40 protein-coding genes and 1 riboswitch (1 of these 41 running past the window's edge) are annotated in these 45,136 nt (G+C 71.4%); of the genes, 16 read left to right on the top strand and 24 right to left on the bottom strand.

The annotated features are described in order from the left end of the window. On the bottom strand, positions 1-814 hold the 5' portion of the coding sequence (mnmA, locus tag ALMP_RS41615) for a tRNA 2-thiouridine(34) synthase MnmA (protein ID WP_264937231.1). It extends 317 nt beyond the left edge of the window; 814 of the gene's 1,131 nt are visible here — the first part of the coding sequence; the start codon lies at positions 812-814; the stop codon falls past the left edge of the window. Positions 815-896: 82 nt separating this feature from the next. Between mnmA and ALMP_RS41620 the strand changes: the two genes are divergently transcribed. Then, the gene (locus ALMP_RS41620) at positions 897-1,556 is read left to right on the top strand and encodes an N-acetylmuramoyl-L-alanine amidase (protein WP_264937232.1); all 660 of its coding nucleotides are present in this window, start codon (positions 897-899) and stop codon (positions 1,554-1,556) included. Between the two features lie 104 nt (positions 1,557-1,660). On the opposite strand, the gene ALMP_RS41625 is transcribed toward ALMP_RS41620, so the two are convergent. The 3 genes from ALMP_RS41625 to ALMP_RS41635 all read right to left on the bottom strand — a co-directional run bounded on the left by ALMP_RS41625 (position 1,661) and on the right by ALMP_RS41635 (position 3,477). Continuing rightward, entirely contained in the window at positions 1,661-2,830 is a 1,170-nt protein-coding gene (locus ALMP_RS41625) for a cysteine desulfurase family protein (RefSeq protein ID WP_264937233.1), read from the bottom strand. Positions 2,831-3,022: 192 nt separating this feature from the next. After that, entirely contained in the window at positions 3,023-3,289 is a 267-nt protein-coding gene (locus ALMP_RS41630; RefSeq protein WP_264937234.1) for a DUF4190 domain-containing protein, read from the bottom strand. A 20-nt stretch (positions 3,290-3,309) separates the two neighbouring features. Then, positions 3,310-3,477 (bottom strand): hypothetical protein, encoded by a 168-nt coding sequence (locus tag ALMP_RS41635; protein WP_264937235.1) that lies wholly within the window; start codon positions 3,475-3,477, stop codon positions 3,310-3,312. Positions 3,478-3,599: 122 nt separating this feature from the next. Here ALMP_RS41635 and ALMP_RS41640 point away from each other — a divergent pair, with 122 nt between their 5' ends. Beyond that, on the top strand, positions 3,600-4,244 hold the full coding sequence (locus tag ALMP_RS41640; RefSeq protein WP_264937236.1) for a TetR family transcriptional regulator: 645 nt from the start codon (positions 3,600-3,602) through the stop codon (positions 4,242-4,244). Positions 4,245-4,321: 77 nt separating this feature from the next. Here the strand turns inward: ALMP_RS41640 and ALMP_RS41645 are convergent, their stop codons facing one another. Both ALMP_RS41645 and ALMP_RS41650 read right to left on the bottom strand, forming a co-directional pair. Beyond that, entirely contained in the window at positions 4,322-5,296 is a 975-nt protein-coding gene (locus ALMP_RS41645; protein ID WP_264937237.1) for a YafY family protein, read from the bottom strand. Positions 5,297-5,338: 42 nt separating this feature from the next. Next, entirely contained in the window at positions 5,339-6,193 is an 855-nt protein-coding gene (locus ALMP_RS41650) for a thioesterase family protein (protein ID WP_264937238.1), read from the bottom strand. 167 nt (positions 6,194-6,360) lie between these two features. Here ALMP_RS41650 and ALMP_RS41655 point away from each other — a divergent pair, with 167 nt between their 5' ends. After that, positions 6,361-7,587, top strand: coding sequence for an esterase family protein (locus ALMP_RS41655; protein WP_264937239.1), 1,227 nt, complete (start codon positions 6,361-6,363; stop codon positions 7,585-7,587). Here the strand turns inward: ALMP_RS41655 and ALMP_RS41660 are convergent. From ALMP_RS41660 to ALMP_RS41700, 9 genes are all read right to left on the bottom strand, one after another. After that, a complete protein-coding gene (locus ALMP_RS41660) occupies positions 7,496-8,152 on the bottom strand; it encodes a trimeric intracellular cation channel family protein (RefSeq protein WP_264937240.1) in 657 nt (218 codons plus the stop codon). The genes ALMP_RS41655 and ALMP_RS41660 overlap by 92 nt on opposite strands. 64 nt (positions 8,153-8,216) lie before the next feature. Further along, entirely contained in the window at positions 8,217-9,470 is a 1,254-nt protein-coding gene (locus ALMP_RS41665) for an ABC transporter ATP-binding protein (RefSeq protein ID WP_264937241.1), read from the bottom strand. Next, positions 9,467-10,564, bottom strand: coding sequence for an ABC transporter ATP-binding protein (locus ALMP_RS41670; protein ID WP_264937242.1), 1,098 nt, complete (start codon positions 10,562-10,564; stop codon positions 9,467-9,469). The genes ALMP_RS41665 and ALMP_RS41670 overlap by 4 nt, the downstream gene beginning before the upstream one ends. Further along, a complete protein-coding gene (locus ALMP_RS41675) occupies positions 10,561-11,559 on the bottom strand; it encodes an ABC transporter permease (RefSeq protein ID WP_264937243.1) in 999 nt (332 codons plus the stop codon). The genes ALMP_RS41670 and ALMP_RS41675 overlap by 4 nt, the downstream gene beginning before the upstream one ends. A 143-nt stretch (positions 11,560-11,702) precedes the next feature. Next, a complete protein-coding gene (locus ALMP_RS41680; protein ID WP_264937244.1) occupies positions 11,703-13,499 on the bottom strand; it encodes an ABC transporter substrate-binding protein in 1,797 nt (598 codons plus the stop codon). A gap of 69 nt (positions 13,500-13,568) precedes the next feature. Further along, positions 13,569-14,576, bottom strand: coding sequence for an ABC transporter permease (locus tag ALMP_RS41685; protein ID WP_264937245.1), 1,008 nt, complete (start codon positions 14,574-14,576; stop codon positions 13,569-13,571). Between the two features lie 324 nt (positions 14,577-14,900). After that, complete coding sequence (locus ALMP_RS41690; protein ID WP_264937246.1) at positions 14,901-15,698, bottom strand: enhanced serine sensitivity protein SseB C-terminal domain-containing protein; 798 nt, start codon at positions 15,696-15,698, stop codon at positions 14,901-14,903. Positions 15,699-15,836: 138 nt separating this feature from the next. Further along, positions 15,837-16,643 carry an enhanced serine sensitivity protein SseB gene (locus ALMP_RS41695; protein ID WP_264937247.1) on the bottom strand — a complete coding sequence of 269 codons (807 nt, stop codon included), beginning with the start codon at positions 16,641-16,643 and terminating at the stop codon, positions 15,837-15,839. 339 nt (positions 16,644-16,982) lie between these two features. Further along, positions 16,983-17,663 carry an ATP-binding protein gene (locus ALMP_RS41700; protein ID WP_264937248.1) on the bottom strand — a complete coding sequence of 227 codons (681 nt, stop codon included), beginning with the start codon at positions 17,661-17,663 and terminating at the stop codon, positions 16,983-16,985. Between the two features lie 176 nt (positions 17,664-17,839). After that, positions 17,840-17,939: riboswitch (glycine riboswitch) on the top strand. Between the two features lie 179 nt (positions 17,940-18,118). Between ALMP_RS41700 and gcvT the strand changes: the two genes are divergently transcribed. The 6 genes from gcvT to ALMP_RS41730 all read left to right on the top strand — a co-directional run bounded on the left by gcvT (position 18,119) and on the right by ALMP_RS41730 (position 23,692). After that, positions 18,119-19,246 (top strand): glycine cleavage system aminomethyltransferase GcvT, encoded by a 1,128-nt coding sequence (gcvT, locus tag ALMP_RS41705; RefSeq protein ID WP_264937249.1) that lies wholly within the window; start codon positions 18,119-18,121, stop codon positions 19,244-19,246. A 122-nt stretch (positions 19,247-19,368) separates the two neighbouring features. Further along, entirely contained in the window at positions 19,369-19,746 is a 378-nt protein-coding gene (gene gcvH, locus ALMP_RS41710; protein WP_264937250.1) for a glycine cleavage system protein GcvH, read from the top strand. A 9-nt stretch (positions 19,747-19,755) separates the two neighbouring features. Beyond that, entirely contained in the window at positions 19,756-21,018 is a 1,263-nt protein-coding gene (gene glyA / locus ALMP_RS41715; protein ID WP_264937251.1) for a serine hydroxymethyltransferase, read from the top strand. A gap of 69 nt (positions 21,019-21,087) precedes the next feature. After that, positions 21,088-22,455: an L-serine ammonia-lyase gene (locus ALMP_RS41720; protein ID WP_264937252.1), complete on the top strand. Its 1,368-nt coding sequence runs from the start codon at positions 21,088-21,090 to the stop codon at positions 22,453-22,455. A 105-nt stretch (positions 22,456-22,560) separates the two neighbouring features. After that, a complete protein-coding gene (locus ALMP_RS41725; RefSeq protein WP_264937253.1) occupies positions 22,561-23,118 on the top strand; it encodes a glycoside hydrolase family 25 protein in 558 nt (185 codons plus the stop codon). Between the two features lie 31 nt (positions 23,119-23,149). Further along, on the top strand, positions 23,150-23,692 hold the full coding sequence (locus tag ALMP_RS41730; RefSeq protein WP_264937254.1) for an MOSC domain-containing protein: 543 nt from the start codon (positions 23,150-23,152) through the stop codon (positions 23,690-23,692). 22 nt (positions 23,693-23,714) lie between these two features. On the opposite strand, the gene ALMP_RS41735 is transcribed toward ALMP_RS41730, so the two are convergent. The 3 genes from ALMP_RS41735 to ALMP_RS41745 form a co-directional block, all read right to left on the bottom strand. Then, positions 23,715-24,377: an NADPH-dependent F420 reductase gene (locus ALMP_RS41735; protein ID WP_264937271.1), complete on the bottom strand. Its 663-nt coding sequence runs from the start codon at positions 24,375-24,377 to the stop codon at positions 23,715-23,717. Positions 24,378-24,683: 306 nt separating this feature from the next. After that, the gene (locus tag ALMP_RS41740) at positions 24,684-24,896 is read right to left on the bottom strand and encodes an EF-hand domain-containing protein (protein WP_264937255.1); all 213 of its coding nucleotides are present in this window, start codon (positions 24,894-24,896) and stop codon (positions 24,684-24,686) included. Positions 24,897-24,938: 42 nt separating this feature from the next. Beyond that, complete coding sequence (locus ALMP_RS41745) at positions 24,939-25,853, bottom strand: MerR family transcriptional regulator (RefSeq protein ID WP_264937256.1); 915 nt, start codon at positions 25,851-25,853, stop codon at positions 24,939-24,941. Positions 25,854-25,909: 56 nt separating this feature from the next. On the opposite strand from ALMP_RS41745, the gene ALMP_RS41750 reads away from it, so the two are divergent. Further along, complete coding sequence (locus ALMP_RS41750) at positions 25,910-26,542, top strand: GNAT family N-acetyltransferase (protein ID WP_264937272.1); 633 nt, start codon at positions 25,910-25,912, stop codon at positions 26,540-26,542. 12 nt (positions 26,543-26,554) lie between these two features. Here ALMP_RS41750 and ALMP_RS41755 read toward each other — a convergent pair whose 3' ends face one another. The 5 genes from ALMP_RS41755 to ALMP_RS41775 all read right to left on the bottom strand — a co-directional run bounded on the left by ALMP_RS41755 (position 26,555) and on the right by ALMP_RS41775 (position 32,297). Continuing rightward, the gene (locus tag ALMP_RS41755; RefSeq protein ID WP_264937257.1) at positions 26,555-27,730 is read right to left on the bottom strand and encodes a YncE family protein; all 1,176 of its coding nucleotides are present in this window, start codon (positions 27,728-27,730) and stop codon (positions 26,555-26,557) included. Between the two features lie 143 nt (positions 27,731-27,873). After that, positions 27,874-28,377, bottom strand: coding sequence for an ATP-binding protein (locus ALMP_RS41760; protein ID WP_264937258.1), 504 nt, complete (start codon positions 28,375-28,377; stop codon positions 27,874-27,876). Between the two features lie 414 nt (positions 28,378-28,791). Beyond that, a complete protein-coding gene (locus tag ALMP_RS41765) occupies positions 28,792-29,559 on the bottom strand; it encodes an enoyl-CoA hydratase/isomerase family protein (protein ID WP_264937259.1) in 768 nt (255 codons plus the stop codon). A gap of 80 nt (positions 29,560-29,639) precedes the next feature. Beyond that, entirely contained in the window at positions 29,640-30,893 is a 1,254-nt protein-coding gene (locus ALMP_RS41770) for an Ig-like domain-containing protein (RefSeq protein WP_375803619.1), read from the bottom strand. Positions 30,894-31,049: 156 nt separating this feature from the next. Then, on the bottom strand, positions 31,050-32,297 hold the full coding sequence (locus ALMP_RS41775) for an Ig-like domain-containing protein (protein WP_264937261.1): 1,248 nt from the start codon (positions 32,295-32,297) through the stop codon (positions 31,050-31,052). A gap of 153 nt (positions 32,298-32,450) precedes the next feature. Here ALMP_RS41775 and glgX point away from each other — a divergent pair, with 153 nt between their 5' ends. The 4 genes from glgX to ALMP_RS41795 all read left to right on the top strand — a co-directional run bounded on the left by glgX (position 32,451) and on the right by ALMP_RS41795 (position 39,477). Then, positions 32,451-34,688 (top strand): glycogen debranching protein GlgX, encoded by a 2,238-nt coding sequence (gene glgX / locus ALMP_RS41780; RefSeq protein WP_264937262.1) that lies wholly within the window; start codon positions 32,451-32,453, stop codon positions 34,686-34,688. A gap of 279 nt (positions 34,689-34,967) precedes the next feature. Then, positions 34,968-37,016 carry a M4 family metallopeptidase gene (locus ALMP_RS41785; protein WP_264937263.1) on the top strand — a complete coding sequence of 683 codons (2,049 nt, stop codon included), beginning with the start codon at positions 34,968-34,970 and terminating at the stop codon, positions 37,014-37,016. 213 nt (positions 37,017-37,229) lie between these two features. After that, positions 37,230-38,888: a M4 family metallopeptidase gene (locus ALMP_RS41790; RefSeq protein WP_264937264.1), complete on the top strand. Its 1,659-nt coding sequence runs from the start codon at positions 37,230-37,232 to the stop codon at positions 38,886-38,888. A 70-nt stretch (positions 38,889-38,958) separates the two neighbouring features. Further along, the gene (locus tag ALMP_RS41795) at positions 38,959-39,477 is read left to right on the top strand and encodes a DUF1990 domain-containing protein (RefSeq protein WP_264937265.1); all 519 of its coding nucleotides are present in this window, start codon (positions 38,959-38,961) and stop codon (positions 39,475-39,477) included. Positions 39,478-39,565: 88 nt separating this feature from the next. Here ALMP_RS41795 and ALMP_RS41800 read toward each other — a convergent pair whose 3' ends face one another. Then, a complete protein-coding gene (locus tag ALMP_RS41800; RefSeq protein WP_264937266.1) occupies positions 39,566-42,184 on the bottom strand; it encodes a glycosyltransferase family 1 protein in 2,619 nt (872 codons plus the stop codon). Between the two features lie 287 nt (positions 42,185-42,471). Here ALMP_RS41800 and ALMP_RS41805 point away from each other — a divergent pair, with 287 nt between their 5' ends. Both ALMP_RS41805 and ALMP_RS41810 read left to right on the top strand, forming a co-directional pair. Further along, entirely contained in the window at positions 42,472-43,689 is a 1,218-nt protein-coding gene (locus tag ALMP_RS41805) for a S8 family peptidase (protein WP_264937267.1), read from the top strand. Positions 43,690-43,983: 294 nt separating this feature from the next. After that, the coding region (locus ALMP_RS41810; RefSeq protein WP_264937268.1) for a maltotransferase domain-containing protein at positions 43,984-45,136 on the top strand (1,153 nt) is incomplete at its 3' end.

Below are 45,136 nucleotides of genomic sequence, written 5' to 3' on the forward strand. Positions count from 1 at the left end.
GGACGTAGCGCGGCTTGCCGTCGGCGGCGGGGGTGCCGATGCGCAGGCCCTTGCGCTGGCCGATGGTGAAGCCGTACGCGCCCTCGTGCGTGCCGAGCTTGTTGCCGGCCTCGTCGACGATGTCGCCCTCCGCCTTGCCCAGCCGCTGCGCCAGGAAGCCCTGGGTGTCGCCGTCGGCGATGAAGCAGATGTCGTGGGAGTCGGGCTTCTTGGCCACCGCCAGGCCCCTGCGCTCGGCCTCGGCGCGGATCTCGTCCTTCGTGGTGACCGTGTCGCCGAGCGGGAAGAGGGCGTGGGCGAGCTGCCGGTCGTCCAGGACGCCCAGGACGTACGACTGGTCCTTGGCCATGTCGGAGGCGCGGTGCAGCTCACGGGAGCCGTCGGGGAGCGTCACGATCTTCGCGTAGTGGCCGGTGCAGACCGCGTCGAAGCCCAGTGCGAGCGCCTTGTCGAGGAGGGCGGCGAACTTGATCTTCTCGTTGCAGCGCAGGCACGGGTTGGGGGTGCGGCCGGCCTCGTACTCGGCGACGAAGTCCTCGACGACGTCCTCGCGGAAGCGGTCGGCGAGGTCCCAGACGTAGAAGGGGATGCCGATGACGTCGGCGGCGCGGCGGGCGTCGCGGGAGTCCTCGATGGTGCAACAGCCCCGCGCGCCCGTGCGGAACGACTGCGGGTTGGCGGAGAGCGCGAGGTGGACGCCGGTGACGTCATGGCCGGCTTCCGCGGCACGGGCCGCGGCGACGGCGGAGTCGACCCCGCCGGACATGGCGGCGAGTACGCGGAGGGGGCGGGGGCGCTGCGAGGTCTCAGTCATAACCCTTCCAGGGTACGGGGCGCGGGGAACCGGGGCCCGCGCGTATCCGTTGTGGATCTCGAGGGGCGAGGAAGGACGGGCCATGGGGGTCAGGAAGAAGGACGCGGACCGGCGGATCGGGCGGCGTGCGCTGCTGATCGGCGGCGCGGCGGCGGCCGTGGGTTCACTGGCGCTGGCGCGCGATGAGCTGGCGCGGCTGTGGTGGCGGCTGCCGGGCATGGAGCGGCCTCGGGTGGAGGGGGCGGTCGACTTCCGGGGCGCGCAGTGGGTGGCGGCGTCGGACGGGAACTTCCGGTGGGCGGACCGGCCGGACGACTACGGGATCGACATGATCGTCGTCCATGTCACCCAGGGCGACTTCGCGAGCGCGGTGAAGGTCTTCCAGGACCCGAAGCACCGAGCGGCGGCCCACTACATCGTCGGGAAGAACGGGCGGATCGCGCAGATGATCCGCGAGCTGGACGTGGCGTACCACGCAGGCAACCGCTCGTACAACGAGCGGAGCGTCGGTATCGAGCACGAGGGCTTCGTGGACCGGCCCGAGGACTTCACGGACGCGATGTACACGGCCTCCGCCCGGCTGGCCGCCGGGATATGCCGGCGGTACGGCATACCCGTCGACCGCGAGCACATCATCGGGCATGTGGAGGTGCCGGGGACGGACCACACCGACCCCGGGGAGCACTGGGACTGGGACCGGTACATGCGGCTGGTGCGGGAGGCCCTCACCACGGCGGCGTAAAGGCCCCTTTCCCGACGCCCTCCGACGCCGCCCCTTTTGTGACGCCCGCAGACGCCCTTCCGACGCCCTTCCGACGCCCTTCCGACGCCCTTACGGCCGTCCCGTCAGGTCAGTCCCGCCGCGCGGGCGCGTTCCACCACCGGGCCGATGGCCTTGGCGACCGCCTCGACGTCGGCCTCGGTGGAGGTGTGGCCCAGGGAGAAGCGGAGCGTGCCGCGGGCCAGGTCGGGGTCGGTGCCGGTGGCGAGCAGGACATGGCTGGGCTGGGCGACTCCGGCGGTGCAGGCGGAGCCGGTGGAGCACTCGATGCCCTGGGCGTCCAGGAGGAGGAGCAGGGAGTCGCCCTCGCAGCCGGGGAAGGTGAAGTGGGCGTTGGCGGGGAGACGGCCCCCGGGTGCCGGGTCGCCGCCGAGGATCGCGTCCGGGACCGCCGTGCGGACCGCGGCGACGAGCGCGTCGCGCAGGGCCCCGATCTCGCGGGCGAACCACTCGCGCTGTTCGGCGGCGAGGCGTCCGGCGACGGCGAAGGAGGCGATCGCGGGGACGTCGAGGGTGCCGGAGCGGACGTGCCGCTCCTGGCCGCCGCCGTGCAGGACGGGTACGGGCGTGTACTCGCGGCCCAGGAGGAGGGCGCCGATGCCGTAGGGGCCGCCGATCTTGTGGCCGGAGACGGTCATCGCGGCGAGGCCGGAGGCGGCGAAGTCGACCGGGACCTGACCGAAGGCCTGGACCGCGTCGGCGTGCAGCGGGACACCGAACTCGGCGGCGGCGTCGGCCAGTTCACGGACCGGCATGAGCGTGCCGATCTCGTTGTTCGCCCACATCACGGTGGCGAGGGCGACGTCGTCGGGGTCGCGGGCGATGGCCTCGCGCAGGGCGTCGGGGTGGACGCGGCCGTGGGAGTCGACCGGGAGGTACTCGACGGTCGCGCCCTCGTGCTCGCCCAGCCAGTGCACGGCGTCGAGGACCGCGTGGTGCTCGACGGGGCTGGCGAGGACCCGGGTGCGGGCCGGGTCGGCGTCGCGACGGGACCAGTACAGGCCCTTGACGGCGAGGTTGTCGGCCTCGGTGCCGCCGGAGGTGAAGACGACCTCGCTGGGGCGGGCGCCGAGCGCTTCCGCGAGGGTCTCGCGTGCTTCCTCGACCGTGCGACGGGCCTGGCGGCCGGATGCGTGGAGGGAGGAGGCATTGCCGGTGATGCTCAGGTGGGCGGTCAGTGCCTCTGCCGCCTCCGGGAGCATCGGGGTGGTCGCGGCGTGGTCGAGGTAAGCCATGGTGAGGCGATTCTACGGGGCCCAGATGACGGGCCCGGTGTGCAGGTCGCCCGGGGGGGTGCCGTCAGACCCGGGGCCGCACCCGAGGCCGGCGGCGGCGCGCCCGGCGCTGTCGGCTGCGCCCACCCGTTCCGCCCCGGCGGAACGACTGCTCACGGCGGGAGGGGCAGACGGCCGTCCTCGCCTCCGCCCTCAGAAACTCCACGAGATCGTCGAGTCCGCCTGCATGAAGGCGATCAGGACGACCAGGTCGGCGATGCCGAGGGTGAGGCCGAGCCAGGCCCGGCCTCGGCGGGCGGTGCCGCGCCAGAGGGCCAGGGAGGCCAGCACGATGGCGATCGGGCCGAGGAAGACGTTGAGGACGAGGAGGCCGACGAGGCCGAGGACGAAGGACGCGACGGCCATGCCGTCGGTGTCGCGGATACCGGTGCGCTGTGAGGCCGGTGCGGTGAGGTGCATGGTCGGTCAGCTCCTGACGGTCAGTGGGTCGAGGTGTGCCGACGGCGGGCGTGACGCTCACGCAGGGCGAAGACGCCCAGCCAGGTGGCGATCACGAGCGCGGCGACGAGGCTGAAGCTGAAGGGCGCGTGGGCCACGGTGCCCAGGACGACGCCGAGCAGCAGGAGTGCGGCGACGAGGAACAGCATGGGATGGAATCCCCCTCCGTAAAATTTCGGTGAACAGTTGTGGTTACAGTTGTTCACTGACTCACGAGTCTAGCGCGTCCCACGGGTTTGCATTTACGGAGAACAGTTGTTAACTGGATGACATGAGTCACACTCTCGGCATCCGGCAGGCCCAGAAGCAGAAGACCCGGCAGGCGCTCCTGGACGCGGCCTTGGGACTGTTGGAGGAGCAGAGCCTGAGCAGCCTGGGGCTGCGCGAGGTCACCCGCGCCGTCGGGGTCGCCCCGACCGCCTTCTACCGGCACTTCCGCTCCACCGCGGACCTCGGCGTCGCCCTGGTCGAGGAGGCGCTGGGCAGCCTGCACTCGATGATCGGCAACACCGTGACGGACGCCGAGTCGAGCGAGGAGCGCATCACGCGCGCCGTCGAACTGATCGCCCGTCATGTGGACGCGTACCCCGCACATGTCCGTTTTATCGCCCGGGAGCGACATGGCGGGGTCCAGCCGGTCCGGGAGGCGATACGGCAGCAACTGGTCCGGTTCGCCGAGGAGGTGAGGGCCGAGCTGGCCAAGGACCCCGAGTCGGAGGGCTGGAGCGACGACGACCTCATGATGCTGTCGCATCTCTTCGTCGACCAGATGCTCATCACGGCCTCGCTGTTCCTGGAGGCACAGGAGGCCGCGGAGGGCGACGGGATCTCCGCCGAGGACCGTGAGCGGGTCACCCGTCTCGCGACCCGGCAACTGCGCCTCATCAGCATCGGCCGCCACCACTGGCTGGACTGAGCCCGCCCGGCGGCCCTGCGTAGGGGCCCCGGACGGCACCCTTGTCGGACCCCAAGAGACCGCTCCGACCTGCGAGTTCATTCGGAGGGCGGGGCGGGGCGCTGGTACAGCTCCGTGACAGAGGCGGCCGCCGCGCGCAGTTCCTCGCGCACCTCCGGCGGCGAGAGGACCTCCACCCGGTCGGAGAACGCGAGGAGTTGACGGGCCTCGCCGACGACGCCGTACGACAGCCGGGCGGTCACCCACTCGCCGTCGGGGGTGTCGGGGACCTCGACCAGATGGGCGGCGTTGAGGCGCAGGAACAGGTCGAGGCGGTCGCGGCGGACGCGGACGGTGACGTCGATGCCGCCGCGGCGTTCCTCGACGCGGCGGCGCAACTCCTCCCAGACCGTGGTGAGTTCCACGCCGGGGCGGCGGCGTACGGGGTCGTCGAGGACCTTCGCCGAGCGCACCCGGTCGGCGCGGAAGAGCCGCGGTGCCGCCTCGCGGTCGGCGACCAGGTACCAGACACCGGCCTTGGCGACGAGACCGTACGGGTCGACGGTGTACGTCCGTGGCTCCCGCTCGCCGCTGTGCCGGTAGCGCAGCCGCAGCCGGCGGTCGGCGAAGACGGCGTTCTGCAGCACGTCCAGGTCCACGGCGGTGCGCGGCCCGCCCTTCCAGCGGGTGGCGTCGACCAGGACGCGGCGGCTGACGACCTCGGCGGCCGGGCGGTGCGGGGCGGGCAGCGCGGCCATGACCTTGCGCAGCGCGGAGCCGAGGGCCGAGTCCAGGCCGAGGGCGGTGTGGGCGCCGTCGGCGGCCAGTACGAACAGGGCGCGCGACTCGTCGGCGGTCAGGCCGGTGACGTCCGTGCGGAAGCCGGGCAGCAGGGCGATGCCGCCGTGCCGGCCGCGTTCGGCGTAGACCGGGACGCCGGCGGCGGAGAGTGCCTCCACGTCCCGGTAGATCGTGCGTACGGACACTTCGAGGCGTTGGGCGAGTTCGGGCGCGGTGACGCGGCCGTGGGTCTGCAGGAGCAGCAGGATCGACAGCAGACGGTCGGACTTCACGTCACCAGCGTCCCACCCGCCCCGGTGAACGCCTCGGGGGCGTCAGGCCAGCCGGACCCGCGCCAACTGCCGCGACTGGGCCACCAGCCGGTCCTCGCTGTCCCACACCTCGGCGTCCTCCTCCAGGAAGCCGCCCGCGAGGTTGCGGGTGGTGAGGGCGACCCGCACGGGGCCCGGGGCCGGCCGGGAGCGGACGTGGACGGTCAGTTCGACGGTGGGGACCCAGCCGGCGATGCCGAGGTCGAAGGCGGTGGGCGGCAGGGCGTCCACGGCGAGGAGCAGCGACAGCGGGTCGGCGGGCCGGCCGTCGGCCAGGCCGAACCAGGCCCGCATCTCACCCTTGCCGGAGGGCTGTCCGAGCGCCCAGCCGATGGTCGACGGGTCGAGCTTGAGCATCAGCCGCTCGGCGATGGGCTGCTGGTCGGCGTCGGGGGCGGGGCCGTCGTCGGGGCCGAGGCAGTGGCTGATCGGCGGGAGGGCCGGCGGCTTCGCCGAGGTGCGGACGTCGTCGGGGAGGGCGTCGAGGTCGCCGTAGGAGGCGAGGACACGGATCCGTTCGACCTCCTGGCCCTGCTCGTCGTACTGGAGGAGGGAGGCCTGGCCGGTGGAGAGGGTGCGGCCGGTGCGGACCGTCTCGGTGCGGATCACCGCCGGGCCGGGGCGGGAGGCGCTGAGGTAGTGCGCGGAGACGGTGAACGGGTCGGGGTGCGGCAGGGTGTCCGCCAGCGCGCGGCCCAGGACGGCCAGGAGGTAACCGCCGTTGACGGCTCCGAAGATCGTCCAGCCGGCCGAGAGGTCGGTGTCGTAGACGCCGGGCTCGCGCGGGGTGACCGCGGTGTCGCGGTCGAACTCGCTGTCGCCGACGGCGGCGGGGGCGATGGCTGCTGCATCTGACATGGCTGAACCGTACAACAGCCAATTACTAAGCGGTAGCTTTGCCCACGGTCCATCTGTAGGCTCCTCAGGGCGTCCTCAGGAATGCCCGGGTGAAGGGCGGGCAATTTCCCGGTAAGTGTCCGTACTCGTCCGTAAACCCCGCGGGCCGTTTTCCCCTCTCCAGGGACATGAGCCTCACCGGGACTCCGTTCCTCTCCACCTTGATCGCGCTGTCCGTCGTCGCCCTCGCCCTGCCGCTGCTGCTGTGGTCGCGGCTGCGGGGACCCCGGATCGCGCGGGCCGTGGCCCGGGTGCTGATGCTGCTGTTCGCCCAGGGCACCGCCGTCGCCCTGGTGTTCGTGCTGGTCAACAACTCCAACAACCTGTACGACACCTGGGACGACCTCCTCGGTACCGGCAACCATGTGCAGCAGGCCGCCGACCTGGGCGCCGACGGCACCGGCGGGATAGCCCTGGAGCGGCTGCCCAAGGTCCGGCAGACGTTCAGCCAGGCCGAGGGGCCGGGCATGCACGCGGCCGGCGGGGTGCGCGTCACCCAGGTCAAGGGCCGTGTCTCCGGTGTGAACGCCGAGGTCTACGTCTGGCTGCCGCCGCAGTACGACGAACCGGCCTACCGCAAACACGCCTTCCCCGTGGTGGAGCTGCTGCCGGGCTACCCGGGCTCGGCCAAGTCGTGGTTCGGGACGCTGCGGGTGCACGAGCAGCTGCTGCCGCTGATGCGGGAGGGCAAGGTCGCGCCGTTCATCCTGGTCGCGCCGCGCACCACGCTGCTGCCCGGGGTGGACACCGGCTGCGCCAACGTCCCGGGCGCCGTCAACGCCGACTCCTGGCTGAGCCTGGACGTGCCGAAGATGGTCACGGACAACTTCCGGGCCCAGCCCGCGCCCAAGGGCTGGGCGGTCGCCGGGTACTCGGCCGGGGCGCACTGCGCGGCCAAGCTGGCCGTCGCCCACCCCGACCGCTACCGGGCCGCGGTGAGCCTGTCCGGCTACAACGACCCGATCATCGAGCGCAACTCGCTGGCCGCCCAGGACCCCGCCCTGCGCCGCGCCAACAACCCCTACCTGCTGCTGCGCCGCGCGGCCACCCCGCCGCCCGTGGCCCTCTACCTCTCCGGCCAGCCCGGCGACGGCTACGAGGCCGGGCTCGCCCTCCAGCGGGAGGCGAAGGCGCCGACCACCGTGCACGTCGTCTACATCCCGAAGGGCGCGGGCGGCCACACCATGGCCCTGTGGAAACCCCAGGTGGTGCCCGTCTTCCGCTGGCTGACCACCCAGCTCGGCCAGCGGCCGCTCGCGGGCGCTACTCCTCCCGCACCGTCGAGCGACGGTTCCACGCGCGCGGCGCTCGCCAGTGAAACCGCATCGCGAGGAGACGCAGCGCGAAGGCGGTGACCGCGGCCGCCCCGCTGGCCAGCGGGGTCAGGGCGTCGAAGCGGATGCACAGCGCCACCAGCGTGGCGCCGACGATCGCCGGGACCGCGTACAGGTCGCGGTCCCAGCGCAGCAGTGAGGGCACCTCGTTGGCGAGGACGTCCCGCAGCACACCGCCGCCGACGGCGGTGGCCAGGCCCAGGGCGGCCGAGGCGGTGAGGCCCAGGCCGTGGTCGTAGGCCTTGGTCGTGCCCGTGACGCAGAACAGGCCGAGGCCGGCCGCGTCGAAGACGTTCACCCCCGTCTGGATCCGCTCCACCTGCGGGTGGAGGAAGACGACGAGCAGGGCGGCCAGCAGCGGGGTGAGGAAGTACCCCAGATCCGTGAAGGCCGCGGGCGGCACCGCCCCGATGATCACATCACGGAAGATGCCCCCGCCCAGTGCGGTGACCTCGGCGAGCACGGCGATGCCGAAGACGTCGAAGTTCTTGCGGACGGCCAGCAGCGCGCCGGAGATGGCGAACACGAAGATGCCGATCAGGTCGAGCGTGTGCTGGACGGAAGGGCTGAAGATTTGCTGGAGCACCCTCTTATTCTCACCCAGCACGAAGCCCCCGCCTTACATTGCAAGGCGGGGGCCTGGGATCTGCTTACTTCTCCTTGGAGGGCGTCTCCTCGGAGGGCGTCTCCTCGGAGGGCATCTCCTCGGAGGGCATCTCCTCGGAGGCACCGGTCTGGCCGGTCTCCTCCGTCAGGGACGCCACCGCCGCCGACGTCTCCGCCGACTCCGCGAGCACCTCGTCGGCCACCAGCTCCGCCGCCTCCTTCGCGGCGGTCAGCAGGACGGTGTCCTGCGGGGCCTGGTCCTCGAAGTTCTCCGGGTGGTGGCAGGCGACCTGCTGACCCGGCTTCAGCTCGACCAGCTTCGGCTCGGTGGTCTTGCAGATCTCCGTCGCCTTCCAGCACCTGGTGTGGAAGCGGCAGCCGCTCGGCGGGGAGATCGGCGAGGGCACGTCGCCCTTGAGCAGGATCCGCTCGCTCTTGGCGTTCCTGCGCTTCGGGTCCGGGATCGGCACCGCCGACATCAGCGCCTTGGTGTACGGGTGCATCGGCGTCTTGTAGAGCAGGTCACGGTCGGCCAGCTCGACGATCTTGCCGAGGTACATCACCGCGATCCGGTCCGACACGTGCCGGACGACCGAGAGGTCGTGCGCGATGATCACATAGGTCAGGCCGAGCTCCTCCTGGAGGTCGTCCAGCAGGTTCACCACCTGCGCCTGGATCGACACGTCCAGCGCGGACACCGGCTCGTCCGCCACGACCAGCTTCGGGTTGAGCGCGAGCGCGCGGGCGATGCCGATGCGCTGGCGCTGACCGCCGGAGAACTCGTGCGGATAGCGGTTGTAGTGCTCGGGGTTGAGACCCACGACCGACAGCAGCCGCTGCACTTCCTTCTTGATGCCGCCCTCGGGCGTGACGCCCTGGAGCTTGAAGGGGGCGCCGATGATCGTGCCGATGGTGTGACGCGGGTTCAGCGAGGAGTAAGGGTCCTGGAAGATCATCTGCACATCGCGGCGGAGCGGACGCATCCCGCCCACGCCGAGGTGCGTGATGTCCTTGCCCTCGAACTCGATCTTGCCGCCGGTCGGTTCCAGCAGCCGGGTGATCAGCCGGCCCATCGTGGACTTGCCGCAGCCGGACTCCCCCACCACGCCGAGCGTCTCACCGGCGCGGACCTCGAAGTCCAGGCCGTCGACCGCGTGCACCGCGCCGACCTGCCGCTGGAGCAGGCCCTTCTTGATCGGGAAGTGCTTCTGCAGGCCGCTGACCTTCAGCAGCACCTCGCCGTCGGCACGGCCGCCCTTGCCCTGCGCGGGAATCGTCACCGCTTTCTCGTCACTCACAGCTTCGGCGCAATCTCTTCGGTCCAGATACGCTCCCGCTGCTCCGTGCTCAGGTGGCAGGCGGCCCAGTGCCGGCTGCCGACCTCGGCCAGCTCGGGGCGGACCGTGCGGGTGACGTCGTCCTTGGGGAGGTCCGCGTACGGGCAGCGCGGGTTGAAGGCGCAGCCGGACGGGAGGTTGATCAGCGAGGGCGGGGAGCCCTTCACCGGGATCAGGCGCTCCTGCTGCTCGCGGTCCAGGCGCGGCATCGAGCCGAGCAGGCCCCAGGTGTAGGGGTGGCGGGGCTCGTAGAACACCTTCTCCGCCGGACCGCGCTCCACGCAGCGGCCGCCGTACATCACCAGGATGTCGTCGGCGAGTTCGGCGACGACACCCAGGTCGTGGGTGATGACGATGACCGCGGAGCCGAACTCCTTCTGCAGGTCGCGGATCAGGTCGAGGATCTGCGCCTGGACCGTCACGTCGAGGGCGGTCGTCGGCTCGTCCGCGATCAGCAGCTCGGGGTTGTTGACCAGCGACATCGCGATCATCGCGCGCTGGCGCATACCGCCGGAGAACTCGTGCGGGTAGTTGTCGACGCGCTTGTCCGGCTGCGGGATGCCGACCCGGTCGAGCATCTCGACCGCGCGCCGCTTGGCGGTCTTCTTGTCGACGTCGTGGTGGATCCGGTACGCCTCCACGATCTGCTGGCCGATCGTGTAGTACGGGTGCAGCGCCGACAGCGGGTCCTGGAAGATCATCGCCATCTGACGGCCGCGCAGCTTGCGCACATGGTCCGGGTCGGCGGACAGCAGCTCGGTGCCGTCCAGCCAGATCTCGCCGGAGATCTGGGCCTTGCGCTTGCCGTACTGGCCGGCGGTGTGCAGGCCCATGATGCCGAGCGAGGTCACCGACTTGCCGGAGCCGGACTCGCCCACGATGCCGAGGGTCTTGCCCTTCTCCAGCTGGAAGCTGAGCCCGTCGACGGACTTGACCAGGCCGTCGTCGGTCGGGAAGTGCACCTTCAGGTCGCGCACTTCCAGGAAGGCGGTCGGCGCGGGCGAGGTGCCCGTGGGCTCACCCACGGCGGCTCCCGTCTTGCTGAGTTCGGTCATGAGAGCCTCACTCGGGGGTCGATCACGGCGTACAGGACGTCCACCACGAGGTTGGCGACGAGGACCGCGACGGAGGTGATCAGAGTGACGCCCAGAATGATCGGCAGGTCCTGGTTCTTGATGGCGTTGAGCACGGCCTGGCCGAGACCGGGCAGGCTGAACGTCGTCTCCGTCAGGATCGCGCCGCCGATGAGGGCGCCGAGGTCCATGCCCAGCATGGTCAGGACGGGCGTCATCGAGGAGCGCATGGCGTGCTTGCCGATGACCGTCTGCTCACGCAGGCCCTTGGCGCGGGCGGTGCGGATGTAGTCCTCGCCGAGGATCTCCAGCATGGTGGCGCGGGTGATCCGGGCGTACATCGCGGCGTACAGGAACGCCAGCGTGATCCACGGGAGGATCATGCCGCCGAACCAGCCGCCGAAGCTGTCCTCCAGCGGCACGTACTGGCCGTCGAACCACTTCAGTCCGAAGACGAAGATCGCCAGGCTCAGCATGCCGGTGAAGTAGATGGGGAGGGAGACACCCGCCAGGGCGACGACCATCGCACCGCGGTCCCAGATGGTGCCCCGCTTGAGCGCGGAGAGCACACCCGCCGCGACACCGAAGATCAGCCAGAGCACGGCGGCACCGAGCGCCAGACCCAGGGTCACCGGGAAGCGGTCGGTGAGCACCGGCCAGACGGCCTGCTCGCTGCGGAAGGAGTAGCCGAAGCACGGCGCGGCGCAGTGCACGGAATCACCGCCACCCACATAGGTGCGGCCCGCGAAGATGCCCTTGAAGAACTCCCAGACCTGAGCGTAGATCGGGTCGTCCAGTCCCAGCTTCTGCCGCACGCCCTCGACGGCGGCGGGGTCGGCCTGCTTGCCCACGAAGCTCAGGGCAACGTCGACGCCGGCCCACTTGGGGACGAGGAAGAAGATGCCGAAGACCACCATGATGATGATCACGAGCATCACTGCGGCGGCGAACAGCCGCCTGATGAGGTAAGCGAGCACAGCTCTCGGCCCGCTGCGGACCACGGGCCACCTACGGTCTCCCCCACTGTCTTATGGACGTGGGAGGTACCCCCAGGTGGCCCGCGGTCACGCCGCGCCGGCCTTCACCTGCCTTTCGTGCCGTACGGCGGGTGTACCGGTTGTCAGCTGGTGGACTTCAGACCGAGGTTGACGAAGTCGTACATGCCGCTGTAGCCGTCGGACGTGTAGACGTTCGCCAGGCGGCTGGAGCGCCAGTTGAGGAACCGCTCGAAGACGAAGGGCAGGTAGTACGCGCCCTCCATCACCTTGTGGTTGATCTCCGTGGCGATCTTCGCCTTGCCCGCGTCGTCCAGCGTGTTGACGTAGTTGTCGAACAGACCGTCGATCGTCTTGTCGTTGATCAGGGCGTAGTTGTTGTTGCCGCTCTCGAGGATGTACTTGCTGTTCCACAGCGGCAGGCCGTAGCCCTGGACGGACGGGAAGTCCGCGCCCCAGCCCATGATGATGATGCCGTAGCCCTTCTTCTTCACGTTGGAGGGGCTACCGATGATGCTGGAGGTCTGCGAGCCGTCGTACTGGTCGATCTCGGCGGTGATGCCGATCTTCTTCAGCGACGCCTGCAGGGACTGGGCCGTGGCCACCTCGGCGGGCTTGTTGTTGCGGACCGCGATGGTGGTCTTGAAGCCGTTCGGCTGACCGCAGGCCTTCAGCGCTTCCTTGGCCTTGGCCGCGTTGCCGCTCTTGTTGGCGCCGGCGAGCTCGTACGGGTCGTACTTCTGGCCCTCGGAGCCCGGAACCTGCGGCGGGAGCATGTTGGTGCCGATGTCACCACCGGCGACGGGGCCGCCGCGCGCGGTCTGGAGCGAGACGTGGTCGGCGCCGAGGATGACGGCCTTGCGGCACTCGATGTTGTTGAACGGCGCGACGCTCTGCGGGAAGACCGCGTACCGGATGTAGCCGGAGACCGGGTTGTCCAGGTTGCCCTTGTGCTTCTTCAGGGCGGTGGTGCGGCCCTGCGGCGACATACCGGTCTGGTTGATGTCCATGTCCAGGTCGCCGTTGATCAGACGCTGGTCCAGCTCGTTGGCGTTGGAGAAGAACTTGACCGTGATCTTGTCCGGGTAGGCCTTGCGGATCGGGTCCGAGGCCTGGCTCCACTTGTCGTTGCGGACAAGGGTGAGGTCCTTGCCCGGGTTGTACGACTCGAACTTGTACGGGCCGGAGGAGAACGGCTTCAGGCCGTACTTGGACTTGGTGTCCTTGTCCTGGCGGACCGGCGAGGCCGAGATCAGGCCCAGCATCTCCTCGAAGTCCGAGTTGGCCTTCGGGAGCTTGAAGACGATGGTCTTGTCGTCCGGGGTCTCGATGGCCTTCAGACCGAGCTTGTCCGCGGAGGTGTCCTTGTACGGGCCCTTGTAGGCGCCGGTCGGGTCCAGCACCTCCTTGAGGTACGTGGGACCACCGGACAGCACGTCCTGCGCCCACACGCGCTCGATGCCGTACTTGATGTCCTTGGAGGTGATCGGCTTGCCGTCCTCCCAGGTGATGCCGTCACGCAGCGTGTACGTGTAGGTCTTGCCGTCGTCGGTGATCTTGGCGAGACCGGTGGCGAGGTCGGGGGTCAGCTCGGCGCCGGCCTTGCCGGGCTCCGGCTTGTTCGTGACGAGCTGACGGCTGTAGTAGCGGGCGAAGTCCCACATGAAGCCGTAGTAGCCGCGCGTGGTGTCCCACGAGTCGGCGTCCTGGGCGCCACCGAACTTCAGCTCGCCGCCCTTCTTGACCTGGTCGGCCTGGGCGATCTTCTGGTTCGCGGCGTCGAACCCGGCGGCGCCGTTCTTCGAACCGCCGTCGCCGTCATCTCCACCGCCGCCGCACGCCGCCGTGGTCAGCAGCGCCGCGACCACGGCGGCAGCGGCCATGGCCTGCTTGCGCCGCCCTGAGGTGCGTTGGGTAGTCACGATCTCGGATCCTCCGGATTTGATGAGAGACCCCGTGTGAGAGCCACGGGAGGCTTGGGGTACGGCAGTTCAGCGGGAGCCCTTCGGGTCCAGCGCGTCACGCACGCCGTCGCCGAAGAGGTTGAAGGCAAGAACGGTGATGAAGATCGCCACGCCCGGGACCACCATGTACATGGGGTCCGAGTCGTAGTAATCGAGCGCGCTCGAAAGCATCTGCCCCCAGGAGGCCGTGGGCGGCTTGACGCCCACGCCCAGGAAGCTGAGTGCCGCCTCGGTGAGGATGTTGGTGGGGATCATCATCGTCGTGTACACGATGATCGGGGCGACGAGGTTGGGCAGCAGCTCCTTGAACAGGATGTACAGCCGTCCCGCGCCCAGCGACCGCGCGGCTTCGACGTACTCGCGCTCACGCAGCGAGAGCGTCTGGCCGCGCACCACGCGTCCGATGTAGGGCCAGCCGAAGAAGCCGATGACCAGGATCATCACGAAGACGCGCACACCCGTGCCGGTCAGTCCCAGCATCTCGTTCGGCATGACGGAGACCAGCGCGATGATGAACAGCAGCTGCGGGAAGGCCAGCAGACCGTCCATCACCCGGCTGATGAGGGAGTCGACCCAGCCGCCGAAGAAGCCGGCGAGGATGCCCAGGATGGTGCCGAGCACCACCGCGACCACGGCCGACAGGAAGCCGACCAGCAGCGAGATCCGGGCACCGTAGAGGATGCGGGCGAAGATGTCGCGGCCGTTGACCGGCTCGACACCCAGCAGGTGCTCGCCGCTGATGCCGCCCAAGGAGCCCGTGGGCGTGCCGAAGAGCGGGTCGATCAGGTCCTCGTGGTACTCGTTCGGGTCCTGCCCGACCAGGCCGGTGATCACCGGCGCGAACAGGGCGATCAGGATGAGGACGAGCACCACGACGCCGCCCGTCAGGGCGAGCTTGTCCCGCTTGAGGCGCTCCCAGGCGATCCGGCCGAGGGAACGACCCTGTACGGCCTTGGCGCCGCTGGTCGCGACCGCCGCTTCCTCGGCCGCGCCCGGGGCCGCTTCCGCGGTCGGCTCGTGCAATGGTGCCGTCATCTGGCAGGGACCCCTCTCAACCGGCGGTAGCCGGCCCGCGCTTGCCGCTGTAGCGGCGTGGTCAGTCCGTCGTACACAGGGGCGAAGCACCCCTGGTGCGGGAGTCTTCAACGCTTTGGCGATCTGTAGCCAGACTTGGCAGTGAAAGGATGCGTAAACGTGATGAGGTCAGTGGGGTTCCGTTATCCGGACGGCGGGTAACGGCCGCCGGACGGCGACTTATTCGGGCATTTCGCCAGATAACCTGACCAACTACTGCTCTCTACGCGCGGAGAACCCCACTGCCGTCGGGAGGTGTTGAGGGGCACGCCGGGGCGGCGGTGGTCAGTAGCGGCCGGCGGGCGGGTAGCCGTAGCCCGCGGCGGGTGCCTGGGCGGGGGCGGCGGGGGCGTGCGCCTCGCGGTCGTAGAAGGGGCGGGCGTGGGCGCGCATCCACATCACGACCGGGTCGTAGTCGTCGGTCATGGCGACCGTCGACACCGGCAGGCCGTCCGGTACCGCGCCGATCGACTGCTGCATCATCGCCCGTACGGCGTCCACGGCCGGCGGGGAGGTGTCGTACACGTCGAGCCCGATGGCGAGGTAGGGCGCGCCGAGTGCGGGCTGCACCCAGGCGCGGCGCAGGGAGCGCAGGGCGGGGGTGCGGTGGGCGTTCTGCGCGAGGAGGGCGTAGAACTGCGGGATCTCGATGGCCGGTTCGGACAGCCGCAGCGGGCCGGCCGGCTGCCGCTCCAGACCGGTGGCGATCCGGCGCAGGTCCAGCCAGGGGATGCCGACGCCGCCGCCCGGGGCGTGCGGGTTCAGCCAGAGGCCGTAGCGGCCCGGGTACAGCGTGCGCGCCGCGTCCAGGCCGTCGACCACCTCGTACGAGCGGTTCCAGCCGCTGGCCGAGAGCTCCTGGGCGGAGGTGACGCAGGGGGCGTAGCCGTGGCCCTCGACCTCCATGGCGCCGTACTGGGCGTCGGGGGAGCCGGCCTGGCCCTGCCACAGCAGCATCCACACCTGGCCGCCGGAGGGGGTGGCGAGCGCGCGCAGCAGCGCCTCGTAGGCGTCGTAACGCCCGGGCGTGACCTGGCGCAGCATGTGCTCGACCTGCCCGGCCGCGATGCCGCTGGCGCTCACCTGTACCGCCCCTTCGATTCGTTTGCCCCGCGTGTGCACACCAGCTTAGGTGGCTCCGCCGACAACGGGCGCCCACCGAGGGGTGGCTTGTTCGTTGTCGGCGGGGGTTGGCGGCGGTTGGCCGCTCACTGGGAGTTTCTAGGCCGCCCTGGTGTAGAAGGGGCGCACCCGCTCCTTCAGCCAGCGGGCGACCGGGTCCTGCGTGACGTCGAGCAGGACCAGGTTGACCGGCCAGGGCGCCGCGGTCCTGCCGAGGGCCCGGCCCAGGGCCTCCAGGGGCAGCGCGCGCAGGTCGCCCTCCCACTGGGAGAGTTCCACGCCGACGAACATGACCGGCTCGGCCGTCTCGACGGCGGCGAGGCAGCGGCGGGCGGTGAGGACGACGCCTATCGCCTCGAACTCAGCCGAGGCCGCGGACAGGAAGTCCACCGGGTCGTCCTGCCAGTCGGGCTCGAAGAGCCGGACCCGGCCGCCGCTCGCGGGGCCGTCCAGCGGGGTACGGCCCTGGCGGCACAGCTCGGCCACGGCCACCGGCGGCAGCGGTACGCCGACCACGCCCTCGGGGTTCACGGCCATGCCCACCTGCGGCGGCAGGCCCCGGGCGAACTCCACGGCCGGCGCGACCGTGTACGACATGTGCGCGCCGGCGACCTGGCGGAGCTGCTCCTCGGAGCTGAAGACGGGCACGTAGGCCTGGCCGTCGATCTCCAGCGAGGGCAGGTCGAGGGGACCGCTGTGCGGTCCGCCGCCGTTGGGCAGCGGCACCCATACGAAGCTGCGCCCCAGTACCTCCACGATCCTCGCGCCGGCCCCCGGCACGCCGAGGGACGCGGAGAGCACCTCCTCCAGCTCGTTGCCGGGCCATCCGCCGTGCGAACGGGGGTGCGCCTGACCGGAGAAGTCCGCGGAGAAGTCCGCCGGGAGGTCCGCCGGGGGAAAGTCCATCTGCCTACCGCCTGCTGGTATCCACTGCTGTGGCTGAAAGGCTAGCGGGTGGCCGGCCCTTCGGGCCGAACTCTGCCGGGGCTGCCGGGCGCGGGGCGGCCGGGACCGGTCGCGCAGTTCCCCGCGCCCCTGAAGGCGGGGGCGCAGCGCCGTCGTCGGGTGCGGGCCGGCCGGGGCCGGTCGCGCAGTTCCCCGCGCCCCTGAAAGCGGAGGCGCAGCGCCGTCGTCAGGTGCGGGCCCGCCGGGACCGGTCGCGCAGTTCCCCGCGCCCCTGAGGGTGGGGGCACAGCGCCGTCGTCGGGTGCGGGGCGCGCAGTTCGCCACGTCTTTTTGGGCGGTCTACGGGGTGCCGGTGAAGGCGATGCGGCGGAGGGTGTTGGCCGCGGCGCGGTCCAGGAGGATCGCTGAGGCGCAGCCGTGGGGGAGGCGGCCCTTTTCCACGGAGTGCAGGAGGCGGGCGGCGGCGCGGCGGTGACGGCGGAAGGCGTAGCGGGAGACGCCTCGGCCGCGCTCGCGCTGGCCTTCCAGCGCGGTGTCCGGGGTGACGTCGAGCAGGACCAGGTGGAGGGCGCCGCCGCGGCGGCGGGCCTCGCGGGCCAGCCAGTCGCGGACCCAGGCCTGCGTACCGCAGTCGTGCACGACCACGCCCGCCCCGCCGCGCAGGGCCCGGCGCAGCCCGGTGTAGTGGGCGAGCCGGACGAGCGGGCGGTAGACGGCGTACGGCAGGAAGCGGGGCATGCGGGCGTCCCAGCGGTCGCGGGTGTCCTGGGAGTCGATGCCGACGCCCTTCACCGCGCGCCGCATCAGGGTGGACTTGCCGCTGCCGGGCAGGCCCGTGACCACGACCAGGTCACGCGGGCCGAAGAGGAGGCCGTGCGGGCTGTGTCCGGCGCGGTCGCGCAGGTCGCGGACGACGGGGGCGGGTGCGGGCCGCGCACCGCACGCCCCTCCGGCCGTGGCCTGCGGCTGCCCGGGCAGGGCGACCGCCGAGGTCGTCGCGTATGCCGAGGTCCTGTTCACCGTGATCGTCCTCCCCTGGGGTCAGACAAGTCTTCTCCCCATCGAACGTAAAGAGAAGGTAATGCGCGGTGTTGCGCGTTTTCGTGCGCGTTCGGCCACAACCCGGTCACAGATGCGGCCTGCCGTGATCGGGTACGGCATGCGATGATGGCCGCGCCAACTGCATACCGGCCGTTTGAACCCGCGCGGGAGAGTCCCGGACACGTACCAGGTCCGGGCGCCGAAGGAGCAAGTCCCTCCCTTGAATCTCTCAGGCCCCGTTACCGCGCGGGCGAGGCACATCTGAAAAGCGAGTCACCCGCCGGTGGCTCCACCCAAGGTGCAAGCCGTGATCCGAGTGGTCATGGCGAACCTCTCAGGTTCCGATGACAGATGGGGAGGAACGACCTCGCCTTCCCCACGCTCGCCTGAGCCCGCGCGGGAGGTGTCGCCATCGCCTTGGGAGAAGAACGCCGATGAGCAGTACCGAACCCTCCGAGAAGCGCCGCACCGCGCTCGACGCCGTGCACCGCTCGCTCGGCGCGACCATGACCGACTTCGCCGGCTGGGACATGCCCCTGCGCTACGGCTCCGAGCGCGACGAGCACCAGGCCGTCCGCACGAGGGCCGGGCTCTTCGATCTCTCCCACATGGGCGAGATCACCGTCACCGGCCCGGAGGCGGCCGCCCTGCTGAACTTCGCCCTGGTCGGCGACATCGCCTCCGTCGGCGTCGGCCGGGCCCGCTACACCATGATCTGCCAGGCCGACGGCGGCATCCTGGACGACCTGATCGTCTACCGGCTCGCCGAGACGGAGTACATGGTCGTCGCCAACGCCTCCAACGCCCTGACGGTCCTGGAGGCGCTGCGCGCCCGTGCCGAGCGGTTCGACGCCGAGGTCCGCGACGACCGGGACGCCTACGCCCTGATCGCCGTCCAGGGCCCCGAGTCCCCCGGCGTCCTCGCCTCCCTCACCGACGCCGACCTGGACGGCCTGAAGTACTACGCGGGCCTGCCCGGCACCGTCGCCGGTGTCCCCGCGCTGATCGCCCGCACCGGCTACACCGGCGAGGACGGTTTCGAGCTGTTCGTGCGGCCCGAGCACGCCGTCGAGCTGTGGCAGGCGCTGACCAAGGCCGGCGAGGGCGTCGGGCTGGTCCCCTGCGGCCTGTCCTGCCGGGACACCCTGCGCCTGGAGGCGGGCATGCCGCTGTACGGGCACGAGCTGACCGCGGGGCTGACGCCCTTCGACGCCGGGCTCGGCCGGGTGGTGAAGTTCGGCAAGGAGGGCGACTTCGTCGGGCGTGAGGCGCTCGCCGCGGCCGCCGCCCGCGCCGAGACCGACCCGCCGCGCGTCCTGGTCGGCCTGGTCGCCGAGGGCCGTCGTGTCCCGCGCGCGGGGTACTCCGTCGTCGCCGGCGGCGAGGTGATCGGCGAGGTCACCTCCGGCGCCCCCTCCCCCACGCTGGGCAAGCCGATCGCCATGGCGTACGTCGACGCCGCCCACGCGGCCCCGGGCACCCCGGGTGTCGGCGTGGACATCCGGGGCAGTCACGAGCCGTACGAGGTCGTGGCGCTGCCGTTCTACAAGCGGCGCAAGTGACACCGTCGTAGCCCCCGCAGCACTGAAGCGGTAGTGATGTCGGGCACATCACCGCTGCTCACGCATGCCTTCCGCAGTCCCCCATTCATCAGCACTCCCCCGCGTACAGGAGAATTCAGGCCATGAGCAACCCCCAGCAGCTGCGCTACAGCAAGGAGCACGAGTGGCTGTCGGCCGCCGAGGACGGCGTCGCGACGGTCGGCATCACGGAGCACGCGGCCAACGCGCTCGGTGATGTCGTCTTCGTGCAGCTCCCGGAGGTCGGCGCCTCGGTGACCGCGGGCGAGACCTGCGGCGAGCTGGAGTCGACCAAGTCGGTCAGCGACCTGTACTCCCCGGTGACCGGCGAGGTCACCGAGGTCAACGAGGACGTCGTGAACGACCCGTCGCTGGTGAACTCCGCCCCCTTCGAGGGCGGCTGGCTGTTCAAGGTACGCGTCGCGGAGGAGCCGGCCGACCTGCTCTCCGCCGACGAGTACACCGACTTCTCCGCCGGCTGAGGACCGTAGATGACTCTTCTGAACACGCCCCTGCACGAGCTCGACCCGGAGATCGCCGCCGCGGTCGACGCCGAGCTGCGCCGCCAGCAGTCCACGCTGGAGATGATCGCCTCGGAGAACTTCGCTCCGCTCGCGGTCATGGAGGCGCAGGGCTCGGTCCTGACCAACAAGTACGCCGAGGGCTACCCGGGCCGCCGCTACTACGGCGGCTGCGAGCACGTCGACGTGGCCGAGCAGATCGCGATCGACCGGATCAAGGAGCTGTTCGGCGCCGAATACGCCAACGTCCAGCCGCACTCGGGCGCCTCCGCCAACCAGGCCGCCCTGTTCGCGCTGGCCCAGCCCGGCGACACGATCCTCGGCCTGGACCTGGCGCACGGCGGTCACCTGACCCACGGCATGCGGCTGAACTTCTCCGGCAAGCAGTTCGACGTGGTCGCCTACCACGTGGACGACGCCGGCCTGGTCGACATGGCCGAGGTCGAGCGGCTCGCCAAGGAGCACCGCCCGAAGGTGATCATCGCGGGCTGGTCGGCGTACCCGCGGCAGCTGGACTTCGCCGAGTTCCGCCGGATCGCCGACGAGGTCGAGGCGTACCTGTGGGTGGACATGGCGCACTTCGCCGGTCTGGTCGCGGCGGGCCTGCACCCGAACCCCGTGGAGTACGCCGACGTCGTCACCTCCACCACCCACAAGACGCTGGGCGGTCCCCGCGGCGGCATCATCCTCGCGCGGAAGGAGTTCGCGAAGAAGCTGAACTCGTCCGTCTTCCCGGGCTTCCAGGGCGGGCCGCTGGAGCATGTGATCGCGGCGAAGGCGGTCTCCTTCAAGGTCGCGGCCTCGGAGGAGTTCAAGGAGCGCCAGCGGCGCACGGTCGAGGGCGCGCGGATCCTCGCCGAGCGGCTGACCGCGCCCGACGCCCGCGAGGCCGGTGTCAACGTGCTGTCCGGCGGCACCGACGTGCACCTGATCCTGGTCGACCTGCGCGCGTCCGAGCTGGACGGGCAGCAGGCCGAGGACCGGCTCCACGAGGTCGGCATCACGGTCAACCGCAACGCCGTCCCGAACGACCCGCGCCCGCCGATGGTCACCTCCGGTCTGCGGATCGGCACCCCGGCCCTGGCCACCCGCGGCTTCACGGCCGAGGACTTCGCCGAGGTCGCGGACGTGATCGCCGAGACGCTGAAGCCGTCGTACGACGCGAAGGCGCTGAAGGCCCGGGTGACCGCCCTGGCGGACAAGCACCCGCTGTACCCCGGCCTGAACAAGTAAGTCCCCCGGCGGGGCACCCGGGCCGGTACCGGCCGGGGTGCCCCGCCCCCCGCATGGAGGAGTACGACCGTGGCCATCTCGGTCTTCGACCTGTTCTCGATCGGCATCGGCCCGTCCAGCTCCCACACGGTCGGCCCGATGCGCGCGGCGCGGATGTTCGCGCGGCGGCTGCGCAACGAGGGCCTGCTGGGCTCCGTGGCCCAGGTGCGGTCCGAGCTGTACGGCTCGCTCGGCGCCACCGGCCACGGCCACGGCACCCCCAAGGCGGTCCTGCTGGGCCTGGAGGGCGACTCACCGCGCACGGTGGACGTCGAGAGCGCCGACGAGCGGGTGGAGGCGATCAAGGCCGCGGGCCGCATCCGCCTCCTCGGCGAGCGGGAGATCCCGTTCGACTTCGACGCGGACCTGGTCCTGCACCGCCGTAAGGCCCTGCCGTACCACGCGAACGGCATGACGCTGTGGGCGTACGACGCCGCCGGGGCGGAGCTGCTGTCGAAGACGTACTACTCGGTGGGCGGCGGCTTCGTCGTCGACGAGGACGCGGTCGGCGCGGACCGCATCAAGCTGGACGACACCGTCCTGAAGTACCCCTTCCGCACCGGCGACGAGCTGCTGCGCCTGACGAAGGAGACCGGCCTGTCGATCTCCTCGCTGATGCTGGAGAACGAGCGCTCCTGGCGCACCGAGGAGGAGATCCGCGCCGGCCTGCTGGAGATCTGGCAGGTGATGCGGGCGTGCGTGGCGCGCGGCATGTCCCGTGAGGGCATCCTGCCGGGCGGGCTGCGGGTACGCCGCCGCGCCGCCATGACGGCCCGGCAGCTGCGGGCGGAGGGCGACCCGCTGGCCCACTCCATGGAGTGGATCACCCTGTACGCGATGGCGGTGAACGAGGAGAACGCGGCCGGCGGCCGGGTCGTCACGGCCCCCACCAACGGCGCGGCGGGCATCATCCCCGCGGTCCTGCACTACTACGTGAACTTCGTCCCCGGCGCCGACGAGGACGGCGTGGTCCGCTTCCTGCTGGCCGCCGGCGCGATCGGCATGCTCTTCAAGGAGAACGCCTCCATCTCCGGCGCCGAGGTCGGCTGCCAGGGCGAGGTCGGCTCGGCCTGCTCGATGGCGGCGGGCGCGCTCGCGGAGGTCCTCGGCGGATCCCCCGAGCAGGTGGAGAACGCGGCCGAGATCGGCATGGAGCACAACCTCGGCCTCACCTGCGACCCCGTCGGCGGACTCGTCCAGATCCCCTGCATCGAACGCAACGGCATGGCCGCGGTCAAGGCGGTCACCGCCGCCCGGATGGCGATGCGCGGCGACGGCTCCCACAAGGTGTCCCTGGACAAGGTCATCAAGACGATGAAGGACACCGGCGCGGACATGTCCGTCAAGTACAAGGAGACGGCGCGTGGAGGCTTGGCGGTGAACATCATCGAGTGCTGAGCTTCCCATGACCGGGGCGGAACAGGAAGATGACGTTCCGCCCGGGTCGGGGCGGGGCATATCACCATCCCCTTCCCTGCACCGGCACTTCCGGGGGTCGTCTCCATGCTCCACGGCATCGACGTCAGCGCCCACCAGTCCGCCACCTACGACACCGACGGCCTCGCCTTCGTCTTCATCAAGGCGACGGAGGGCCGTACGTACGTGAATCCGAAGCTCGCGGCCCAGACGAAACACGCCCGTGAGGCCGGTCTGACCGTCGGTTTCTACCACTTCCTGTGGCCGGGGAACCTCACCGCCCAGGCGGAGTACTTCGTCGGCAAGGCCCCGGAGCGGGCGGGCGACATCCTCGCCGTCGACTGGGAGACCACGGGCGCGGGGACGCACGCGAGCAACGCGGAGAAGGACCGCTTCCTGCGGGAGGTGAAGGCGCTGCGGCCGCGCCACCGGGTCGTCCTCTACTGCAACCGGCACTTCTGGCTGAACGTCGACACCACCTCCTACGCCGGTGACGGCCTGTGGATCGCCGACTACGTCACCGCGGGGCGGCCCCGGATCCAGGCGAGATGGCGCTTCCACCAGTACACCGACGACCCGCTCGACCGGAACGTGGCGGACTTCCCGAGCAGGGCGGCGCTGCTGGAGTGGGCGACAATGGAGTGAATATCCGCAGGAGGAGAGGGGAGCTTCTCGAATGGGTGGGACCATCGCCGCCGTGAGCAGCAACGGCACGTACTCGTTCACCAAGCCCACCCGCGACAGCGTCACGCTGATCAAGGGGCTCGGGGTGGAGGGCGACGTGCACGCCGGGACGACCGTGAAGCACCGGTCCCGGGTGAAGCGGGATCCCTCGCAGCCGAACCTGCGTCAGGTGCACCTCATCCACGAGGAGTTGTTCGCCGAGGTGCGCGAGGCCGGCTTCGAGGTGGCGGCCGGGCAGCTCGGGGAGAACGTGACGACCCGGGGGGTCGACCTGCTGGGGCTGCCGGCCGGGACGCGGCTGCTGCTGGGGGACGAGGCCGTCGTCGAGGTGACCGGGCTGCGGAACCCGTGCGCGCAGATCGACGGGTTCCGCAAGGGGTTGCTGAAGGAGGTCGTCGGACGGGACGCCAACGGCAGCCCGGTCTTCCGGGCCGGGATCATGGGCGTCGTCGTCCAGGGGGGTGTCGTGCGGCCCGGGGACCCGGTCGAGGTCGAACTGCCGGACGGACCGCACGTCCCCCTGGAGATCGTCTGATCCGGACGCCCTCCCGGGCCCCTCAGCCGCGGAAGTCGGGCGTGCGCTCCCGGCTCGCCTTGGCCAGTGCCTCGGTCACCTCGGCGGCGCCGGCGCGCAGGCCGTACACGGGGGTGTCGGGCTGCTGGCGCCATGAGTCGTCGATGCCGCCGGCGTCGACCGTGTCGAAGCCCAGTTCGTCGATGAGGGCCCGCACCTTCGCCTTGGCCGCCTCGTCGTCCCCGGCGACCGGCAGGGCCATGCGGTCGGGGGCGCCGGCCGGGCGGGGGCGGTCGAGTATGTCCTCGGCGTAGGTGCCGTTGAAGGCCTTGATCACGGGGTGGCCGAGGTGGCGTTCCGTCCAGCGGCTCTCGGTGAGGCCGTCGTCCTCGATCTCCGCGATCCGGCCGTCGCGCTGGCGGGGGTAGTAGTTGTTGGTGTCGATGACCGCCACGCCCTCGGCCGCCCCCTCCAGCAGGTTGGGGGGCAGGTCCGGGACCGCCTTGAGCGGGACCGTCACGACCACGACCTCCGCGCCGCGCGCCGCCTGTGTGGCCTCGACCGGCGTGGCGCCCGTCTCCGCGGCCAGCTCCGTGAGGGTGTGCGGGCCGCGGGAGTTGGCGACGGCGACCTCGTGACCGAGGGCGGTGAGCCGCCGGGTGAGGTTGCCGCCGATGTTGCCCGCGCCGATGATGCCGATCTTCATGACTGGCCTTTCCGCGATCGCCTGGGGCACGCACACATTCCATGCATGTGCATGCTTCTTGGTGGGCTCAACCCCGGGCGCCGGCGCGCTATTCCGCAGCGCCTCGTGCGTCGCGTCGGCGGTGTTCGGGTCGTCCTCGCGCAGCGAGGTGAGCGCGAGGAGGTCGACCAGGCCCTGCCGCAGAACCGGCACGAACTCCGCGAAGAGATCGGCGAGCACGGGTTCTGGGCGGCGGCGACCACGGCCGCGTGGAAGAAGGGGGGCGCCCGGTTCGGGCGCCCCCCTTCTACCGCGTCGCGCACCGCGTCACTTGTTCAGGTGCGACCAGAACTCGTCGAACGACAGCAGCTTGTCGCCGTTCAGGTCACGGCTGCTGATGATGGCCTCGGCGACCGACTCGGTGACGTTCCAGTCGCCCGCCTGGGCGAGCGCGGTCTTGAACTCGGCCGCGGTGATGAAGCCGTCACCGTCCGAGTCGATCCGCTGGAACTCCTTGCGCGCTTCTTCGATGTCCGCCACCGATCCGCCCCTTTTCGTCGTGCCTTGCTGTCGCAGGTCAGATTAACGGTCCGGGTGAGCGCGCAGTGCGGCGACCACCCATGCGAACTCCTCCTCGTACGACGGCTGGCGGTCGAGACCGTTCACGACGGCCGACAGCTCGCGGTAGCGGGCGACCCGCGCGGTCGAGGCCGCCGTCAGCCGCAGGAGGACGGCGGCGCGGTCGGCCTCGCCGAGCAGGCCGCGCAGCACGGTGTCCGCCTCGGGGGCGTCGGGGGCGACGTCCGCGGCGAGCGCCTCCCCGGCGAGCCGGACCAGGCGGCTCATGAACCACAGGGAGGTGCCGGGCGGGTCGTCCGGTCCGCGGTCGGCGGTGTTGAACTCGACCATCTGGCGCATCAGCGCCCGGAACTCCGGGTCCTGGATCAGCTCGGCCAGCTCCACCCAGGCGTCGACCTGTTCGGGGGTGGGGTCGTCGGGCAGCCGCGCCGTCATGAAGCGCAGCCGGGTGCGGACGTCGGGGTCGGCCGTGTCCAGGCCGTCGAAGATCTCGGTCATGAAGTCCTCGACGATGCGCCGGCGCTCGGCCGCCGACAGTCGGGCCAGTCTGTTCATCAGGGTCATCTCCTCGGTGGTGGAGCCGCGTCGCGCCACGGTCGACAGCACCGCACGGGTCACTTTCAGGGAGCGGATCTGCGCGTCCAGCGCCGCCACGTGCGCGGCGGCGACCTCCGCGACGGTCGTCTCCCCCGCGAGCACCCGGCGCACGTCGCCCAGGCCGAGGCCCAGTTCGCGCAGGGTGCGGATCAGTTCCAGGCGGGCGGCGGACTCGGCGTCGTACAGGCGGTAGCCGCCCGCCGAGCGGGCCACGGGGGTAAGGACGCCTTCGTCGGACCAGTAGCGGATGGTGCGCACGGTGAGGCCGGTGGCCCGTGCCAGCTCGCCGATGGTGCGGAGCCCGGTGCCGTCGTCGATCATGTGTGTGAGTCTGGACCCTCCAGTGGGTGGAGACTCAAGGAGCGGGGGCGAGCGCGGTGGAGACCTTGCGGGACGTTCTGGACGCGGCGGCGCGGGGCGTGTTCCCGCCGGCGGACGGCCGTACGACCGTCGTCCCGCAGGCCGGTCCGCGCGACGCCGGCGTCCTGTCCTTCACGGCGCACTCGGTGGTCTTCACGGACGAGGACCCCGAGTGGGTGCACGAGACACTGCGCGCCGTGGACTGCGACGCGCTGGCGGCCACCCTGAACGCCCGGTTCCTGACCGCCTTCATGGACCGCACCGGCCGTCGGACGGACACGGTCGACGCCCTCGTGGTCGGCTCCCCGCTGCCGGGCGGGCCGCCCCTGTCCCTGACGGAGATCGAGGACCCGGACCATCCGAGGGTGGCCGGTTCGCGTAGACGGCGCGACGACGTGCGGGTCTGGGCCGTGGACGGCGGTGTGCTGGTCCTGGGGCGCGGGGTGGCGGGCCGGCTGGAGGTCGCGGTGGAGGTCGACGACGCCGTACGGCACCGGGGGCTGGGGCGGGCCCTGGTCACGGCGGCCCGGCACCTCGCCGGGGAACCGGTGTGGGCCCAGATCTCGCCGGGGAACGCCCGCAGCGTACGGGCGTTCCAGGCGGCGGGGTACCGGCCGGTGGGGGCGGAGGCACTGCTCACGCGCCGCTAGCGGGGTCCGGCGTCAGCGGAAGACGCCGGTGTGGCCGAGCGAGTAGCGGCCCGGCTGCGGGTAGACGGCGAGGCCGTGCGGGCCGCTGCCGACGGGGATGCGGGCGAGCTGTGCGCCGGTGCGGGTGTCGATGGCGTACACCTCGGAGTCGTACCGTCCGGACAGCCACAGGACCTTGCCGTCGGCGGAGACGCCGCCCATGTCGGGGCTGCCGCCGTCGGGCAGGTGCCATTTCTTGGTCAGCTTGTTCTTGGCGAAGTCGAACACGGAGACCGAGCCCTCGCCCCGGTTGGAGACGTACATCTCGCGGGAGTCGCGGCTGACGTAGAGGCCGTGGCAGCCCTTGCCGGTGGGCAGGAGGGTGGGCTCGGCGAAGGTGTCGCCGTCCAGGACCCACATGCCGTGGGCCATCATGTCCGCGATGTAGAACCGCTTGCCGTCGGGGGAGAGCTTGACGTCCTGCGGCATGGCGCCGTCGAGCGGCAGTTTCCGCTGGCCCACGACCTCCATCTTCTCCGTGTCGACCTTGAGCAGTTCACCGCTGAACTCGCAGGAGACGATGAAGTACCGGCCGTCCATGGAGAAGTCGGCGTGGTTGACGCCGTAGCAGGTGACCGGTTCGGTCTTGATCCTCTTCAGGGTGTGCGGGTCGCGGAAGACCAGCTCGCGATCGAGCGAGGCCATCACGACGGCGTACTTGCCGTGGGGCGTGAAGTAGAGGTTGTACGGGTCGTGCACCTCCACCTCCTTGCCCGCCTTGCCGGTCCTCGGGTCGATGGGGGTGAGGGTGTGGCCGCGGTTGTTGTTGACCCAGAGGGTCTTCAGGTCCCAGGAGGGAACGACGTGCTGGGGCTGGCGGCCGACGGGGATGGTCTCGATGACCCGGTACGTCTTCGGGTCGATGACGGAGACGGTGTCGGACTCGGTGTTGGGGACGTAGACCCGGGACGGGAAGCCCTTGACGACCGGGGAGAGACGGCCCGGCCGGTCGGCGGCGTAGACGTCCTCGGGGTCGAGGACGGGCGGCATGCCGGGCAGGCCCGGGGGCGTCTGCCTCTTCTTCACCGGGGTGGGGGCGGGGGCCTTGGTGGGCCGGCCCGTGCCGCTCCCGGGGTCGGTGCCGCAGGCGGCGAGGACGGCGAGGGCGGCGCCGGCGAGCAGGGCGCATTTCACAAGGGTGCGGTGCATCGGCTGAGCAGCTCCGTGGCGGTGACCGCGCGCGGTCGGCGGCGGTGGAACAGGGGCGTGAGCGGACCGCACCATTTAAGAGCCCAGCAGCGACAAAACGGGCTATTCACCCGTTGGCATCGAGGAAGGCGTCGAGGGCGGACTCAGCGGTCCGCCACCCGCATCTCGAACCAGGTCGTCTTGCCGCGGGGCAGGAGGTCGACCCCCCAGCGGTCGGCCAGTTTGTCGACGAGGAACAGGCCGCGGCCGCTGGTGTCCAGTTCCTGGACCGGCATCAGACAGGGCAGGCCGCGGGAGGGGTCGCGGACCTCGACACGGATCCAGCCGCGGCGGCGGCGCAGGCGGAGGCCGAAGGCGCGGGCTCCGGTGTGGCGGACGGCGTTGCCGACGAGTTCCGAGACGAGCAGGACGGCGTCCTCGGTCATCTTGGGGGTGAGTTGCCAGTGGCGCAGGACGACGACCTGGGTGAGTCGACGGGCGACGGCCGCGGACTCGGGGCGGGACGGAAGCCGGACCTCCTTCTCCGCCGGGTTGCCGAACAACTCCACTGCCTTGAGCGCTTGTTCGTCCTCGACCGCGGGCGACCAGCGTGCCGCGGCCGCACGCCCGTGCCCTCGCGGCTGTTCGATACCCTCCAGCCCCGCCATGCCCCCCATCATGGCCGCCCGGGACCGCCCCTGTGGCCGTTCCGGGGGAATACGCCCCCCGTATGCCACCGTCCCGCCGGTTGCGAAAAGCATATGCCCCGGGCAGTTCGGAGCCCGGCGGAACCCCGCCGACCTGGTACGACGACACGCCCGGAGGCGGTCGGCGGGCTCCCTCGGCGAGGCGGTCCAGGTCGCCTCGGGGTCCCGGTGAACCGCCCCATCGAGCGAACCGAAATCAGACAACCTGTCAATTGCAAGTGGATCCGCAGAATTCGCCGGAACCGGGGAAGGCACTGACCCTGCGGGGCGCGCCGGCTTCGCGAGGCACGCCGCATCCGCGAGACGCGTGGGGTCCGCGAGACGCGTGGGATCCGCCGGATCCCCGGCGGGCGTGGAGTTCGGGAGGCAGAGGACTCAGAGGAACTTCGCCTTGCCCGGCCCCTCCTCGACGAAGCTGCGCATGCCGATCTCGCGGTCGGCGGTCGCGAACAGACCCGCGAACCAGTTGCGTTCGACGGCCAGCCCGGTGTCGATGTCCGTCTCCAGACCGGTGTCGATGGCCTCCTTCGCCGCGCGCAGCGCGATCGCCGGCCCCTGCGCCAGCTTCGCCGCCCACGCGTGCGCCTCGGCGTACACGTCGGCGGCCGGCACGACCCGGTCCACCAGGCCCATGGTCAGCGCCTCGTCCGCCTTCACCATCCGGCCGGTGAAGATGAGGTCCTTGGCCTTGGACGGCCCGACCAGGCGGGACAGACGCTGGGTGCCGCCCGCGCCCGGGATCAGGCCGAGCAGGATCTCCGGCTGGCCCAGCTTCGCGTTCTCGGCCGCGATCCGGAAGTCGGCGCACAGCGCCAACTCGCAGCCGCCGCCCAGCGCGTAGCCGGTCACGGCCGCCACCACCGGCTTGGGGATGCGGGCCACCGCGGTGAAGGAGTCCTGAAGGGCGCGGGCGCGCAGGATCATCGCCGTGTGGTCCATGGCCTGCATCTCCTTGATGTCCGCGCCCGCCGCGAACACCTTCTCGCCGCCGTAGACCACCACGGCCCGGACGTCGTCGCGGCGTCCGGCCTCCTCGGCCAGCTCCTTGAGCCGGTCCTGGGTGGCGACGTCCAGCGCGTTCATGGGCGGGCGGTCCAGGCGCAGGGTGCCGACGCCCTCGGAGACTTCGAGATTCACGGTCATGCCAGCAGGTTAACGGGCACTAACGACATCGGGCCCGGTGCCGTCCGTCACAGACAGCACCGGGCCCGCCGCCGGAGGTGTTACTTCGTCCACTCCGCCCACGGCATGTTCCAGCCGTTGTAGCCGTTGTCCGGGTCGACGATCCGGTCGTTGGAGTTCTTCACGACGACCACGTCGCCGACCATCGAGTTGTTGAAGAACCACGCGGCCGGCACACCGCTGTCGTAGCCGCCGCGCACATCGCGCAGGCCGATGCAGCCGTGGCTGGCGTTGTAGTTGCCGAAGGCGTCACCGCCCCAGTAGTTGCCGTGCAGGAAGGTGCCGGAGGTGGTCAGGCGCATGGCGTGCGGCACGTCCTTGATGTCGTACTCGCCGCCGTAGCCGACCGTCTCGCCGTTCATCCGGGTCACGGTCAGCTTCTCGCTGATGACCATCTGGCCGTTCCAGGTCTCCATGCCGGGCTTGCCGGTGGTGACCGGAATGGTCTTGACGACCTTGCCGTCCCGCGTGACCTGCATCTTGAGCTTCTTGACGTCCACGACGGAGACCTGGTTGCGGCCGATGGTGAAGGACACGGTCTTCGACTGCTCGCCGTAGACGCCCTCGCGGCCCTCGACGCCGTCGAGGTTCAGCTTGACGGTGACCTTGGTGCCGGACTTCCAGTACTTCTCCGGGCGGAAGTCGAGGCGGTCGTTGCCGAACCAGTGGCCCTGGACGTCGACGGCCGGCTCGGTCTTGATGCTGATGGCCTTCTCGACCGCGTCCGGGTTGGTGATGCCCCGGGTGAAGCGGACGGAGAACGGCATGCCGACGCCGACCGTGGTGCCGTCCTCCGGCGTGAACTCGCCGATGAAGGTGTTCTCCGGCGTCAGCGTGGTGAAGCTCGAGTCCTCGGCGGCCGTACGGCCCTCGGAGTCCTTGGCGACCGCGTGCACCTGGTAGGTGGTGGCTGCGGCCAGATGGGTGGCCGGCGTCCAGCCGGCGCCGTCCGCGGAGATCGCGCCCGGGACCGCCGTGCCCTTGGAGTCCTTGACCACGACCTCGGTCAGCTTGCCCTTGGCGGCGGTGACCTTGAGGACGCCGCTGGTCTCGACGGACTTCGCGCCGTCCTTCGGGGCGATGCTGACGACCGCCTCCGACTGCCCGCTCGCGGCGGTGGTGGAGGCCCCCTTGTCCTTGCCCTTGCCCTCGGATCCGGTGCCCGCGCCCTTGTCGCCGCCCCCGGCGCAGGCCGTGACGGCCAGCAGCAGCCCTCCGGTTATCAGTGCCAACCGCTTGCTGCGGCCGCGTGAGCGCCCCCCAACCGACGCCCCCGGTATCGGTCGCATGTTCACTTTTCCTTCTCCCCTCCCCCGGACCTTCCGGCCCGCGCGCAGGCGCGTCTCCGCTGCGCTGCGCGCATATTAACCACAAGGTCAACAGCGTCGGGGACCCCGGAATGTCACTGTTCAGTCCCAACTTCGACCTTGGGAGGAAAGGGTCGCTTCACGTCACTCCAGCGCGCTGCCCGCCGTCCACTCCCGCCAGCTCATGTTCCAGCCGCCGAGGCCGTTGTCGTAGGCGACCTGCTTGTCGTTGCTGTTGACGACCTCGATGACGTCCCCGATCAGGCTGCGGTCGAAGAACCAGCCCGCGGGCGTGTCCGCGCCGCCGCCCTTGATGTCGCGCAGGCCCACACAGCCGTGGCTGACGTTGGTCCGGCCGAACACGGACGCGGGCGCCCAGTAGTTGCCGTGCAGGAAGGTGCCGGAGGCGGTCAGGCGCATGGCGTGCGGCACGTCGGGGATGTCGTACTCGCCCTTGCCGTCCGCCTTCTTGAAGCCGACCGTGGCGCCGTTCATGCGGGTGAGCTCCAGCATCTCGGTCACCACCATCTTCCCGTTGTAGGTGGTGGTCCCGGGCGCCCCCGCCGTGATGGGCACGGTGGTGAGCAGCTCGCCGTCGCGCCGCACCTCCATGGTGTGCCGGGCGGCGTCGACGAGGGAGACCTGGTGGCGGCCGACGGTGAAGGAGAACGTCTTGTGCTGGATGCCGTAGACACCGGGCGCGCCCTCGACGTCGCGCAGGCGCAGGGCGACGGTGACCCGGGTGCCGGGTCTCCAGTAGCGCTGGGGGCGGAAGTCCAGGCGGGCATCGCCGAACCAGTGCGGGCGGACCTCGACGGCGGGCTCCGCGGTGACCTGGACGGCGCGTTCGACGGCGGCGCGGTCGTCGATCTCCCGGTTGAACGCCAGTGAGACGATCATGCCGGTGCCGACGGTGGCGCGGTTCTCGGGGCTGACGTATCCGATGAAGCGTTTCTCGGGGACAAAGGTGGTGAAAGTGGTGTGGCGGGCCGAGCGGCGGCCGTCGCCGTCGACGGCGACCGCGTCGACCGTGTAGCGGGCGGCGAGCGCGAGCCGGGTGTCGTGCGGCCGCCAGCTCAGGCCGTCCGCGGAGATCCGGCCCTCCACCTCCTTCTCCTGCGCGTCCTGCGAGGTGACGACCCGTACCGACGCCAGCCGTCCGGCGGGCACCCACACCCGCAGCGCGGTCCCGGGGCGCACGTCCCGGGCGCCGTCCCGCGGCGTGACGTGGATGACGTCCTCGGCCGCCGGGGGTTTGTCGAGCACCCGGTCGAGCCCGGCGCGGCCGTGGTCCCCGGTGCAGCCGGCGGCCCCGGCCAGCAGTCCTGCCCATGTCAGTACGGCGGCCAGCGCGGCCCCCGCGCGCCGTGCGCGCCCAGTTACGTGCCTCACGCCGTGTCCAACGAGCGGGCACGCCACGGGGAAACGTGAGTGCGAGGCACGCTCTGGGCAGAAAAGGGGGGAGAACGACGCAACGGGGAGCCGCGGCAGGGACGCCGTACGCCCTGGGCCGCCGTCGTTCCACGAGCCGCGGGAGGCGCAACGGTGTCCAGCGCAGCCGAGCAGGAGGCGGTGGCGGAGCGCACGAGCGCGTCCGCCGTCGTGAACGGGGCACGGCGCAGGACGCCCGGCGTGCCCGTGTGGCCGGGCGCGTCCACGCCGCTCGGGGCCCGGTTCCGGGTCGGGCCGGACGGCGTCGCCGGGACCAACTTCGCGTTGTGGGCGGGCGGGGCGGAAGCGGTCGAGCTGTGTCTGTTCGACGAGCACGGCCGGGAGACCCGGGCCCGGCTGACCGAGCTGACGCACGAGATCTGGCACGGCTTCGTGCCCGGTGTGATGCCCGGTCAGCGCTACGGCTACCGGGTGCACGGCCGCTGGGACCCGTGGACCGGGGGCCGCTGGAACCCGGCGAAGCTGCTCCTGGACCCCTACGCGCGCGCGGTGGACGGCGACTTCGGCTCCTTCGGACTGCCTCCCGAGGTGTACGGGCACGTCCGGGACTGGCCCCAGCAGCACGTCGCGGACACCGTGCGCGACGAACGGGACTCGGCGCCGTACGTCCCGAAGGGCGTCGTCGTCCACGACGACGACGACTGGGCCGACGACCGCCGGCCGAAGACACCGTGGGCGGACTCCGTCATCTACGAGCTGCATGTGCGCGGCTTCACCCGGCTGCACCCCGGAATCCCGGAGGAACTGCGCGGCACGTACGCCGGCCTGGCGCATCCGGCGGCGATCGAGCACCTGGTGAAGCTGGGCGTGACGGCGGTGGAGCTGCTGCCCGTCCACCAGTTCGCGCACGAGGACCACCTGCTGCGCCGGGGCCTGAGGAACTACTGGGGGTACAACTCCATCGGCTACTTCGCCCCGCACGCCGCCTACGCCTCCTCCGGCACGACCGGGCAGCAGGTCGGCGAGTTCAAGCGGATGGTGCGGGCGCTGCACGCGGCGGGCATCGAGGTCATCCTCGACGTGGTCTACAACCACACGGCGGAGGCGGGCGAGCTGGGGCCGACGCTGTCCCTGAAGGGCATCGACAACCGGGGGTACTACCGGTTGCAGTCCGACGCCCGCCGGTACGCCGACTACACGGGCTGCGGCAACACCCTGCACGTGGTGCAGCCGCACGTACTGCGGCTGATCACCGACTCGCTGCGCTACTGGGTGACGGAGATGGGCGTCGACGGCTTCCGCTTCGACCTGGCGGCGGCGCTGGCCCGCTCGATGCACGATGTCGACATGCTCTCGCCGTTCCTCGCGGTCATCGCGCAGGACCCGGTGCTGCGCCGGGTGAAGCTGATCGCCGAGCCGTGGGACGTGGGGTCGGGCGGCTACCAGGTGGGTGCCTTCCCGCCCCTGTGGACGGAGTGGAACGACCGCTACCGCAACGCCGTGCGGGACTTCTGGCGGCACGCGCTGCCCGATGTACGGGAGATGGGCTACCGGCTGTCCGGGTCCAGCGACCTGTACGCCTGGGGCGGGCGCCGGCCGTACGCGTCGGTCAACTTCGTCACCGCGCACGACGGGTTCACCCTCCGGGACCTGGTGTCGTACGAGCACAAGCACAACGAGGCCAACGGCGAGGGCAACCGGGACGGCACCGACGACAACCGGGCCTGGAACTGCGGCGCCGAGGGCGAGACGGACGACGAGCGGGTACGGGCCCTGCGGCGCCGGCAGCTGCGGAACCTGCTGACCACGCTGCTGCTGTCGACGGGTGTGCCGATGCTGGTCGCGGGCGACGAGCTGGGGCGCACCCAGGGCGGCAACAACAACGCCTACTGCCAGGACAACGAGGTCAGCTGGCTGGACTGGGGGCTGCTCCAGGACCCGGGCTGGAAGGCGCTGTTCGACCTGACGTCCCGGCTGATCGCGCTGCGCCACCGGCATCCGGTGCTGCGGCGGCGGGCGTTCTTCTCGGGCGCCGCGCACTCGGCGGACGGACTGCGGGACCTGGCCTGGTTCACGGCGCGCGGCACGGAGATGACCGAGGGCGACTGGTACGCGCCCGCCGCCGCGCTCGGGATGTACCTGTCGGGGCGGGACATCCCGGGCCGGGACGAGCGGGGCGCGCCGGTCGTCGACGACAGCTTTCTCGCCGTCCTGCACGCCGGGGACCGGCCGGTGAGCTTCGTGCTGCCGGGTCCGCCGTGGGCTGAGCGGTACGAGGTGGTCGTCGACACCTCGCGGGAGGAGCAGGCGGATCCGCCGGGCGTCACCCACCGGGCGGGGACGGCGGTGACGGTGCCGGCCCGGGCGGTGCTGCTGCTGAAGGTGGGCTGAGCCGGCGCCGGCGTCCTTGGCCTGGGAGGCACACCCCCGCCCGGCACCCGACGGGTCCGTATATCGAACATGAACTCCCGGACAACGGACCGTTTCCGGCCAACTTCCTGACGCGCCCCTGACAGAAAGCGCCACCGCCTGCCACTCTTCCCTCTGCTACTTCACAGCAACCCCACAGCGCCACCGTTCTGCGTACCGCCCTTGTCGTGCCCGGACGGGCCCACCCGCCCGCCGGTCTCCCCAGGCCGCGCACACCGCGGCCGCGCAGAAGGAGTCAGTGTGAGCAGCAGTCCCTCTCGCAGACGCACCTCCCACACCCCGTACCGCAGAGCCGCGGCCGCCGCCCTCGTCGGCGTCTCCGCGCTCCTCGCCGCCGCCGTGCAGTCCGGCGCCGCGACGGCCGCCCCGGAGAAGGCACCGCGGGCGGCCGGTCAGGTGATCCCGGGCTCGGAGTCGGTCCGGCTCTCCCCCGCCCAGCGCGCCGAGCTGATACGCGAGGCGAACGCCGACAAGGCCCGGACGGCCAAGGAGCTGGGCCTGGGCGCCAAGGAGGCGCTCGTCGTCCGTGACGTCGTCAAGGACGCGGACGGCACGGTGCACACCCGCTACGAGCGCACCTACGCCGGTCTGCCCGTCCTCGGCGGCGACCTGGTCGTCGAGAGCACCCCGGCCGGCGCGACGGAGTCCGTCGTCAAGGCCACCCGCGCCGCGATCGCGCCGGCCACCACCACGGCGGAGCTGCCCGCCGCCAAGGCGAAGGCGCAGGCGCTGGCCGCCGCGAAGGCGGAGGAGGCCAAGAGCCCCGTCGTCAACCGCGAGCCGCGCAAGGTGATCTGGGCGGCGAACGGCACGCCGACGGTGGCGTACGAGACGGTCGTGGGCGGGTTCCAGCACGACGGCACGCCGCAGGAGCTGCACGTCGTCACCGACGCCACGACGGGCGCGAAGCTGTACGAGTGGGAGGCCGTCGAGACCGGCACCGGCAACACGGTGTACAGCGGTCAGGTCCCGCTCACCACCACGCAGTCCGGGTCGACGTACAACCTGACCGACGGCGCGCGCGGCAACCACAAGACGTACAACCTCAACCGGGGCACCTCCGGCACCGGCACGCTCTTCTCGGGCGCCGACGACATCTGGGGCAACGGCAGCCCGTCCAACCTGGAGTCGGCCGCCGCCGACGCCCACTACGGCGCCGCGCTGACCTGGGACTACTACAAGAACGTGCACGGCCGCAGCGGCATCCGCGGCGACGGCGTGGGCGCGTACTCCCGCGTCCACTACGGCAACAACTACGTCAACGCGTTCTGGCAGGACAGCTGCTTCTGCATGACGTACGGCGACGGGTCGGGCAACGCCAACCCGCTGACGTCGATCGACGTGGCCGCCCACGAGATGACGCACGGCCTCACCTCCAACACGGCCGGCCTCAACTACAGCGGCGAGTCCGGCGGTCTGAACGAGGCGACGTCCGACATCTTCGGCGCGACCGTCGAGTTCTACGCCAACAACACCTCCGACGTCGGTGACTACCTCATCGGCGAGGAGATCAACATCAACGGCGACGGCACCCCGCTGCGCTACATGGACAAGCCCAGCAAGGACGGCTCGTCGAAGGACAACTGGTACTCCGGCATCGGCTCGATCGACGTGCACTACTCGTCCGGCCCCGCCAACCACTTCTTCTACCTGCTGAGCGAGGGCAGCGGCACCAAGACCATCAACGGTGTCACCTACGACTCGCCCACCGCGGACGGCCTCCCGGTCACCGGCATCGGCCGCGACAAGGCGGAGAAGATCTGGTTCCGCGCGCTGACCACGAAGTTCACCTCGACCACCAACTACGCGGCCGCCCGCACCGGCACCCTCGCGGCGGCCGGTGAGCTGTACGGCACGACGAGCCCCGAGTACGCGGCGGTGGCGCACGCCTGGGCGGGCATCGCGGTCGGCGCGCGTCCCGGCGACGGCGGCGGCGGTGGCACGTCCTTCGAGAACACGGCCGACGTGGCGATCCCGGACAACGGAGCGGCGGTGAACTCGTCGATCACCGTCTCCGGCCGCACCGGCAACGCGCCGTCGAACCTGGCGGTGGCGGTGGACATCGTCCACACCTACATCGGTGACCTCCGTGTCCAGCTGATCGCCCCCGACGGCACGGCGTACACGCTGAAGGGGTACGGCACCGGTGGCAGCACGGACAACCTCAACACCACGTACACGGTGAACGCCTCCTCCGAGGTCGCCAACGGCGTCTGGCAGCTGAGGGTCCAGGACAACGCGGCCCGGGACACGGGCTACATCAACAGCTGGAAGCTGACCTTCCCGTAGGTCGCCCGGCAGTCCAGGTCTTCCGACAAGGCGTCGCCCCGGCGGGTCATCTCCCGCCGGGGCGGCGCTCGTTCACGTTGCCGTGAGTTCACCTGACGGTCGACTTTCGGCCAACATCACCGATCACTCCTGACATGTACGCGTCTTAAGTGTCAGTCTTCCTCCACCCGCCGCACCAGCACCACAGCACCTTCCCCACACCAAGGAGCTCGTGTGACCCCCTTCTACGCGCGTCACAAGCGCACCACTCTGGCCATCGCGACCGCCGTCGCCGCCGGAGCCCTCCTCACCGCCGGCATGACCACCGGCGCCTCCGCCCAGAACGACCCGGCCCCCGCCAAGGCCGCGGCCGACGCCGTCCCGGTCGCCCTGACCCCGGCCGCCCGCACCGCCCTGCTCAAGGAGGCGGAGGCCACCGCGGCCGACACGGCGGACGCGATAGGCCTGGGCGCCCAGGAGAAGCTCGTCGTCCGCGACGTCATCAAGGACGCCGACGGCTCGACCCACACCCGCTACGAGCGGACGTACGCCGGACTCCCCGTCCTCGGCGGCGACCTGGTCGTCCACGAGTCGGCGTCCGGCGCGACGGAGGGCGTCACCAAGGCCACGAAGGCCGACGTCGCGGTCACCGACCTCACCGCGGACGTCACCCAGGCCGCGGCCGAGAAGCAGGCCCTGAAGGCCGCACAGGCGGAGGGCTCCACCAAGTCCGCGGCCGACAAGGCCCCGCGCAAGGTCGTCTGGGCGGCGAACGGCAAGCCGACCCTCGCGTACGAGACCGTCGTCGGCGGTTTCCAGCACGACGGCACCCCGCAGGAACTGCACGTCGTCACCGACGCGCAGACCGGCGCGAAGCTGTACGAGTGGGAGGCCATCCAGACCGGAACGGGCCACAGCCAGTACAACGGCACCGTGACGATCGGCACCGCGAAGTCCGGCTCGACCTACCAGCTCAACGACGCCTCGCGCGGCGCCCACAAGACGTACAACAAGGCCCGCTCCACGTCCTCCTCGGCGGGCACGCTCTTCACCGACGCGGACGACGTCTGGGGCACCGGCACCGTGACCAGCTCCTCCACCGACCAGAACGCCGCGGTGGACGCCCACTACGGCGCCCAGGTCACCTGGGACTTCTACAAGAACGTCCTGGGCCGCAACGGCATCAAGAACAACGGCGTCGCCGCCTACTCCCGCGTCCACTACGGCAACGCGTACGTCAACGCCTTCTGGTCCGACAGCTGCTTCTGCATGACGTACGGCGACGGCGACGGCAACGTCAAGCCGCTGACGTCGCTGGACGTGGCGGGCCACGAGATGACCCACGGCCTCACCTCGAACACGGCCGGCCTCAACTACTCCGGTGAGTCGGGCGGCCTCAACGAGGCCACGTCGGACATCCTCGGCACGGCGGTGGAGTTCTACGCGGCCAACTCCAAGGACCCGGGCGACTACCTCATCGGTGAGAAGGTCGACATCCGGGGCAACGGCACCCCGCTGCGCTACATGGACCAGCCGAGCAAGGACGGCAGCTCGGCGAACTACTGGTCGTCGAGCCTGGGCGGCATGGACGTCCACTACTCCTCCGGCCCGGCGAACCACTTCTTCTACCTGCTGTCGGAGGGCAGCGGCGCGAAGACGATCAACGGGGTCTCGTACAACTCGCCGACCTCCAACGGCTCCACGATCACGGGCATCGGCCGCGACAAGGCCGTCCAGATCTGGTACAAGGCGCTGACCACGTACATGACGTCGACCACGAACTACAAGGGCGCGCGCACCGCGACCCTGAACGCGGCGCGTGACCTGTACGGCTCCGGCAGCACCGAGTACAACGCGGTGGCGGCGACCTGGTCGGCGGTCAACGTCACCTGATCCCCAGGCACCAGCACGGGCGGCACCCGGGACGAAGGCATCCCCGGGTGCCGCCCTACGCTTGGGCCCCATGCCTTCCCAGGACTTCACGTACGACGACGTCGGCGCGACACGCGACCGGCCCGGCTTCTGCCCGCCCGGCTTCCACCCGCTGCACGTGCGCACGCGCCTGGGCGAGGGCGAGGACGTCTTCCGCCGCGCCGCCGAAGCCGTCCTCACCTGGGAGATGCACCGCGCCCTGGGTGTGGGCATATCCGCCACCGCCGACCGCGCGGCCCCCGGCGTCGACGTCACCGTCACCCTCGCCGGCCTGATCAAGGCCCCCTGCCGCATCATCTGGACGACGGAGGAACGCCGCCGCGCCGGCTGGGCCTACGGCACGCTCCACGGCCACCCGGAGTGCGGCGAGGAGGCCTTCGTCGTGGACCGCACCGGCGACGGAACGGTCTGGCTGACCGTCTCCGCCTTCAGCCGCCCCGCCAAGTGGTACGCCCGCGCGGGCGGCCCGGCCACCCGCGGCCTGCAACAGGCGTACGCGCGCCGGTGCGGGGTGGTGCTGCGCGGGTTGTCCACACAGGGCGACGGGTAGCCCGCCGGGTGCACGGTAGGAGGACGGTTCCCCGTACGCCGCGGCCGTGCCGGGCGGCGGACCCGGCACGGCCGCGAGCGCGTCCCGCTCACCGCATCAGCACTCCCGCCCCCTCCGCCAGCTCCTCCGAGGGCCCGGCGACCAGGCCCAGTTCCGCGCCCGACGCGAGCAGGGGGTGGCTGGGCAGGATGCGGACCGTGTAGCCGTAGGGGCCGGTGCGGTCCAGGGACAGCGGGCCCTCGTAGGCCCAGCGGCCCTCCAGGTCGGGGCCGCCCACCGGTTTGAGCGGGACCGTCGACGCGTCCGTGATGCGGTCCTCCGCGTCGACGCGGCCGGAGACCGCCTGCACCTCGACGTCGTCGGGGGCGAGGTCGCCGAGGCGGACCCGGACCCGCAGCGAGAGCGTCGTACCGAGCTCGGCGGTCGGCGCGGCCGCCGAGGTCTCGACGTGGTCGACGGCGACCCCCCGCCAGGCGGTGCGCACCCGCGCCTTCCAGACGGCGAGGTCACGGGCGGAGTCCGGGTCCATCGCGCGATGGGCCAGGGCGGCGGGAGTGTAGAGCCGTTCGACGTACTCGCGGACCATGCGCCCCGCCAGCACCTTCGGGCCGAGCAGGGTGAGGGTCTGCCGGACCATCTCGATCCAGCGGTCGGGCAGGCCCTGCTGGCCGCGCTCGTAGAAACGCGGGGTGACGCGCTGCTCCAGCAGGTCGTACAGCGCCGCCGCCTCGATGGCGTCGCGGCGGTCCGGGTCCGTGCCCGCGCCGTCCGCGGTGGGGATCGCCCAGCCGAAGTCGGGCTGGAACCACTCGTCCCACCAGCCGTCCAGCACGGAGAGGTTGAGGCAGCCGTTGAGCGCCGCCTTCATACCGGACGTGCCGCACGCCTCCAGCGGGCGCAGCGGGTTGTTCAGCCAGATGTCGCAGCCCGGGTAGAGCTTCTGCGCCATCGCCATGCCGTAGTCGGGGAGGAAGACGATCCGGTGACGCACGCGCGGGTCGTCGGCGAAGCGGACCAGCTCCTGGACGAGCCGCTTGCCGCCGTCGTCCGCCGGGTGCGCCTTGCCGGCCACCACGATCTGGATCGGACGTTCGGGGTGCAGCAGCAGCTCCATCAGCCGGTCCCGGTCCCGCAGCATCAGCGTCAGCCGCTTGTACGACGGGACGCGGCGCGCGAATCCGATGGTGAGGACGTCGGGGTCCAGCACACCGTCGATCCAGCCCAGCTCGGCCGTCCCCGCGCCCCGCTGCCGCCAGGAGGCCCGCAGCCGGTCCCGCACCTCCAGCACCAGCTGTTCGCGCAGGTCCCGGCGGAGGTCCCAGATGTCCTGGTCGGGGATGTCCGCCACGGAGTCCCAGCGGTCGTCGCCGCCGACGCTCAGCGCGTCCTCGGCGCGCTGGGGGCCGATCCGGCGGGCGCCGAGCCGCAGCACCTCGGGCGCGACCCAGGTCGGGGCGTGGACCCCGTTGGTGACGGAGGTGATCGGCACCTCGTCGGCGTCGAAGCCGGGCCACAGACCGGCGAACATCTGCCGGCTGACCTGCCCGTGCAGCAGCGACACCCCGTTGGCGCGCTGGGCCAGGCGCAGGCCCATCACAGCCATGTTGAAGAGGTTGGGCTCGCCGTTCGGGTAGGTCTCCATGCCCAGCCGCAGGACGCGTTCCACGTCGATGTGCGGGAGTTCGGCGTCGGGGCCGAAGTGCCGGGCCACCAGCTCCCGGTCGAAGCGGTCGATGCCGGCCGGTACCGGCGTGTGCGTGGTGAAGACCGTGCCGGCCCGGACCGCCTCCAGACCGGAGTCGAAGTCCAGCCCCTGAGCGCACAGTTCGGCGATCCGCTCCAGGCCGAGGAAGCCCGCGTGCCCCTCGTTGGTGTGGAACACCTCGGGCGGGGCGTGCCCGGTGAGACGGCAGTACGTCCGCACTGCCCGGACCCCCCCTATGCCGAGCAGCATCTCCTGGAGCAGCCGGTGCTCGCTGCCGCCGCCGTAGAGCCGGTCGGTCACCCCGCGTTCGCGCAGGTCGTTCTCCTCGACGTCGGAGTCGAGCATCAGCAGCGGCACCCGGCCGACCTGGGCCAGCCAGATCCGGGCGTGCAGCTGCCGGCCGCCGGGCAGGGCGAGGGAGACCTGTGCGGGGCTGCCGTCGTCCTCCTTCAGCAGGGTCACCGGCAACTCGTTGGGATCGAGGACGGGATAGTGCTCCTGCTGCCAGCCGTCCCGGGACAGCGACTGGCGGAAGTAGCCGTGCCGGTACAGCAGGCCCACCCCGATGAGCGGCACCCCCAGGTCGCTGGCGGCCTTGAGATGGTCGCCGGCGAGGATGCCGAGGCCCCCGGAGTACTGGGGCAGCGCGGCGGTGATGCCGAATTCCGGGGAGAAGTAGGCGACGGCGGACGGGAGTTCGGCCGTCTGCGTCTGGTACCAGCGGTCGCCGGTCAGGTAGTCGTGCAGATCGTCGGCGACCGCGGTCAGCCGGCGCAGGAAGCGGCGGTCCTCGGCCAGCTCGGCCAGGCGCTCGGGGCGCAGGCTGCCGAGGAGCCGTACCGGGTCGCCGCCCGAGGCTGCCCACTGCCCCGGATCGACGGACTGGAGGAGGTCACGGGTTTCCGCATGCCATGACCAGCGCAGATTGCGGGCCAGGTCGCTGAGTGGCCGGAGGGGTTCGGGAAGAAGGGGTCGGACGGTGAATCGACGGATCGCCTTCACATTCCACCTCGGCGTGCTGTGAGGAACAAGGCGCACGGCGCTGTGCGTCTTCGTCTTCTAAGACGGTACCGGCGCCGGAGCGGACCTCGCTGTGGACTTCGACCCGACTCGCTGGGGATTTCGATCTGAACCGTACGACCCCGTGGTCCCTGTATGGCCGATTCCACCCCCGTAGGCCACCTTGTGGCGCTTCGGCCCGCACGAGAGGCTGCGAGGGGCGTACCCGGCACGGCCGCACCGACGCGGCACGGCCGTCGTGCGCCGAGTCGAGGAGGGGAACTCGAGCCATGGCACGGACGCGTAGACGGCGTCTGCGCCGGGCGGGGGGTCTGGCCGCGGCCGCCACGGCCGTGGCGCTGTCGGCCGTCACCCTGCCCGCGCACGCCGCACCGGAGGGGACGATACGTGGCGCCGGCGGACCCGGATCCGTCGGCGGCAGCTACCTGGTGACGCTCAAGGAGGGGGTGCGGGCCCCGTCGGCCGCCGGGCGGGCCCTGGCCGCGCGGTACGGGACGAGAATCAGCCACACCTACGGCACGGTCCTCAACGGCTTCGCCGTCCACGCGAGCGAGAGACAGGCCCGGCGCCTGGCGGCGGACCCGGGCGTCGCCTCGGTCGTGCAGGACACCCGTGTCACGCTCGACCGGAACCCCGCGGTCACCACCCGGGCCGACCCGCCGTCCTGGGGCCTGGACCGGATCGACCAGGCCGGCCTGCCGCTGGACGGCGCGTACTCCGCGCCGAGGTCCGCGGGCGCCGGGGTGACGGTGTACGTCATCGACACCGGTGTGCGCACCACGCACCGGGACTTCGGCGGCCGGGCGTCCCACGGCTGGGACTTCGTCGACGGCGACCGCACCGCCACGGACGGCAACGGCCACGGCACCCATGTCGCGGCCACCGTCGCGGGCACGGTTCTCGGCGTCGCCAAGAAGGCCAAGGTGGTCTCCGTCCGCGTCCTCGACGACGCCGGGGCGAGCACCACCGCACGGGTCGTCGCGGGCATCGACTGGGTCACCCGCAACGCCCGCAAGCCGGCGGTCGCCAACCTCAGCCTGGGCGGCCGCTACAACGCCCAACTGGACGCCGCCGTCCGCGCCTCGGTCCGCTCCGGCGTCACCTACACGGTGGCCGCCGGGAACGAGGGCCGCTCGGCCGCCCTCGGCTCCCCGGCCGGCGTCCGCGAGGCCGTCACCGTCGGCGCGACCGACCGCGGGGACGCGAAGTCGGCGTCCTCCAACCACGGTTCCGCGCTCGACCTGTTCGCCCCGGGCGTGTCGATCGTCTCGGCGTCCCACACCGGCGACACCGCACGCGTCGCCTACTCCGGTACGTCGATGGCGGCACCGCACGCGGCGGGCGCGGCCGCGCTGTACCTGGCCGCCCGTCCGAGGGCGACACCCGCCCAGGTCGAGCGGGCCCTTGTCTCGGGCGCGTCGAACGGCAAGGTCTCCGGCCGGGGGCCGGGTTCGCCGAACAAACTCCTGCGGGTGCCGCGGTCCTAGCGGCGGCTTCCGTCACCGGCCCCGTTCCCCGCGAACGGGGCCGGACTTGTACGCAGACATACGCGTGAGTAGTTAGCAAAGTGTCGGATTGCTCACCCGAAAAGGGTGGGAAGGCTCCTCCGGTACACACCCCAGGCACAACCCGAAGACGCTCACGGCACACCCGGGCACCACCGGGCCCGACCCGGCCCGCCCGGACGCCGCGCACGACCCCGGCACGCCCGGCAACTCCCCCGCAGGACCCACCTCCCCACATCCATCCGCCCACCCAAGTTGATGCGGACAGGAGCGGTCATGCCCGCCACGCACCACTCGTCAGCACCCCCGACATCCCCCCGCACCAAGCCCGGAAAGGGTTCTTCCGCGCGCCCCGCCGACGCCGGCCCGCCGGCCCCGGAGCGATCCTCCGCGGGTGCCGTGCCCGCCGTGGGGCGCATACCCGTCCTCGACGTCCGTCCGGTCGTCCAACACGGCCGCCGGCCCGCGAAGGCCGTCACCGGGGAGACGTTCCGGATCTCGGCCACGGTGTTCCGCGAGGGACACGACGCGGTCGCCGCGAACGTCGTCCTGCGCGACCCGGCCGGCCGGCCCGGCCCGTGGACACCGATGCGTGAACTCGCCCCCGGTACCGACCGCTGGGGCGCCGACGTCACCCCGGACACTCCGGGCCACTGGACGTACACGGTGGAGGCCTGGAGCGACCCGGTCGGCACCTGGCGGCACCACGCCCACATCAAGATCCCCGCGGGGATCGACACGGAGCTGGTCCTGGAGGAGGGCGCCCGCCTGCACGAACGCGCGGCGGCCGGAGTGCCGCCCGAGGAGCCCGGCGGGCGGGACGTCCTGCTCGGCGCGGTCGACGCGCTGCGTGACGAGACCCGCCCGGCCGCCTCCCGCCTCGCGGCGGCGCTGACCCCGGAGGTGGACGAGGTCCTCGGCCGTCATCCGCTGCGCGAGCTGGTGACCGCCTCGGAGCCGCTGCCGCTGCTGGTGGAGCGCGAACGGGCCCTGTACGGCGCGTGGTACGAGTTCTTCCCGCGCTCGGAGGGCACGCCCGAGCGCCCGCACGGCACGTTCCGCACCGCCGCCCGCCGGCTGCCCGCGATCGCCGCGATGGGCTTCGACGTCGTCTACCTGCCGCCGATCCACCCCATCGGCACGACCTTCCGCAAGGGCCGCAACAACACGCTCACGCCCGGCCCGGACGACGTGGGCGTGCCCTGGGCGATCGGGTCGCCGGAGGGCGGGCACGACGCCGTCCACCCCGACCTGGGCACGCTCGACGACTTCGTCTGGTTCGTGGAGCAGGCGAGGGAACTGGGCCTGGAGATCGCCCTCGACTTCGCCCTCCAGTGCTCCCCGGACCATCCCTGGGTGCAGAAACACCCCGAGTGGTTCCACCACCGGCCGGACGGCACGATCGCCTACGCCGAGAACCCGCCGAAGA

Source organism: Streptomyces sp. A012304 (assembly GCF_026008495.1).
Lineage (GTDB): Bacteria > Actinomycetota > Actinomycetes > Streptomycetales > Streptomycetaceae > Streptomyces.

Bases quoted from the DNA above. Each gene is read 5' to 3' on its own strand.
- ALMP_RS41620 (WP_264937232.1), top strand. From the start codon at position 897: ATGGGGGTCAGGAAGAAGGACGCGGACCGGCGGATCGGGCGGCGTGCG.
- ALMP_RS41625 (WP_264937233.1), bottom strand. From the start codon at position 2,830: ATGGCTTACCTCGACCACGCCGCGACCACCCCGATGCTCCCGGAGGCG.
- ALMP_RS41630 (WP_264937234.1), bottom strand. From the start codon at position 3,289: ATGCACCTCACCGCACCGGCCTCACAGCGCACCGGTATCCGCGACACC.
- ALMP_RS41635 (WP_264937235.1), bottom strand. From the start codon at position 3,477: ATGCTGTTCCTCGTCGCCGCACTCCTGCTGCTCGGCGTCGTCCTGGGC.
- ALMP_RS41640 (WP_264937236.1), top strand. From the start codon at position 3,600: ATGAGTCACACTCTCGGCATCCGGCAGGCCCAGAAGCAGAAGACCCGG.
- ALMP_RS41650 (WP_264937238.1), bottom strand. From the start codon at position 6,193: ATGTCAGATGCAGCAGCCATCGCCCCCGCCGCCGTCGGCGACAGCGAG.
- ALMP_RS41655 (WP_264937239.1), top strand. From the start codon at position 6,361: ATGAGCCTCACCGGGACTCCGTTCCTCTCCACCTTGATCGCGCTGTCC.
- ALMP_RS41670 (WP_264937242.1), bottom strand. From the start codon at position 10,564: ATGACCGAACTCAGCAAGACGGGAGCCGCCGTGGGTGAGCCCACGGGC.
- ALMP_RS41685 (WP_264937245.1), bottom strand. From the start codon at position 14,576: ATGACGGCACCATTGCACGAGCCGACCGCGGAAGCGGCCCCGGGCGCG.
- ALMP_RS41695 (WP_264937247.1), bottom strand. From the start codon at position 16,643: ATGGACTTTCCCCCGGCGGACCTCCCGGCGGACTTCTCCGCGGACTTC.
- gcvT (WP_264937249.1), top strand. From the start codon at position 18,119: ATGAGCAGTACCGAACCCTCCGAGAAGCGCCGCACCGCGCTCGACGCC.
- gcvH (WP_264937250.1), top strand. From the start codon at position 19,369: ATGAGCAACCCCCAGCAGCTGCGCTACAGCAAGGAGCACGAGTGGCTG.
- glyA (WP_264937251.1), top strand. From the start codon at position 19,756: ATGACTCTTCTGAACACGCCCCTGCACGAGCTCGACCCGGAGATCGCC.
- ALMP_RS41725 (WP_264937253.1), top strand. From the start codon at position 22,561: ATGCTCCACGGCATCGACGTCAGCGCCCACCAGTCCGCCACCTACGAC.
- ALMP_RS41730 (WP_264937254.1), top strand. From the start codon at position 23,150: ATGGGTGGGACCATCGCCGCCGTGAGCAGCAACGGCACGTACTCGTTC.
- ALMP_RS41735 (WP_264937271.1), bottom strand. From the start codon at position 24,377: ATGAAGATCGGCATCATCGGCGCGGGCAACATCGGCGGCAACCTCACC.
- ALMP_RS41745 (WP_264937256.1), bottom strand. From the start codon at position 25,853: ATGATCGACGACGGCACCGGGCTCCGCACCATCGGCGAGCTGGCACGG.
- ALMP_RS41755 (WP_264937257.1), bottom strand. From the start codon at position 27,730: ATGCACCGCACCCTTGTGAAATGCGCCCTGCTCGCCGGCGCCGCCCTC.
- ALMP_RS41760 (WP_264937258.1), bottom strand. From the start codon at position 28,377: ATGGCGGGGCTGGAGGGTATCGAACAGCCGCGAGGGCACGGGCGTGCG.
- ALMP_RS41765 (WP_264937259.1), bottom strand. From the start codon at position 29,559: ATGACCGTGAATCTCGAAGTCTCCGAGGGCGTCGGCACCCTGCGCCTG.
- ALMP_RS41795 (WP_264937265.1), top strand. From the start codon at position 38,959: ATGCCTTCCCAGGACTTCACGTACGACGACGTCGGCGCGACACGCGAC.
- ALMP_RS41805 (WP_264937267.1), top strand. From the start codon at position 42,472: ATGGCACGGACGCGTAGACGGCGTCTGCGCCGGGCGGGGGGTCTGGCC.